Source organism: Massilia sp. CMS3.1, assembly GCF_051262535.1.
Lineage (GTDB): Bacteria > Pseudomonadota > Gammaproteobacteria > Burkholderiales > Burkholderiaceae_D > Telluria.
Genome location: NZ_JBIMES010000009.1, coordinates 170,191 through 227,685, shown reverse-complemented (window position 1 = coordinate 227,685; position 57,495 = coordinate 170,191). Strand labels below are relative to the sequence as shown.

The following is a 57,495-nucleotide window of genomic DNA, read 5'->3' as shown; positions in this document are numbered from 1 at the left end:
GAACTCAAGATGCCCTACATTGTCGGCTACCTCCCTGCTCGGAATATCGGCAGTGCCGTGAAGGAGAAAATGGTCGGGCTGTTACGGCAGAACGACATCGAATTTTTGATGCCATATGTGCCGACGGCCGATACGGATGCGCTGTCGGCGAAGGTTTCTTCGCTCCGCAAGCAGACATACTTGAAGATGCCGCCGGGCTCAAAGCATCCCCAGTTGGCAATCAAGACAATGTCCAGTTACCTGCGCGATCCAGCCGTCAAGGCATGGGTTCTCGAAGCCGCAAAAGGAGTTTGCGAAGGATGCGATAGACCGGCTCCCTTTATCGGCAACGACGGCTTGCCATATTTGGAAGTGCACCACGTGATGCCTCTCGCGAGCCACGGTTCCGATACCCCGACAAATGCGGTGGCCTTATGCCCGAATTGCCACCGTCGCTGCCATTACTCGAATGACAGCGACGAATTCAAACTTCGGTTGTACGAAAAAATTGAGCGACTGCGGCTCGAAGTTCCCGAGCCCATCGATGCCGGGACCTATGAATCGATCGATGCGAATCTAACCTAGCCGCTAGTGCGAAACTCAGCGCGTCACAACATCCTTGCGCGCCAGGCCATCGAACGACCGAACCGGCTGCCCCCTACCGCGCACCCCCACCAGCCCCCCCAGCGGCGCTTCCACCCAGCCGAAGAACGCCGCACCCGCTGTCAGGCTGGCGGCCCACGCAAGCACAGTCCCAATCAGCTGCCACTCCGCCTGCGCCGGCACAAACCGCGTGAATGCCGCATTCACCACCAGGCACGCGGGAAAGTGCACCAAAAACACCGAATACGAAATCTTCCCCAGCCAGTTCACCACCGACCATCCAGCGCCTGACCGAACGCGCACGCGCCCCACCAGCATCAGCACGCACGCCACACTGACCGCCACCGCAATCCGGCTCCTGAAATCGAGCGTCAATGCCGCCAACGCCGGCACCGCCATCATCAAGAACAGCAGCACCACCGCCCGCGGCCGACGCGCCGAATCACCCGCCCACCATGCCAGCATGCCCAGCCCGTAGCTGCCGAAGAAATACGGCGCCCACACATCCCATTCCGCGTCGCGGTTGAAGTAGAACAGAGACGAGACAAGAGCAACCATCACCACAACTGGTGCACGCCAGGGCCGATCATCCCCATCGGACAAACGCCTGCACAGCCACAGAAGCAGCACAGAACCCGCATACAGTTGAAAATCGATGGCCACATACCAGGCGCCGGCCGACAGGGATTCGTAACCGAGGACGCTGTGCAGCAGCAGCACATGCGCGGCCAGCTGGGACACGCTCGGTGCACCCGAAATCGAGTCGTGCGTCATCCACATCGACGCAATGGCAGAGGCACCGGCCGCAAGCAGGGTCGCCACCACAAAGGGCGGCGCCAGCTTGGCATAGCGCCGCCATATGGTACCGAGCGGATTGCTCAGCCTCGCAACGCCATCCGGCGCCAGAGATTTGGCGGCAAGGAAGCCGCCGATAACGAGGAAGATTTGCACGGCGATGCGCGCGTCACCCGCAAGCCAGTCGAACAGCTCGGGCATCAGGGGCCGGGCGTGGTCCGCCATCGGCCCATACAAGGCGAGGTGATGCAGCACGATCAGCTGCGCGGCACCCGCTTTCAACAGATTGATAAGACCGAATTGTGTTGCCTGCGCCCCGGCGACTGCGGGCAGTGCGTGCTTCCCTGCTTCCATCGACATCCCATATCGACAACAACATTGCTTCCGACCCTACCGAAGCAATCATTGCTGTGGATATTGCCGACCGGGCGCCATCATAGCCGAGCTTGCCGAACTGACACCATCCCTTACACAGTTTGAAACATGTGCATGCCCTGCGCGCGCCAAGGCCCGATGGGGATGAAAACGCGGCGTGGAAAAGCGGAAATCTGCACATCTTTACCTATGGTAACCTGCGTGTCCGACGCCTTTCCCGTTGCCAATGAAATTCGAAACCAAGATCAAGGTCGCCGCTGGTGCGATCATTCTCGTCATGTCGACCGTCGCAGCGCTGCCGATGATCGTCAACCGACAGGTGACGACGGTGATGTCGGAATTGCGCAGCGCCTCAAATGTCGAGCGCCTGCAATTGACGCTGCTCGACATGCTGCTCAATGCGGAGACCGCGCAGCGCGGGTTTGTCGTGACCGGGGACGAGCGTTTCCTCGATCCCTATCACTCGGCCGCGAACGGCATCCCGACGACCCAGGAAGCGCTGCGCCGCGAGATCGCCAGTCCCGAGGAAGCCGCGCGTGCCGCTGCCATCGGGCGCGCCAGCACCGTCAAAATGCAGACCGTGGCGCGTACCATCGAACTGCGCCGCACGCAGGGCATGGCGCAGGCGGCAAGCTTCATGGCGGCCGGCGCCGGCAAGCTGCAGATGGATCAGTTGCGCGAGCTGATCGGCAAGGAGCTCGCCATCTATGCGCAGCGCCGCAACGACCTCGGCGCCCAGCTGCTGGCCACCTCGAACTCGGCGGCCACGGTCAGCCTGGTGGCGACGCTGACGAATATCCTGTTCCTCGGCGGTATGCTGATCGCCGCCATGCGCGTGCTGCGCCAGCGCGACGCGGCCGAGCACAAGGCGAAGGAAGCCGCCGTCCAGACCCAGCTGACGAACGAACGCATCTCGCTGCAGAACGATTTACTGTTCCGTAGCGCCGAGCTGATGCACTCGCTGGAGCTGGCGGAGTCGAGCGACGAATCGGCCGGCGTGATCGCCAGCTACCTGCCGCGCCTGCTGCCGAACCTGGCGGGCAGCCTTTACCTGTACAACAATTCGCGCGACATTCTCGAGCGAAAAGCGGGCTGGGGCAGCGTCGAGGGCGAGCCGGACATCATCGAGGCGCTCGACTGCTGGGCGCTGCGGCGCGGCAGTCCGCATGCGTTTGCCGGCGGCGATGGCGGCCTGGCCTGCCGCCACGTGCAGAACCCCGACATGGACCGCCTGTGCCTGCCGCTGGTAACGCAGGGCGACGTGATCGGCTGCCTGACCGTCACCGGCACCGGCCTGGTGCACGGTGCCGAGGACCAGCGCGCCTGGATCGCGCAGCTTGCGGAACAGCTCGGGCTGGCGCTGAGCAATGTGAGACTACGTGTCTCGCTTCGCCAGCAGTCGATCGTCGATCCGCTGACCCAGCTGTATAACCGGCGCTACCTGGACGAGGTGCTCAAGCGCGAGCTGGCGCGTTCGAGCCGGAAAGGCGCGCCCCTTTGCGTGCTGGTGCTCGACCTCGACCACTTCAAGCGCATCAACGACAGCTTCGGCCACGAGGCGGGCGACGCCATCCTGCGCAAGGTGGCGCTCACGCTGCGCGAAAACATCCGCTCCTGCGACGTGGCCTGCCGCATGGGTGGCGAAGAGATGGTGGTGCTGCTGCCCGAATGCGGCATCGACAACGCCATCAAGCGCGCCGATGTGCTGCGCCAGGCGATTGCCGGCGGCGACGTGCTGCACCAGGGCCAGCGAATCGGCGCGACCGCGTCGATCGGCGTTGCCTCGTATCCGGAACACGGCACCAGCATGCAGGCGCTGCTGCACGCGGCCGACCTGGCGCTGTACGAGGCCAAGCACAGCGGGCGCAACTGTGTGCGGGTGGCCACATCCGATCCGCTCGCCCTGCCCTTGGCGAATGCGAACGAGGATGCGGGCGGTATCTGAACTGCGCGGCCGTCGTTTTACAGAACGAACCGGTCCAGCCCCACGATCGCCGTAACCGCCAGCGACGCCACCAGATAGCACAAGGCGTGGTCTTTCCAGGTCAGCCCGAGGCGTTTGGCGCCTTCCATCGCGAGGAAGATCAGACCTGCCGCCACCAGCACCGGCAAGGTCCACTTGCCCAGGCCAAGATATATGCTCAGGCGCGCCTCGTCGTTCGGATGCATCACGCTGACCAGGCCCGCGACCAGGCGCATGAAGGCTGCCGCGTACAGGAAGGCGAATGCCTTGAGCGATGCGCCGCGCCTGACGATGACCCAGGCAATGATCGCCTGCACGATCGTCACCAGCGGCCCCGCCCCGTCGGCGAGCGCCCGTTGCCAGGGCTCGGTGGGCGACAGATAAGTGACAGCGTTTAATCCGAAACGCATCTCCATGCCGAGGGCGGCGCCCATCAGCCAATGGCCGGATTCGTGCAGCAGGTTGGTAATGAGGAAAGCGAGAACGAGCCAGAGGTAGAACGGGGCATTGAGTTTCATTGGGCGGCAAGTGGGGACAGCGGTTCAGGAAAGCTGCGTTTGCGGTGCCGGGCCAATGTACTGTAATTTTGGAAAGTTTTCTAGCTCGCAATTTGCAACGGCCGATCCATCCAAGATCTCCGGAATGGCGACCAGCTTCCTGCGGCAACGGCCGCTCTCATTCCCGTGCTTGACTCGGCACAAGGAGCAAAATCCTTCGAACACGACAATCGCTTCTGGCCGCCGCGTGGCGTCCTGAAGTGCCACGCGGACTGACAGTTTTTAAACGACCTGACGCGGAGTGACGATGGCGATTGACGCATACCTGCAACTGGACGGGATCGAGGGTGAATCCCAGGACGACGGACACAACCTCGCAGCGCCACCGCATCGACAGGCGGCGGCCATACCGCAGAACGCGCCGAATTCGACGACATCCTGCTCTCCAAGATGACCGATCTGTCCACGCCACTGCCGCTGCAGCACTGCGCAATGGGCAAGACCATCCCGAAGGCGAAGTTCGAATTCATGCGGGCAGACGGGGACGGCAAGCCCATCTCGTGATCCAGCCCCATCCCGGGAGCAAATCCGGTCATATTGCCGCATTCGACGGAACACAATTGATCTCTGACTTCACCCAGCGTGACTTCTGGTCCGGCCCGCAATATCGAAAGCACAAGCCAAGCCATGCATTCTATCGACCTTAGCCGATTTCTTGCCGCCGCTGTCCTCGCTGTTACCTGTTACAGCGCGCTTGCAGCACCTCCATCACCCCGGATCTTGAGTGAGCCCGTGCTGGGTTTGCGTTACGAAGCCGCTCATGTCAAGTTCGATCCTCTACCAATCCAGGCAAGCGCGAACTGCGAAAATTTGGCTGATAACGAAAATCGGCAAAGTGTTGGTTTATCTACGGGCAGGCTCAGGATTCGACGGGCAGAACTTACTATGCCAGCGGCGGTTACGATATCTCCAAAAATCTGCCAGGCAAACCACAATTTACAACCGGTGACGCTGGCCTGGTGCGTCACACATTCGATGCCAGATTATTCGATGATGAAATAACGGAGCATATCCTCAAGCTACTGGCAGCCGATTATGCAAAAAGGCTCGTAAAAGCTTTCGGCGGTGCTGACAAACTCAGAACAGAGCTCAGGAAACAGCACATCGACAAAGATGCACTCCCACCTGAGTTGCTGGAAGCGTTAAAACCTTACTTCAGCAAGTAATCTCCGGTGCGCTCCTTCGCGGAGCGCACTGTCTCACATCCGATCCAGCAACTGCAACGACGCCCGATCGCTCATCACCAACACCAGTTTCAATCTCGCCCGCGTCATCCCGACAAACAGTTTGCGCAGCACCGTTTCCGTCATCTCCTCGAAATCGATCTCCGTAAAAATCAGCGCCGGCGCCGACTGACCTTTAAAACGGTAGACCGATTCCGCCAGCAGCCCGCCATCGCGAAACACGGGATTGCCGAACAAATCGTAGTCGCCCGTGAACGACTTCAACGTGTGCGCGTCGCTCAGCTTGTCTAGATTGAGGATGGCCGATCGTTCACGTCCACGGAACGAGCACAGGGCAATGTCAGTGCGCCCAAAGCCGGCGGCCAGACACGAGGTCACCGCGCGCCGGGTCTGCGCCAGCATGGCATCAAGATCGCCATCCGGATAAGTCAGCTCCTCGATGTCGCCGCCTTTGAACGGGCTGCCCGCTTCCACCGGGTCGCGCGCGGCGCCGATCGATTTCAACATCTGCACGATCTGGCGCGGGCTGCGGTAGTTGGTGTCGGAATGCAGCTTGACCCAGCCGGGCAAGGTGACCATCTGGCGGCCATATAAATTCTGGTCGGGGTCTTCCAGCCAGATCGCGCGCCCGTTCGGCTTGACCATGCCGAGCACGATGTCGCGCCAGGCAGTGGAAAAATCCTGGCCTTCGTCGACGATCAGCACGTCGTACTGCCAGGTCTCGGGTAAGTCGACTTCGGCCAGCGCGGTTTCGATCTCGTTCCAGACCTCGGGCGAGGAATAATCCGGGGTCACGTCCTGCGCGCGCATGTAGGCGTCGCACAGCATGTGGAAGGTCGAGACGCGCCCGCCCGGCGGCACCAGTTGCTCGATGTGGTCGGCCAGCGGCCGGTTGAAGCACACGTAGAGCGGGCGCAGCCCGGCGTCGATCGCGGCCGTGTATTCGGCCAGCGCCAATTGCGTCTTGCCGCTGCCGGCGGTGCCGACCACGCGCAGGCGAAACGGCGCAAACTCGAGCCGGCGCGCCCAGGTGGCGAGCCCCCCGGACAGGCGCGTCACCATCTTGGTGGCAGAACCGATCATCGAACTCGGGTCGGGCCGCAGGCTGAGGGTGTCGCCGAGAAAACGCGTGACCTTGTCGAAGTCGTCGGTTTTATCGGTGATCGGCAGCGCTTCACGGATGATTTTGCCGAGCCGCCCCTTGTTGGTGGCGTCGATGATGTGGCTCGGGTCGATCCCGGCCAGGTGCGGGTCGCGCACCGTGTAGTCGGGGCAGTACAGCAGGTAGTCGATCGACAGCTCGCCGTTGTAGCGTCTCGTCAGCCCCTCGATCGTGTGCAGGATGTGGGCGCGGATCTTGCGCGGCTTGCCCTGGAAGTTCTTCAGCAGGCCGTCCTGCGTTTCGTTGAGAAAGCCCGCGACCTGCTCGATCAGCAGCATGCGCCCGTTCGGCGCGACGACGATGAAATCGACGTCGCCGTAGACTGAATAGCCATTCTCGACATTGGTCCAGTGGACGCCGTGATAGATGCTGTAGGGCGCATCAAGCAGCCTCTGGTCGAGCAGGGACAGCGTTTCGATCTCGCGGACGGCAGTTCCGGTGACGGACATCTCGCGCCAGCCGGCAGGATGGATCTGGGCCATGGGTCGGGGCTTCGCTAGATAGTAAGGTAACAAGATTGTAAGGCCGTTCCTCCCAAGTAAACACACTATTGAATGCCGGGCCGCGCGAGAACGACATACAAGGTTTCGTCCACATCGATCTTTTTTGTACTATCATAAGTTACATGAGACGCGATTCCCGACTTTCCTCGATCCTGCACCTGCTGCTGCACATGGCCCACAGCGAGCGCCCCCTTACCTCGGAGGAACTGGCCGGCTTCCTGCAGACGAATGCCGTGCTGGTGCGGCGCACGCTGGCCGGCCTGCGCGAACGCGGCTATGTCGGCTCGGGCAAGGGCCATGGCGGCGGCTGGACCATCACGGCCGATCTGCACCAGGTGTCGCTGCGCGACATCTACGAGGCGGTCGGCTCGCCCACCGTCTTCGCCATGGGCAACCGGGTCGACCATCCGACCTGCCTGGTCGAGAAAGTCGTGAACCAGTCGCTGGCCAGCGCCTTCGACGAAGCCGAAGCGCTGCTGGTCGCGCGCCTGGGCGACGTCTCGCTGTTTGCACTATCCGAACGCTTCAATGCGCACTATGTGGAACATGCGCAGCACCTGGGAGAACACCATGCACACCGCCTTGACCCCGATGTTTGACGCCATCGTCATCGGCGGCAGCTATGCCGGCTTGTCCGCCGCCACCCAGCTGGCGCGTGCGCGGCGCCGGGTGCTGGTGATCGATGCCGGCCAGCGCCGCAACCGCTTCGCGCAGCACTCGCACGGCTTCCTGACCCAGGACGGCACGGACGCATCCGTCATTGCCGCCACCGGCCGCGCGCAATTGCTGCAGTATCCGAACGTGACCTGGGCCGAGGGAAGCGCTGCCGGCGCGGTGGCGCAGGACGAGGGCTTTGCGGTGACGCTCGCCGATGGCGCAATCTTCAAGGGCCACAGGCTGGTGCTGGCCACCGGCGTGACCGACGAATTGCCGCCGCTCGAAGGTCTGGCCGAGCGCTGGGGCCGCAGCGTCTTTCACTGCCCCTACTGCCATGGCTACGAGCTCGATGCGGGCCAGATCGGCGTGCTGGCCGTCGGCCCGCTGTCGATGCACCACGCCCTGATGCTGCCCGACTGGGGCACGGTGACCTTCTTCCTGAACGCTGCCTTTGCGCCGGACGCCGAGCAACTGGCGGCCTTGGCCGCGCGCCGGGTCACGCTCGAGCGCGTCGCTGTGGCGCGCATCGAGGGCGAGGCCGACGTCGTGCTGTTGGACGGACGCGTGCTGCCGATGGCGGGCCTGTTCGTGGCGAGCACGATGCATGCGGCCAGCCCGATCGCCGGCCAGCTCGGCTGCGCGGTCGACGATGGGCCAATGGGTGCGTACGTGCGCACCGATGCGATGAAGGCGAGCAGCGTGCCCGGCGTGTTCTGTTGCGGCGACATGGCGCGCCCCGCCGGGAATGTCGTTTTTGCGGTGGCCGATGGCGCGATGGCGGGGGTGGCGGCGCACCGCTCATTGATCGAGGCACTGCAGCAGGCTGCGTGACATCGAAAGGCAGGTCGTGCGCCGCTCCCTGCGCTAGAATCGGGCTCTTCGATACTGATGGCGCACACACGATGAAGTCCCAGCAAGCAGGCTTGAGTTTCGACGGGCTGAAGCACGTCCTGTCGGATGCAGTACGTGGCGCCTCCTACGACGTCATCCTGCAAAGCCTGCTCGACGAGGCGCGCCGCCTGATCAATGAGGCAAGCTGGGCCTCCGTCTACCTGATGGACGCGCCGGCACGCTGCCTGCGCCTGGCGGCTGCGAGCGGGATACCGGCAGCGCTGACGGAGGCGCTGGTGCAGCTGCCGGTTTGCCCGGCAGGGCCCCCGTGCGGACGCGCCGCCCATACGGGCCGGATCGTCATCGTCGAGGACCTGCGCGACGAACCGCTGATGGCTCCCTATCTTGCCGTGGCCGAGGCCCATGGCATCCGCTCGTGCTGGTCGTTCCCCCTGCATTCGCCGGGCGGCAGGGTGCTGGGTACGCTCGCATTCTTCCATGCGACCCAGCGCGCACCAACGGCCGACCTGGGCGGCGCGATCGCCTATTTTACGGACCTGCTGGCCCTGCTCACCGAGCGCCACCTGCGCGAACAGGAAAACCAGGGGCGCCACGATGCCGCCGCGCGCGAACTGGCTTCCATGGCCGACGAATCCGAACGCCAGCGCCGCCTGTACGAGACGGTGCTGTCGAATACGCCGGACCTGGTCTACGTGTTCGACCTCGAGCACCGTTTTACGTATGCGAACGCGGTGCTGTTGCAAATGTGGGGCAAGACGCTCGAGGAAGCGGTCGGCAAGACCTGCTGGGAACTGGGTTACGAGCCCTGGCACGCGGCCATGCACGACCGCGAGATCCAGGAGGTCAAGGCGACCAAGGCGCCGATCCGCGGCGAAGTGCCTTTCAATGGCACCTTCGGGCGGCGCGTCTACGACTACATTTTCGTGCCGATCCTCGGACCCGACGGCGAGGTCGAGGCCATTGCCGGCACCACGCGCGACATCACCGAGCGCCAGCGCTTCGAAGAAGAGCTCAAGGGCAGCGAGCTGCGTTTTCGCACGATCACGAATGCAATGCCGCAGATGGTGTGGACGGCGCTAGCCGACGGTACGATCGATTATCACAACGCGCAGTTTTATGAGTTTGTCGGCCGCGCGGCCGGGACCGCCGAAGGGAGCACCTGGGCCGAAGACATGCTGCATCCGGACGACCAGCAGCGCGGCCGCGAACGCTGGACGCACAGTGTCGCCAGCGGCGAGCCCTACGAAATGACCTACCGCCTGCGCCACCACAGCGGCGAGTACCGCTGGATCTTGGCGCGCGGGCTGGCGCTGCGTAGCGACGGTGGAGACATCGTCAAGTGGCTCGGCACCGATACCGACATCCACGAAGCGAAACTGAACGAGGAAGCGCTGCAGGAGGCAAACCACCGCAAGGACGAGTTCCTGGCGATGCTGGCGCACGAGCTGCGCAACCCGTTGGCGCCGATCAGCGCGGCGGCCCAGGTACTGCGCCTGGCGCCGAACAACCCCGACAAGGTGCGCCAGTACAGCGAGGTGATCTCGCGCCAGGTCAGCCACATGACGACGCTGGTGAACGATTTACTGGACGTCTCGCGCGTCACGCGCGGCATGGTGCAACTGGAAAAAGCGCCGGTGGACCTGAAACTGGTTGTCACCAGCGCGGCCGAACAGGTGCACCCGCTGGTCGAAACCGGCCGCCACACGCTGGCACTGCAGCTCGGCTCGGCCCCGGCCGGCGTGCTGGGCGACCGCGCGCGCCTGATCCAGGTCACCGCGAATTTGCTGGCGAACGCCGCCAAGTACACGCCGCCCGGCGGCCAGATCACGCTGGCACTCGAGGTCAGGGAGGGCATGGTGCGCATCGCCGTCACCGACAACGGCAACGGCATCGAGGCGGCGCTGCTGCCGCATGTGTTCGACCTGTTCGTGCAGGGCCAGCGCACGCCGGACCGGGCCCAGGGCGGCCTCGGCCTGGGCCTGGCGCTCGTAAAAAACATCGTGCAGATGCATGGCGGCTCGGTCGCCGCGCACAGCGCCGGGCCAGGCACGGGCAGCACGTTTACAGTGGAACTGCCGGCCGCCACCCAGCTGCCGCGCCCCGCCGCGCCTGCGCCGGCATTCGTCGCATCCAGGCGCACCCTGCGCATCATGCTGGTCGACGATAACGTCGATGCCGCCGCCACCCTGTCGGCCCTGCTCAACGCGGCCGGCCACCTTGTGCAGACCATCAACGATCCGCGCGAAGTGCTCGCAGCGGCGCTGGCGTCTGTGCCGGACGTGTTCATCCTCGACATCGGCATGCCGCAGATCGACGGCCACGAACTGGCGCGCCAGTTGCACGCACAGCCGACCCTCAGCGGTGCCGTGTATTTCGCGCTCACCGGCTACGGCCAGTCGAGCGACCGCGAATCGTCGCGCCAGGCCGGCTTCGACCGCCATTTCGTCAAGCCGGTCGAGGCGGCGCGCCTGCTCGCGGCACTCGAGATGCAGACCAGCGTGGCCTGAACTGCCGGGTTGGCATTGATGCTAGACTGCTGGCGCCGGGGTGTTCACCCTACGCCGGCGCCAGCCAACGCAGCAGCACTGCCGGAGTTATTCGTTCCCGATGCGCGATTCAAGCCTGTTCAGTAACCTGACCGCCAGTTCGGTCGTCACCGCCACCTGCGTCCTGGGCCTGCTGTACTTCGGCCGCGACGTGCTGGAACCGCTGGCGCTGGCGACGATATTGAGTCTCGTGCTGGCCCCCCTGATCCGCTCCCTGCGCCGCATCGGCCTGCCGCGCCTGCCGGCCACATTGATCTCGGTGCTGCTGGCCGGTACCTGCGTGGTCGGCGTCGGCACCATCCTCGCTTTTCAGTTGGTCGCCGTGACGCGCGACCTGCCGGAATACCGCGCCGCGATCCGCTCGAAGATCGAGCGCGTGCGCGAAATCACCGAGCGCCCGTTCGCGCGCCTGGAAGCCGAACTGAGTGCGGTGGCGCCCCAGTCTCCGCTGCCGCCGCCGCCGCCCGTCACCGTGCGCCGCGGCACGCTCACCACCGGCGCCAATCAACCGTTGCCGGTCGAGATCCGCGCGCCGCGCGCGACCACCCGCGACACCCTGTCGCGCCTGTTCGCACTGGCCTGGGGGCCGATCGGCGAAACAGGCCTGGTGCTGGTGCTCCTGATCTTCATCCTGCTGGAGCACGAATCCCTGCGCGACCGCGTGATCCGCCTGGCCGGGCAGGCCGAGATCAGCCGCACGGTGCGCGCCCTGTCGGATGCGACGCGCGGCGTGTCGCGCTTCTTCCTGACGCAGTTCGCCGTGAATCTCACCTTCGGGACAATGGTCGGCGTGCTGTTGTGGGCCTTCGGGGTGCCGCATGCGGCGCTGTGGGGCGCGCTCTCCGGCCTGCTGCGCTTCGTGCCCTACCTCGGCATCCTGGTGGCTGGCGTCCTGATTGCCTTCTTCGTTGCCGCCATCGATCCGGGCTGGACACTGGCGCTGTCCTGCCTGGCGCTGTTCGTGGCGCTCGAGCTGGTCGTGGCGCATGTGGTCGAACCGAAGGTGTATGGCCACAGCTCGGGCCTGTCGCCGCTGGCGGTGATCGTCTCTGCCCTGTTCTGGGGCGCGATGTGGGGCCCGGTCGGGCTGCTGCTGTCGACGCCCTTGACGCTCTGCCTGGTGGTGGCCGGGCGCCACGTGCGCGCACTCGAACCGGTGACGATCCTGCTGGGCGACGTGCCGAACGTGAACGTGGCCCAGCGTTTTTATCAGCGCGTGCTCGCAGGTGAGACACACAGTATCATTTCCGATGCGCGCGCCTATCTCGAGCGCCACAGCTTCGCGCGCTATTGCGACCAGATCCTGCTGCCGGGGATCTCGATGGCGGCCGCCGAGCAGCGCACCGGCCAGTTGGAGACCACGCAAGTGGCCCACATCCGCACCACGATCGCCGATGTTGCCGCGACGCTGACGCCGGTGTCGAACGCGCCAAGGAGCGAGCGACGCCGTAAAGGCCGCGTCTCGCTGCTCGACGCGAATGTCGGCGCCCACCTGCGCAAGATGCGCGAAGCGCGCCTCGGCCGCTGGCAGGGCTCGCTCGACGTGCCCTCCCACTCCATCGTGCTGTGCGCGGGCCTGGGCACCGAGCGCGACGACCTGCTGACCGAATTGCTGGTGCGCTCCCTGCGCGAACTCGACATCGACGCGCGCAGCATGGTGATCGGCGCCGACCAGGACAATCCGGGCCCGGACAAGGCCGACCTGATCTCGACCGTGTTCCTGATCTATCCGGTCGAGTCCACGCTCGATCAGTGGCAGCGTGTCGCCGACGAGCTGCGCGCGGGGCTGCCGAATGCGCTCCTGGTGACGATCCGCCTGCCCTTCGGCGAAACGGCGGCCGACCAGGCGATCGTGCAGGAGCATGTCGACATGGTGCTGCGCTCGTTCGAGGAAAGCCTGGCCTTCGTCGTACCGGAGCGCGTCAAGCAGGCGTGATGTGTATCATCGGGAGCATGAGCTACCGACTCGCTATCTTCGACTTCGACGGCACGCTGGCCGATTCGCTGCCGTTCCTGCTCAGCGTCTTCAACCGCATCGCCGACGAGCACGGCTTTCGCCGCATCGACCCGGCGCAGGTGGACAGCCTGCGCCACTACGGCACGCGCGACATGATGCGCCACGTCGGCATGCCGGCCTGGAAGCTGCCGCTGGCCGCCGCCAGTTTCAAAACCCTGATGCGCGAAAACGCCGGCAGGGTAGCCCTGTTTCCCGAGATTGACGCCGTCCTGCGCGAACTGGCGCGCGGCGACATCACGCTGACCATCGTCTCCTCGAACGCCGAAGACAATGTGCGCCAGGTGCTGGGGCCGGAACTGGCTGCCCTGATCAGCCAGTACGAATGCGGCATGTCGATCTTCGGCAAAACCGCGCGCATCCGCAAGGTGTTAAAGCGCGCCTCCGTGGCGCCGTCCTCGGCCCTGTACATCGGCGACCAGGCGACGGATGCCGATGCGGCGCGCCGTGCCGGCGTCGCCTTCGCCGCCGTGCACTGGGGCTATGCGCCGATCGAGGCCTTGCGCAAGGTCGATCCCGAACACGAATTCGACTTGCCGGCGTCATTGGCGGCGATCTCGACGCTGCAAGCGAAACGGGCTGCGCAGCAGTAGGGTGGTCGGCTCCACCCTGGCATGCGAACATCCGCTGCGCTGGCGCCGCCCACGCGCTCACAGTTGCACATCAAGAAAGCCGCGTTCTATACTGGCCCCGGCGCGCCAACTGTCGCGCCGCCACCTGGAACCCATGCATGCGCCCACCTCATTTGCTCCCTGCCCTGCTCGCTCCCCTGCTGCTTGCCGGCTGCGTCGACAGCTCGGCCACGTATTACATCGACGGCAACCAGCACGCGCTGAGCGTGCGCGCGACGCAGGAATATTTCTGGAGTAAGGAGATCACGCTCGCCATGCTCGCCTCGCGCATGCCGGATTGCCAGCGCCGCATTCCGCTGGCCGAGCTGCCGCTGGCAGACGTGGAAGTCGAATTGTTTGCATCGGGCGAGAACATCTACACGCTGCGTGCCGGTGAACTGGCCTGGCGCGTGGAGCTTGATGGCTGCAGCGAGATGGAAGCGCCGGAACAGGTGACCGGCCGGCCGCTCGGCCTGTTCCACCTCGACGAGGACAAGAAAATGATCTTCGAGAATGCCGAGCCCGAAACCGCGCCGAAGTGACAGGCGCTTAGGCCGCAGCCAGCCGCGCGCGATCGGCGCGGCCAATACCAGGCGCACGCAGCCGCCCACATCTTGTTAAAAATCAACCCGCCTCATTGCCGAGACTGAACTGTTTGCTGAAACGTCGCACAAACGCGTCAGCGCCGCCCGAGCAAGCGGCGGCGCGGCAGGCGAACCCCTTGGTTATCGCGGCCTTACTAAACGATGCAGCTGCGCCAGTTCGACATCCCGGTTCAGCTTGTCGAGTGTCTGCTCGAGCAGCGTGCGTTCGGCATCGCGCAGCATGGTCCACTGGGTAAAGTATTCGTGCACGGTGCGCCAGGGCGGAAAGTCGCGCGGCAGGCTGCGCCAGGCAGTCCCCGTGTGCAGGAAATACAGCACCGCGCAGTACACGTCGTAGAGATCGTGCTTGCGCGGACGCGTCTTGCGCCGTGCCGCCTCGAGCATGTCACGCACGAGCTCGAATTGCTCGCGCCCAATATCGCTGGGGAATTCGGGCCTGGCCATGTCGTTCTCCCCAAATTAGCTTTGAGGGGAAGTTCCGGAACAGGTTCCCGTGGGCGCCGCGGCCCGTCGATTAATCCCGGGCGAGCGCTAAAAATTCAGTGCGCAACGCCAGGTTCGGCTGTAATTCACCGAGCATGCAGGACGTGATCGTCTCCTCGCCCTGGGTACGGATGCCGCGGCTTTCCATGCACATGTGGCGGCATTTCACCACCACGCCGACGGCCTTCGGTTCCAGCACTTCCATCAACGCATTGGCGATTTGCATCGTCATGCGTTCCTGCACTTGCAGGCGCTTGGAGAAGATGTCGACCAGGCGGGTCAGCTTCGACAGGCCGACGATCTTGCCGTTCGGCAAATACCCGATGGTGGCCTTGCCGAAGAACGGCGCCATGTGGTGCTCGCAATGGCTGTAGACCGGGATGCCGCGCACCACGATCAGCTCGTTGTATTGCTCGGCGCCGTCCTCGAAGGCCTTCAGTACGGAGACCGGATCCTGGCCGTAGCCCGAGGTCCAGTGTTTCCAGGCCTTCGTTACGCGCGCCGGCGTTTCGTGCAGGCCCGGACGGTCCGGATCTTCACCGAGGCTGGACAGCAGACGGCGCCAGTCGTTTTCGGTGAATGCTTCTTTGTGAGACATGGGCTTACCCTCAAAATACGATTGCCGCAAGTATATAGAAAATGGGCGAAGGTGACCGGGAGCTGCCCCTTTCTTGAGCAAACCAGACTCTTCTGTTGTAGCGATGGGCTAGCGTGAATCCGTTCACACCCCTGATGGAGGCGGCCTATGTTCGGAAGCTCGGTACTGGAACTGGCAATCGGTTTGGCGTTTTGTTACGGCACGGTCGCGTTGATCGTGGCCACCGTACAGGAAGCGCTGGCGGCGGCATTTCGCCTGCGTGCCAACACCCTGCTGGCGGGCATCAAAAGCATGCTCAACGATCCGCGTTTCACCGCGCTGGCGCAAATGGTCTACGCGCATCCGCTGGTCAACCCGCACAGCGACGGACGCGTCGCCGACGAGCGCAGCATGGCGGCCCGGCCATCCTACATCGAACCGGTTTACTTCGCGATCGCGCTGATCGACAGCATCGGGCACGTGCCGGGCAATTTTGCGCGGCTGGGCGCCGATATCGATGCGGTGGCCGACCCGCAGGTGCGGCGCGCCTTGCAGGGCCTGTATGCGCGCGCCGGCGGCGACCTTGAGCGCTTCCAGCACCTGATCGCCGGCTGGTTCGACAATGCGATGCAGCGCCTGTCGGGCAACTATAAACGGCGCCAGCTCCTGATCTCGTTCCTGATTTCGCTGCTGCTGGCGATCTTGTTCAACATCGACAGCATCGCCCTGTTCCGCACCCTGTGGCAGCAGCCGCAGCTGGCGGCCCACATCGGCGCCGCACCGCTTGCGCTCGATGCGCAAACGTTGCGCCAGCTGTGGGCGCTGCCGATCGGCTGGCAGAGTTTTCCGCCGGTACTCGACACTGCCTTCGCCCTGCAGGCGGCCGGCTGGATCGTAACGGCGTCCACTACGCTGTTCGGCGCGCCGTTCTGGTTCGACCTGCTGCAGCGCGCGGTGCAGTTGCGCAGCACCGGGACGCGTCCGGACGACGGCGCCCACCTGCAGGTAGCGACAGCGAGCGCCGCGCCGGCGCTGCCGATGACTAATCAGACCTAGCGGTGTGGAGGCCGGTGCGCGTCGACCAGTACACTTGAGACAGAGATGTGCGGCACGCGCTCCGGCCATTCGTCGTTCGGACCGAACCAGCGCGCTTCCGCAATTTCCGTCGGGTCGACGCGGATCTCGCCACCGGCGTAATCGGCCGTAAAGGCGATCATCAGCGAGTGCGGGAAGGGCCAGGACTGGCTCGCGAAATACTGCAAGTTCGTTACCTGCAGCCCCACCTCCTCGAACACCTCGCGGTGCACCGCTTCCTCGATCGATTCTCCCGCTTCCAGAAAGCCGGCCAGCGGCGTAAACCGTTTGCTTGGCGAGGCGACGTGCATCGCCATCAGGAAGGCATCGCCCTTGCGGATCAAGACCATCATCGCCGGCGAAATGCGCGGGTACGCCAGGTGTCCGCAGTGACTGCATTTGAAACTGCGCTCATGCGCCACGCGCGCCATCGGATGGCCGCAGGCGCCGCAGAAACGGTGCGTGCGCGCCCATTCCGCGATCTGCGCCGCGCGCCCTGCCAGGCCCAGCATCGATTCGTCGAGCTCGAAGAGCAGCGAACGCAGGCCGCGCCATGCATACCCCTCCGGTAGCTCCTCGCTCTCGACCCAGCCCGCCTGGCAATAGCGTTCGCCCAGCAGCCCGACCGGCTGGACATTCGCCGGGTCGAGCTTGAACCCGGCCAGCGTGGCGGCATCCGGCAATGCAAGGTCGTGTTCGCGCAGCAGCAGGCGCCCACCGTGGAAGAGAAAGCTGAGCGGGTCGGCGTGGTGTTGCGGTGCCATCAGCGGCGTGAAGGTCGAAGGCGTTTTCAGCATCATGGGTCGCGGTGAAAGTGGGTGGCCCATCATACCCCGACCGGCGCCCGCCGCACTGTTGACCTTGCCACATTCCCTGAGACCGCAATTGTGCGCCGAGGTTTCCTGATTCTCCAGCGCTCCAGACCTGCGTCAGCCGCATTCAGCCTGCCGAACTAACGGCAGCTCATCCTGCTCAAAGATGGACAACGCATTGCGCCAGCACAGGAGAAGACGATGGACCAGGGACTCGTCATGTCCGGCATTGACTGCATCCAGGTCCTGCAGCGGGAGCCGGCATGATCCGCGCCTATCCCGGCCGCGCCAGCGTGCTGCCCGGCGAACGCCTGGTGCTGCATGTCGCCACCAGCAGCCGCCGTTTTCGCGTGCATTTCTATCGCTGGCACGATGGCTTCGAAGCCATGCACAGCTCGTCCTGGCAAGCCGGGGAACGGGCCCGCGAGCGTGGCGCCGGCGACGACTGGGACTGGCCCGCCTACGAATTCCCGGTGCCCGCGCACTGGCGCTCCGCCGTCTACATCGCCCATTTCGAAGAGGCCGAAGGCAAGCTGCCGCTGTCGCTCGCGCTCGGTTCGGCGGCCGCCCTGTTCGTGGTGCGCGGCGCCCGCCATGGCGGCATGCTGTACAAACTGCCGCTGGCTACCTGGCACGCCTACAACCTCAGTGGCGGCTGCTGCTACGACTGCGATCCGCCGGCGTCAAGCGAGCCGCCAGGCGCACGTGTCTCGCTGGCGCGGCCCGGCGGCGGTATCGGCGGCCCGACCTGGGGCGCGCCCGACCACTACGACGCCGCCTCCAGACGCCAGAGCTTTGCGCATTGGGATGCGCGCTTCATCCGCTGGCTGGCGCGCCAGGGCTACATCCCGGAATTCTGCACCGACCTCGACCTCGACGCCGATCCGCAACTGGCGCTGCGCTACCGGCTGCTGGTTGCAAGCGGGCACGACGCATACTGGACCGAAACGGCGCGCGGCGCGGTCGAGGATTTTATCGCTGCGGGCGGGAATGCCGCCTGGTTCGCCGCCAGGTTGTGCTGGTGGCGCGTGCACCTGGTCGAGGGCCGCTTTTTCGTGTGCCACCAGGGCGGAGCGCGCGGCGCCTTCGACCAGTGGTGGCCCGCCGGCGGCGCCGGGCGCCCTGAAGACCACCTGGCCGGCGCCAGCCACCGCCATGGCGGTGCATGGTGGGATGGCGCGCGCCAGACGGGCGGCTTCATCGTCCAGCGGCCGGACCACTGGGTGTTCGCAGGGACCGGCTTGCGGCGCGGTGACGCCTTCGGCGCCGATACCTGGCCGCCGCTGGCCGGTTGCGCATGCGATGGCGCGCCGCTCGACACCTTCGAGCGCGCCAGCGGCAAGGCGACCTTGTCCGTGTGGGCCGACGAGGGCGGCACGCCCGCTGGCTACCAGTTGCTGGCCGCCTGCCCGCTCGACAGTCGCTGGCAGGCCCTGCCGCCGCGCGAACACCACGCGGCCGGCGAAGGCGTGCACGCGGCGACGCTCGGCCTGTTCGAACGCGGCGGTACCGTGTTCTCGGCCGGCACCACCGACTGGGCGCAGGTGCTGGCCGACGGGCGCGACCGCCAGGTAGAACGCATCACCCGCAACGTCCTCGACCGCCTGCTGCTCTACTGACGCGCGTGTGGCCATGGCAGAGCGCTTCCCAGCCCAATCTTCGACCTCATCCAATGGAGGAAACCGTGTCCCGGCGTCCGCTCCTGCATCGACTCGAGATCACATCCGTCGCCGTCTTTCGCGCGCTGTACCTGGGCGACATGCTGTGCGCCGTGCCGGCCTTGCGGGCGCTGCGTGCCTCGCTGCCGAAAGCCCGGATCACGCTTGTCGGCCTGCCCTGGGCGCGCCAGTTCGCGCGCCGTTTTCACCGCTACATCGACGACTTCGTGCCCTTTCCCGGCCATCCGCTGCTGCCCGAACAGGAGGTGCGCCACGCGGAACTGACGCCCTTCTACGCCGGCATGTGCGAGCGCCGCTTCACGCTGGCGCTGCAATTGCACGGCAATGGCACCCCCGCCAATGACATCGTGACCGGCTTCGGCGCGCGGGCAATGGCCGGTTACGCCATGGGCGACACGGTGGCGACCGAGCACACGGTCCTGTTTCCGTATCCGTCAGTCGGGGCCGAATCGGACCGCCTGCTGGGCCTGGTCGAGCGCCTCGGCGCCAGCGCGGCCGGCGACTATCTCGAATTCCCGGTGGCGCCGGAAGACCGGCAAGAGCTCGAGGCCAGCGGTATTGCCGACGGCCTCGTCCCGGGCAATTACATCTGCATCCATCCCGGCGCGCGCAAGCGCGACAAATGCTGGCCGCCGCGGCGCTTCGCCGAAGTGGCCGACCGCCTGGCTGCCGAATTCGGCGTCGGCGTCGTGCTGACCGGGTCGGCCGACGAGGCGGAGCTGATCAGCGAAACCGCAAGCCACATGCAGGCACGCGCGATCAACGCCGCCGCCTTGAACTCGATCGGGGCCATGGCGGCACTCATGAAAAATGCGCGCCTGCTGGTCTGCAACGACACCGGCGTGTCGCATATCGCCGCCGGCTTGCGCCTGAAAAGCGTGGTCATCTTCAGCAAGGCCGACATCGCGCGCTGGGCGCCGCTCGACCGCGACAAGCACCGCTGCATCTGGGACCCCGATGCACAGCGCTCGGCAGCCGTGCTCCAGCATGCACGCGTGCTGCTGGCCGGTACCGACCCGCACCGGCAACGCAGGGCGGGATTGTGGCCGTATTTTTAGCAGCTGCGCAGCGCGGCACGGGGGCCCACAAACACATGTGGCAAGCGGGCGACAGCTTGAGATTTCCATGCAATTCGGGAGTACACTTTTATGCATAGCGCAAAACAAACAGCAGTCCCCCTCCCCCACCTGGTTACACCCACATCATGCGCAGCTACGACACCCCGAGCACGCTCCATCCGCGTCCGCAGATGGAGCGCCAGCAGTGGGCCAGCCTCGACGGCTGGTGGGAGTTCGCCTTCGACGACGCCAATGCCGGCTTGTCCGCGCACTGGTTCGACGGGCGCGAACTGCCCCAGCGGATCCTGGTCCCTTTCCCCTACCAATCCGCGACCTCCGGCATCGGCAGTCGCGAGATCCACGAAGTCATGTGGTACAGCCGCAGTATCGAGGTCCCTGAAGGCTGGGACAGCGGCGCTTTGCTGCTGCATTTCGGCGCCGTCGATTACCGCGCCGACGTCTGGGTCAACGGCCGCGTGGCGGGCCGCAACCGTGGCGGCCACGTGCCCTTCTCGTTCGACGTCGCGCCCTACCTGAAGGCCGGCACCAACCGCATCACCGTGCGCGTCGAGGACCGCCAGGACCCCTATCAACCGCGCGGCAAGCAATCCTCGTCCGGCACGCCGGTGCGCATCTACTATTACTGCACCAGCGGGATCTGGCAGAACGTCTGGCTCGAACCCGTGCCGGCGCTGCGCATCGACTACCTGCGCATGACCGAATCGCGTCCCGACGGCACGCTGGCCATCAACGTGCACCTGCACGGTCCCTCGAGCGACTGGGAGGCCGAACTCGACGTACTGGACGGGTTCGACTCGGAGCAGATCTGCGCAAGGGCGCGCACGTCCAGCCGCAGCGCCTGTCTCGAACTGCGGGCGCAGATTCCCGATCCGCGCCCCTGGTCCCCGAACGACCCGCACCTGTACCGATTGCGGGTGCGCCTGCTGCACCACGGCCAGTTGGTCGACAGCGTCGAGTCGTACACCGGCCTGCGCTCGATCGAGCTCAAGGATGGCTGGTTCCACCTGAACGGCGAGCGCATTTTCCTGCTGATGGCGCTCGACCAGGGCTACTGGCCCGACACGCTGCTGGCCGCGCCGAACGACGAGGCGCTGCGCGAAGACGTCGCCTGGGCCAAGCGTTTCGGCTTCAACGGGGTGCGCAAGCACCAGAAAATCGAGCACGAACGCTGGCTGTACTGGTGCGACCGGCTCGGCCTGATGGTGTGGGAAGAGATGCCGAATGCGCGCTCGTGGTCCGAGGAGTCCGAAGAGCGGCTCGAGATCGAGTGGCTGCGCGCGGTGATGCGCGACGCGAACCACCCGGCGATCGTGGCCTGGGTACCGGTGGTGGAAAGCTTCGGTTTTCCGGAGCTCGTGCGCCATCCGCACCAGCACGATTTTCTCGAGCGGATGGTGGCGCGCACGCGCCAGGTCGATGCGACGCGGCCCGTCATCGACAACGACGGTTGGCAGCACACCGACGTCACCGATGTCTGCACCATCCACGATTATTCGCACCCGGTCGAGGCGCTGCTGGAACGCTATGCCAGCACGCGCCTGTCCGGCCTTCCGCCGGATACCGGCTGGCACAAGGGCAAGGCCGTGTTCCTGCAGGGGGCGCAATACCGCGGCCAGCCGATCGTGTTCTCCGAAGTCGGCGGCTACCTGCTGGCGCCGGAACAGGCCGAACGCCGGCGCGACCGCCTGTACGACCACTACGGCAACGTGCGCAACGAAGACGAACTGGCGCAGCGCTACTGCACGCTGATGGAAGGTCTGGCCTCGCTGCCCTTCCTCGCCGGACTGTGCTACACCCAGCTGACCGATGTCGAGCACGAGCAGAACGGCTTACTCACCGCCGAGCGCGTGCCGCGCATGCCGCCGGAACAGGTCGCCGCCCTGCACCGCCGGCTCTGGCCGAACGCGTAACGACACTGCGCGCCATCAGCCGTGTTTGTCAACTCGGCTGATGGCGCGACGCTCCCCACCTGCGCTGAACAATTTCGTCAATTCGCTTCTCAAAAGATTGCAGATCGTCCAGAATAGGCTGCTAATCTCAATAATGGAGCGTATGGACAAGATCTCGTCGCTGGTCGGCCGTTACTCGTTTCGTGCCCGGGTATTTTTCAACGGGGTCTTTTGCGATTCGAACGCCTTTGCCGAGGACAAGTCGGCCGGGCAGTTGCACCTGGTGCGTAGCGGCCCGGTGGTGTTCCGCCACGAAGGCGCCCCGGCGCTGCGGGTGAACCAGCCGGCGATGGTGTTTTATCCGCGCGGCACGGCCCACGTACTGGAAATTCCGGAACGCGCCGGCGCCAGCCTGCTGTGCGCCCACATCAGCTTCGAAGACGGCGGCGCCAATCCGCTGGCACGCGCCCTGCCCGAATGCCTGTACCTGCCGCTGGCCGGCCTGCCCGCGCTTGGGCACACGCTGGAGTTGCTGTTCTCGGAAGCGGCCGTCCAGTCCCAGGGGCGCGACGTCATCCTCGACCGCCTGTGCGATGTCCTGATGATCCAGGTCCTGCGCCACGAATTCGAAACGGGAACCCTGTCGATTGGTTTACTGGCCGGCCTGGCCGACCGCCAGCTGGCGCCGGCGTTGGGCGCGATCCACGCGCGTCCGCACGAACCCTGGCAGCTCGAATCGCTGGCGCGCGAAGCGTGCATGTCGCGTGCGCGGTTTACGGAGCATTTCAGGAACGTGGTCGGCATGCCGCCGGGGGAATACCTGACGCGCTGGCGCATCGGGATCGCGCAGGATTTATTGAGGAAGGGGATGCCGGTGAAAGTGGTCAGCAGCCAGGCCGGCTACACCAGTGCGCCCGCATTCACGCGGGCGTTCACGGCGATGGTCGGGGCGTCGCCACGGCAGTGGCTGAAGGACGTTGTGTTGGCCGCGTGACCTTAGTGGGGCTGTTGCCTGTGCCCCGCAGCAGCGCCACATCCATCCGAAAAGCTTACTTGAGCAAGCCCGTACGGCGGGCAACGAAGGCAATCACCAGCGACAGGCCGCCGACATAGCCGATGGCCATCTGCATGCCGACCTGGTGCGCAATGGCGCCGATAACGGGTGGGCCCATCAGGGTGCCGCTATACGCCATGCTGGCGACACCGGCCACGGCCACCGGGCCCTGGGCGAGCGAGAACCGAGCTGCGCGACGAGGAGACCGGGGCGGGGACAGCGGTAACAGTGGTGTGCATTATTTCTGAATTAACTGGATTGAACCCTGCGCTTGGGCGTGCTGTCCGAGAGGCTCCACTCTTCGGCACAGCGGTGGTTCGGTGGCGTCTCGTTAACAGAGGTATATGGTCTGTTTTCGCTATTGCATGGAGTCAATTGCGCCACCTCACCATGCTGAGCGTCTGCCCACGGTAGCGTTAAAGCTTCCAATAGGAAACTTTTTAGGAGACCGCGATGCCCCGTGCGTATTGGCCCCTACTGCTTGCGAGCCTGCTGGGTGTCGGCGCCCAGGCGGCGCCTTACCCGAATGTCTACGGCGCACCGCCGGAAGTGCTGCGCAGTACCGACTGGTATCGCCAATGCATGCGCGTGAAGAACGACAAACCGGCGCGCCCGCCAGTCGATGCCGTGCCTGGCGGGCGCTGCGACGCCTCCGCCCTGTACTACGACACCCTGAACTTGGTGGAGGCGAGCAAGGCCGACTGGCAGCGCGTGCATGCCTGTGCGGCGCGCACGCATGCGCATGGGGTCCTGATGATGATGTATGCGAATGGCGCCGGGATGACGCCGCAGTTCGACCTGGCGTTGAAACACGCCTGCAGCATCCAGAGTCCGGTGGGCGAGATGAAAAGCCGGGTCCAGCACCTGCGCCGGCGCGCCAGCGGCGACGACCGCGCACCGATCGATGTCTGCGACGATGCCGCCGCCGACATGCGCGGCCGCTGCGCCGCGGTGCGCGAGCGCCAGCGCGACCAGTCTCGTGGTGCCCAGCTCGCCGCCCTGACGCGCGGCTGGAATGCGAAAGAACAGCTCGGCCTGGAGATGGCGAGCAAGGCAGTCCATTATTTTGCCCAGCACCGGGTCGACTACGAAACCGATGCCGGCAGCGCTGCGACCCGTGCGCTGCAGCTCGACGTCCAGGCGTTCGAGCTCGACCAGTTCGCGGCCGATGTGCTCGATGCTGAAGCCGGCAAGGTGCCGCGCTTCTCGGAAGCCGAGTTCGATAGCCTGGAACAGAAAATGAATGCGACCTATCGCCAGTTCATGTTGAACCGTCCGGCGAGTACCTCTTACCTCGGCACGATCCGCAAGACCGGTGTCGAGAAAGCCCAGCGCGCCTGGCTGGCCTACCGCGATGCGATGGAACTGTACGGGTCGATCCGCCATCCGCAGGTGCCCGGTTCCGGCTGGCGCGCCCAGCTCACCGCGCGCCGTTTGAAACAGTTGACCGAACTCGACAACGCCGCGGCTGGGCGCTGATTCAACAGGGACAGCACTTTCGCCGGCACCTCATCGGTGCCGAGCATCGCTCTCCATCCCCAGCAGGAACACGGCGCCGCCTTCCAGGCCGGTGGCCGTTTCCAGCATCCTCGCGCGGCGCGCGGTAGGATAGCCATTTCCGCGACCCTGAGGAGTAACCCATGAGCACGCTGTTCGATATCCCGCTGCACCGCCTCGAAGGCCAGGACGCCACGCTCGGCGACTACCGTGGCAAAGTCATGCTGATCGTCAACGTTGCATCGCAATGCGGCCTGACGCCGCAATACGCCGGCCTGGAAAAACTGTTCGAGCACTACGAAGAACGCGGCCTCGTGGTGCTGGGCTTTCCGTGCAACGATTTCGGCGCCCAGGAACCGGGGGACGAGGCGGAAATCGCCGATTTTTGCCAGCGCAATTACGGCGTGCGCTTCCCGATGTTCGGCAAGGTGGAAGTGAACCGCGCAGCGCGCCACCCTCTGTACAGCGAACTCATCAACGCTCAGCCGCAGGCACGCCAGGCCGCCGGCAGCACCTTCGGCGACAAGCTGGCCCAGCACGGGCTGAGCCCGAAGAATCCAAGCGACGTGATGTGGAATTTCGAAAAATTCCTGGTCGGGCGCGACGGTGCCGTGGTCGCCCGCTTCGCACCGGACGTGAAACCGGACGATCCGGCGCTGGTGGCGGCGATCGAGGCGGCGCTGGGCTGAGCGGAGCGCGTGTTGCCGTCATTGCTACAAAACCGGTAAATTAGACCGGGTTTGAGTCCTGAACCGGCGGAGGCGCGCGTGAAGCACAGCATCAATGCGGCAGAGTACCGCGACCTGCGCGCCAGGAAGATCGATGCCGGCGCCACCGCGGGCGGCGTGTATGCGATTGTCGAAGAAGAAACGGCGGCCAGTCCGGCGCCGGGGAAGCATTCAGGGATTTTTACCGCGTTGTCGAGGTCTCACCCCTACCCAACCAAAGGAGAACGATCATGGCCTATGTCGATGGTTTTGTTGTTCCGGTTCATAAAGACAAGCTCGATGCCTATCTGGCGATGTCCAGGACGTGTGGCGCTATCTGGCGCGATCTCGGCGCGCTGGAATTTCGCGAATGCATTGCCGACGACGTCAAGCCAGGTAAAGTCACCTCGTTTCCCCAAAGCGTAAACCTGGAGGATGGCGAAGTGGTGGCGTTTTCGTGGATCGTTTATGAGTCGCGCGCCAAGCGCGATGCAATCAACGAGCAAGTCATGAAGGATCCGCGCATGCTTGAATTCATGAAGCCGGAGAACATGCCCTTCGATGGCAAGCGCATGATCTACGGCGGGTTCGAGATGAGGGTGGACGTGTAGGGCGACGCGTCAGCCAGCCTCAATCGCTATCGGAGGCGCACAAATACAAATGGCCTGCAATTGCAGGCCATTTCGATCGGATGAGCTGCGGCCCGATCAGAACGGGATGTCGTCATCCATGTCCGAGAAGTTCGGCGCCGGACGCTGCGGCTGCGGACGCGCTGCCGGGGCCGCCGGCGCCTGGCGTGGGGCCGGGCGCTGCTGCTGCTGTTGTGGCTCGTAGCCGCCGCCGTCGTCCATGCCCATGCCGCCGCTGTCGCCGCCCATGCCCGCACGGCCACCCAGCATCTGCATGTTTTCAGCGATGACGTCGGTCGCGTAGCGCTCGATGCCGTCCTTGTCCGTGTACTTGCGGGTCTGCAGGCGCCCTTCGACATAGACCGACGAGCCCTTCTTCAAATACTGGCCGACGATCTCGGCCAGGCGGCCGAAGAAGGAAATGCGGTGCCATTCGGTCAGCTCTTTCTGCTCGCCGGTATTCTTGTCTTTCGACTTGTACGAGGTGGCGACCGCGATGTTCGCGATGGCGTCGCCGCTCGGCATGTAGCGGATTTCCGGGTCGCGGCCGAGGTTGCCGACGATGATGACCTTGTTAACTGATGCCATGGTGTGACTCCTTCAGGATAATGTGCGAGCGTCTAACAAAACCCCCGTGGCAGCGTTGCATCGTCTCGCCGTACTCGCGTACTGTCTTCGACGATGCGCCTTGCCCTGAAGGTTTTTTAGACGCTCGAGCCCTGGCTCTGCACAAGACTGAACGCCAGGGAACTGTGTACTGCAACGCGATATTATGGGGCCGAAGTGGCGCCATTAAAAGGACATTTTGTTGGGGTGAGTCAGCGCCCAAGGCGGCGCAAAAACGGCGAATCGTTGTCGTCATACCCCGCCTGCCCCGCCGCCAAATTTATTTTTGGATTCTGAACGGTTTGACATTGAAGCCTGAGCCAAACGGCTCACATACGACAAAACTGATATTGTCGACTTCAATTCGCTTGCCGAACCGCATATCAATCTGGCATCGCTGGTACACCAGAGTACTGGATGAATGTACAGCCGCAAGTAAAACGCGTTAAACTAGCAGATTCCCCTCGATTGGCCCGCTCACCGCGAGAGACTCGTGCGCGGCCCGCATAAAATTATTGAAAGCCTGCCAAAATTCAATGGAAGAAATTCGTATTCGCGGCGCCCGCACGCATAATCTCAAGAACATCAATCTCAACCTGCCGCGCAACAAGCTGATCGTCATCACCGGCCTGTCGGGCTCGGGCAAATCCTCGCTCGCCTTCGACACCCTGTATGCCGAAGGTCAGCGCCGCTATGTCGAATCGCTGTCGGCCTACGCGCGCCAGTTCCTGCAGTTGATGGAAAAGCCGGACGTCGACCTGATCGAAGGCCTGTCGCCGGCAATTTCCATTGAGCAGAAAGCGACCTCGCACAACCCGCGCTCGACCGTCGGCACCGTCACCGAAATCCACGACTACCTGCGCCTGCTGTATGCGCGCGTCGGTACCCCGTATTGCCCGCAGCACCCGCACGAGCCGCTCGCGGCGCAAACCGTGTCGCAGATGGTCGATACCGTGCTGGCCATGCCGGAAGGTACGAAGCTGATGATTCTGGCGCCGGTCGTGGCCGGCCGCAAGGGCGAGCACGGCGACCTGTTCGCGGGCATGCAGGCACAGGGCTTTGTGCGTTTCCGCATCCAGAGCGGCGTCAATCCAGCGAAAATCTACGAGATCGACGAACTGCCGAAACTCAAGAAAACGGAAAAGCACTCGATCGACGTCGTCATCGACCGCATCAAGGTCAATCCGGAGATCAAGCAACGTGTGGCCGAGAGTTTCGAAACCGCCCTGCGCCTGGCCGATGGCCGCGCCGTGGCCTTCGAAATGGACACCGAGCAGGCCACCGTGTTCTCGAACAAGTTCGCCTGTAATGTCTGCGGCTATTCGCTGCAGGAACTCGAGCCGCGCCTGTTCTCGTTCAACAACCCGATGGGCGCCTGCTCGGAGTGCGACGGCCTTGGTCACATCGAGTTTTTTGACCCGAAGCGCATTGTCGCCTTCCCGAACCTGTCGCTCGCTTCCGGTGCCGTCAAAGGCTGGGATCGTCGCAACCAGTTTTATTTCCAGATGCTGTCGAACCTGGCGGCCCATTACGAATTCGACCTGGATAAACCGTTCGAACAATTGCCGAAACCTGCGCAGGACGCCGTCCTGTTCGGCTCAGGTAAATCCTCGATCCCGTTCACCTATGTGAACGAGCGCGGCCGTACGGTGATTCGCGAGCACACCTTCGAGGGTGTGGTGAACAACCTGCAGCGGCGCTACCGCGAGAGCGATTCGATGGCGGTCAAGGAAGAGCTGTCCAAATTCATCAACGAAAAGAAGTGCCCTTCGTGCGACGGCGCGCGCCTGCGTACCGAAGCGCGCTTCGTCAAAATCGGCCACGGCGCCCAGCAGCGCGCCATTTACGAAGTGTCCGATAAGCCCTTGCGCGAGACGCTGGAATTCTTCGAGACCCTGGTCCTGACCGGCGCCAAGAAAGAGATTGCCGAGCGCGTGATCAAGGAAATCATCGCGCGTTTGAAGTTCCTGAACAATGTCGGCCTCGATTACCTGTCGCTCGACCGCAGCGCCGATACCCTGTCGGGCGGCGAAGCGCAGCGGATTCGCCTGGCCTCGCAAATCGGTTCCGGCCTGACGGGCGTGATGTACGTGCTCGACGAGCCATCGATCGGCTTGCACCAGCGCGACAACGACCGCCTGATCGGCACGCTGAAACACCTGCGCGACATCGGCAACAGCGTGCTCGTGGTCGAGCACGACGAGGATGCGATCCGTACCGCCGACTACATCGTCGACATGGGTCCGGGTGCGGGCGTACACGGCGGCCAGATCATCGCCGAAGGCACGCTCGAGCAGATCATGGCGAACGAGCACTCGATCACGGCCCAGTACCTCGATGGCCGGCGCAAGATCGTGGTGCCGAAGAAGCGCACGCAAGCCAATCCCGAGCGCCAGCTGGTCATCACGAACGCCACCGGCAACAATTTAAGAGGCGAGACGCTGCACCTGCCGGTCGGCCTGATGACCTGCATTACCGGTGTCTCGGGTTCCGGTAAATCGACGCTGATCAACGACACGCTGTACCCGGCGCTGTCGCGCCACCTGTACGGCTCGCAGACGGAACCGGCGCCGCACGACGCGATTTTTGGATTGGAGCACTTCGACAAGGTGATCTCGGTCGACCAGGCGCCGATCGGCCGCACCCCGCGATCGAACCCGGCGACGTATACCGGCCTGTTCACCCCGATCCGCGACCTGTTCGCGACCGTGCCGACGGCCAAGGAACGCGGCTACTCGGCGGGGCGCTTCTCGTTCAACGTCAAGGGCGGCCGCTGCGAAGCCTGCCAGGGCGATGGCGTGATCAAGGTCGAGATGCACTTCCTGCCGGACGTGTACGTGCCGTGCGACGTCTGCCACGGCAAACGCTACAACCGCGAGACGCTGGAAGTGCACTACAAGGGCAAGAGCATCACCGAAGTGCTGGAACTGACGGTCGAAGACGCGCACACCTTCTTCAAGCCGGTGCCGGTGATCGCACGCAAACTCCAGACCTTACTTGACGTCGGCCTCGGCTACATCAAGCTGGGCCAGAGTGCGACGACCCTGTCCGGCGGCGAGGCGCAACGTGTCAAACTGTCGCTGGAACTGTCGAAGCGCGATACCGGTCGCACCCTGTACATCCTGGACGAGCCGACCACCGGCCTGCACTTTGCCGACATTGACCTGCTGCTCAAAGTCATCCACCGCCTGCGCGACCAGGGCAATACGCTGGCGATCATCGAGCACAACCTCGACGTCATCAAGACCGCGGACTGGATCGTCGACCTCGGTCCCGAGGGTGGCGCCGGCGGCGGCAAGATTGTCGCCACCGGTTCGCCGGAAGACGTCGCCGAGAATCCGGACAGCGTGACGGGCAAGTATCTGAAGCCGCTGCTGGTGCAGTAAGCGTTTCGTTCAAGCTGAAGAAGGCAGAGCCGCGGCTCTGCCTTTTTGCGTTACAGGGTCGGCCGTAGCGACTGCAGCGCCGCACGCATGAACCCAAGCATGCGTTCGTCCACCATGCCCGGCTGTTTCAGTTCCGGCTCGTTATCCAACGCCTGGCGGATCTTGTGCTGAGTCGCCGGGCAGCTGTCCGCGCAGGCGCACCAGGCGATTGCGCAAGGCATCGGCCTACTCCATCTGCTGCGTCAGCATGGCGATCTGGCGCTCGACGAGATTTGCCAGCGGCAGGCCCGGTCCGCTGAGATAAGTCCCGATCTCGGCCAGCGCCATGCCGAACCTGCGCAGCGCGAGGATGCGGTGCAGCCGGGCGATGTCAGCTTCGTTATAGAGCCGGTAGCCGGCGTCGGAACGCGCCGAAGGAGACAGGAGCCCAATGCTGTCGTCATGGTGCAGCGTGCGCACGGTCAAGCCGGTGCGTTTTGCCAGTTCGCCGATTTTCAACAGCATCGTGTCCTCTCTTCTTCATGCGTGCACCCATGCTGGTGCCTGACGCTGCGTGAGGGTCAAGCATTCATGTAAAGCGGTTAATATTAATACTTCACGGAAATCACAGCGGATCAAAGCATGCGATTACTCATCATGGGCAACTCGGGTTCCGGCAAATCGCACCGCGCGCGCGCGCTCGCCGCGCAACATGGGCTGGTGCACCTTGACCTGGATACGATCGTGTGGGAACCGGGCCGGATCGCCGTGCCGCGCGCTATTGCGGCGGTGCGCGCCGACCTGCTCGCCTTCGTGACGGGGCACGGGACCTGGGTGGTGGAAGGCTGCTACGGCGACCTGGTGGAAGCAGCGCTCCCCTGGAGTTCGGCGCTGGTGTTCATGAATCCGGGACGCGCGGTGTGCCTGGAAAACAATCGCCGGCGTCCGTGGGAACCGCACAAGTATGCGTCGATGGACGCGCAACAGAGCAAGTTGAACTTTTTGCTGGAATGGGTGAGCGGGTATTACGAGCGCGATGATGCGATGTCGTATGCATGCCACCGGCGTGTGTTTGATGGGTTCAGCGGAAACAAGACCGAAGTCACGACGCTGGCATAGCGTCGAATCGTGGGACCGCAGAAACGGTTTGCATAAAAAAAGGGCAGCGCCACGCGGCACTGCCCTTTTACTACGCGCGGCCACGTCAAGTGGGCCGCCCTCCTCAGAAACGCGAATTAGCCCAGCTGCTGTTCCAGCTTGGCTTTCGTTGCCACCAGCTCTTGCGGCAGGTGGTGCGCCAGCTTGTCGAACAGCTCGGTGTGCAATTTCAGCTCTTCACGCCAGGCGTCCTTGTCGATCGAGGTGATCTGCTTGAACTGCGCTTCGGTGAACTCGATGCCTTCCCAGTTCAGGTCGCCGTAGTTCGGCGAGCTGCCGAACAGGTGCGGGGTGCCGGCATCGGCCTTGCCCGCGGCGCGCTCGAGGATCCATTTCAGCACGCGCATGTTGTCGCCGTAGCCCGGCCACACGAAGTTGCCCGACTCGTCGGTACGGAACCAGTTGACGCAGAAGATCTTCGGCAATGCGGCCGAATTCTTCCCTTCAACTTTTTTACCGAGATCGAGCCAGTGCTGGAAGTAGTCGCTCATGTTGTAGCCGATGAACGGCAGCATCGCGAACGGATCGCGGCGCACGACGCCCATCTGGCCGCCGGCGGCGGCGGTCGTTTCCGAACCCATGGTCGCAGCCATGTACACGCCTTCGACCCAGTTATTGGCTTCGGTGACGAGTGGCACGGTGGTCGAGCGGCGGCCGCCGAAAATGAAGGCCGAGATCGGCACGCCGGCCGGATCGTCCCAGGCCGGGTCGATCACCGGGTTCTGGGTCGCGGCGACGGTGAAGCGCGCGTTCGGGTGCGCGGCCTTGGTGCCCGATGCCGGGGTCCAGTCCTTGCCTTGCCAGTCGATCAGGTGGCCAGGGGCTTGTTTCGTCATGCCTTCCCACCAGACATCGCCATCGTCGGTCAGCGCGACGTTGGTGAAGATGACGTTCTCGCGCAGCGAGGACATGCAGTTCGAGTTGGTCTTGTCGTTGGTGCCCGGCGCGACGCCGAAGTAACCCGCTTCCGGATTGATCGCGTACAGCTGGCCGTCAAGACCCGGCTTGATCCAGGCGATGTCGTCGCCGATCGTCGTGACTTTCCAGCCGTTGAACGAATTCGGCGGGATCAGCATGGCGAAGTTGGTCTTGCCGCAGGCCGAAGGGAAAGCGGCCGCGACGTATTTCTTGTCGCCTTCAGGGGATTCCACGCCGAGGATCAGCATGTGTTCTGCCAGCCAGCCGGTGCCGCCCTGTTGGGCTTCCTGGTAGCCCATGTTCGAGGCGATGCGCAGTGCAAAGCACTTTTTACCGAGCAGCGCGTTGCCGCCGTAGCCGGAGCCGAAGGACCAGATCTCGCGGGTTTCCGGATAATGGACAATGTATTTGGTGGTGTTGCACGGCCAGGCCACGTCTTGCTGGCCGGCGGCCAGCGGCATGCCGACGCTGTGCACGCACGGCACGTACTCGCCATCGGTGCCGAGCACGTCGTACACGGCCTTGCCCATACGCGTCATGATGCGCATGTTGACGGCGACATACGGCGAATCGGACAGTTCGACGCCGATGTGGGCAATCGGCGAACCCAGCGGGCCCATCGAGAACGGCACCACGTACATCGTGCGCCCCAGCATGCAGCCTTCGAACAGGCCGCTCAGGGTGGTGCGCATTTCAGCCGGGTCGGTCCAGTTATTCGTCGGGCCGGCCTGCTCTTTTGTGCTCGAGCAGATATAGGTGCGGTCTTCGACGCGCGCCACGTCCGACGGGTCGGACTGGGCCAGGTAGGAATTCGGGCGCAGTGCAGGATTCAGGCGCTTCATCGTGCCGGCTTCGACCATCTGTGCGCACAGGCGGTCGTACTCTTCTTCGGAGCCGTCGCACCAGTAGATGGCGTCGGGCTTCGTCAGGGCGGCAATGTCCGCTACCCAATTGATGAGCTTCTGGTGCTTGATGTGGGCTGGAACGTTCAGGGCGGCGACGCCGCTCATCACGGGCTGGTTCATGGTACCTCCAACAATTAAGAATTCTGCGCGGGTCCCGGCACGGCAGGATCGTCGTAGGTGCATGGGACCATGCGATGAAGTCCCTGGCTCCGATGGAGCGGCGGTACGGCGGTCGTGTCGACGGCCTCGTCGGCGAGGCGATGGAACAGATGAAGCCAGGGCTGATATACACTTCGGTGCTGTCAAACCCTTAATAAGCGGCCGATTGTACACCCCTCGATCTGCGATTCAAGCCCTTCGAATCGAAAAATGTAGGAAAAATAGTCGACTATTGTAGTAGGCTACTTCAATTCGCCGGGAACGCGTTATTCCTTTACGCGCTCATCAATAACTTCGCTCAACTCCGATGAAAATTGCCATTCTCGACGACTACCAGAACGCTGTGCCAGCGCTCGACTGTTACAAAATATTGGACGCTCACGAGGTCAAAGTGTTCAACAATTCTGCGCGCGGCCTTGGCCAGCTGGCAATCCGGCTGGCGCCCTATGAGGCGCTGGTCCTGATTCGCGAGCGGACGAGCCTGCCTGCCGCCCTGCTCAACAAGCTACCGAATTTGAAACTGATCTCGCAAACCGGCAAGGTCAGCGGGCACATCGACGTCGCCGCCGCCACTGCCCGTGGTATCGCGATTGCCGAGGGCACCGGCTCGCCGGTGGCGCCGGCCGAATTGACCTGGGCGCTGATCATGGCGGCCAGCCGCAAGATCGTGCCGTATGCGAACAATTTGAAGGACGGCGTCTGGCAAAGCGCGTCGGTGAATCCCCAGCTCAATGGACTGGGCCGGGTGCTGCGCGGACGCACGCTGGCGATCTGGGGCTACGGCAAGATCGGCAAGCTGCTGGCCGGCTACGGCCAGGCGTTCGGGATGCGCGTGCTGGTCTGGGGCAGCCAGGCGAGCCGGCAAGCGGCGCTGACGGATGGCTTGCATGCGGCCGCGTCGCGCGAGGCCTTCTTTGCCGAGGCGGACGTATTGAGCCTGCATCTGCGCCTGGCGGATGTGACACGCGGGATCGTCACTGGCGCCGACCTGGCGCGCATGAAGCCGGATGCTTTATTTGTGAACACGAGCCGCGCGGAACTGGTGGCAGAAGGCGCTTTGGTGACGGCGCTGCAGGCCGGACGGCCGGGAATGGCAGCGCTTGATGTGTTCACCGAGGAACCGCTGGCGCCGGATGCACCTCTGCTGCGGATGCCGACGGTGCTGGCGACGCCGCACCTGGGGTATGTCGAGCGGGAGAGTTATGAGGTGTACTTCAAGGCGGCGTTCGAGAACATCGCGCATTTTGTGGCGGGCACACCGACAAACATCCTCAACCCCGAGGCCCTGAATCGGGCCTAAGTGAGGTCAACGCAACTCCGGCTCGCCCGTCACATTGATCTTGCGCGCCGGCATCACGTACGACTTCGTCCACAACCCCGCCCAGCCCGGCGGCCAGCCGATCTCCGGCCCGGCATACGCCGGCAAGCCGGCGCGCACCGCCACCACCGGCACCGGCGGAGCCTCGACCAGGCCACCGCCGGCGGGGCGCTCGATGTTCAGGCTGTACATGTAGCCTGGCAGCAGCGCGTCGCAGGTGTCGGCGAACCAGGCCGTGTGGTCCTCGTCGCGGCCCAGCGCCTGGGCCAGGCCGTGCGGATCGAACTTCGCCAACGCGTGGATCAATTCTTCGGTGCTGGCACCGGGCGTATCGCCCCAGCCCATTACCGGATTGTTGTTGTACTCGGCGCCCGATCCATACCAGCCTTCGCGCCAGGAGCGCTGCATCCAGTTGCGCTGTCCCGTAAACAAATGCCAGCGCCAGTGCAGGCCGGAAGGCTTTGGCCAGGAGTACAGATACAGCTTCTGGTAGCCGGCCTGGTGCAGTGCGCGCACGACAGCCATCAGGCGCGCATGCGGCATGCGGTCGGGCGGCGCGCGCCGAAAGAGAATGGGTTCGCCATCGGCGTGCTGGACTTCGTCGCTCGACAGGTTCAGGTCGAGCGTGCGTGCTTCATTGCCGAAGCGCGCGGAAATCCAGCCCGTCAGCAGGTTGACGTGGGTGATCACGCCATACCCGCGATGGCGATGGAAAATAACGGTTCCTGGAGCAACGGTTTTCATGGAATTCGATGGGGCTTGCCCGAAAAAAGGATCAGTCTACTCATCCGATCCGGTCGATTCTAGCGCAGTCACATATGGATACACACCGGTTTAACGCTATGATGACCCACCTTTTTTTACTGCGTTTATAAACCGATATGACTTTGCGACTCATCGCCACCGGCGGCACCTTCGACAAACATTACGATGAACTGACCGGTGTGCTCGGCTTTTCCGAAAGCCATTTGCCAGCCGTCGTCGCGCGCGCGCGCCTGACGCTCCCCGTCGCGCTGCAAGTGTTGCCGCTGGTCGATTCGCTCGACATGGGGGATGCCGATCGCCAGCGCGTATTGGAAGCCTGCCAGGGCGCAACGGAGAAGGCAATTGTCATCGTCCACGGCACCGATACCATGCCGCAGACGGCCGCCGTGCTCGGCGCCGCAAACCTCGGCAAGACGATTGTCCTGACCGGCGCCATGATCCCGTACGAGATCGCCAATTCCGACGCCCTGTTCAACCTCGGTTTCGCCTGCGGTGTGGCGCAAACACTGGCGCCCGGCGTTTACGTGGGCATGAACGGGCAAGTGTTCGCTTGGGACAATGTGACCAAGAATCGCGCCGCCGGCGTCTTCCAGCCGCTGTAACAACACACCATTCCGGGGGCATCAGCACGCTCCCTTTTGGTGTAAGTTTTCAACCTGCCGCTTGAAAGCAAAACGGACCCATGCGGGTCCGTTTTGACGTTGATACAACACGGCGTTACGAACGCCAAAGGCTAGTTACGCTTTGGCTTCGCCACCCAGCGCGTCCACCACATCGGCCAGCATCTTCGCCAGCTCACCGGTCATCAGCATGATGTCGTTATCAAAACGCTCGTCGTCGCTGTTGGTGACGGCTTCGCCTTCCTTGATGACGTCGAGCGGCTTGACGCCCTTGATCGCCAGCGATTCGGTCAACACGAACGACACGCGGCTGTTCCAGGTCATCGCCAGGCGCGTGCACTGCTTGCCGGCGGCGATATGGCGGCGGATGTCGTCCGGATCGAGCGAGTGTTTTACGTAACGCACGGCGGCGCGGCTTTCGCCGGTGGCGCGCAATTCGGTATCCTGGTCGATCGTGAAGTTGTACGGTGCTTCATCGGCCTCCAGCCAGCCGGTCATCACGGCCACTGGCGAGCGCTGCACGCGAAGCGACTCGAGCGGCATGCGGTCCACGCCTTTCAATAGCAGCTTCACCACCTCATCGGCTTTCGCCGGGCTGGCGGCATCGACAACCAGCCAGCCGTTGACCGGGTCGATCCAGGTCCAGGTATTGCTGCGGATCGTGAATGCGCGCGGCAGCAGTTCCTCGGCCACGCGTTCCTTCAATTCTTTCATCGCCTTTTTACCTGGCGGGAAACCTTGCTGCTCTTCCATGTCGGCAGCCTTGGCCTTGGCGACCTGGTTGATCACTGAGCTCGGCAGCAGCTTCTTTTCGGTGCCCAGCATCATCAGCATCTGCTTGTTGACGACGTGGACCAGACCGCCATTCGGACGCGGCGAATCCCAGCCTTGACGCAGCAATTCATTGCTGTTTGCCGGCGTAAACGCCTGGGGCGCAAGCGCCGCTTCCATTTGTTCAGGCGTGAACGCCCACGGTGCGGGCAGGCGGTAAATCTGAAGATTCTTGAACCACATAGTTGCTTTCTGTTGTCTCAGTATTTCAGGGGAACGACATTTTACACGCTGCTGTGCAGCTATTTTCGGCTGGCAACAACAACGTTTCAATGTGTTGCGTGTTCGTCAAACAGGCTTAGTTGCTCGACATGTTCGGTGTCGCCCAGGCGCACGCCGACGCCCAGCAGGCGCACCGGGCGGCTGGCGCGCAGCCAGCCGGTTTCCATGAGCCGGGCAAAGGTCGGCAGGTGCGGTGCATAGGCGACGCACTCGACGGTGGTTTGCTGGAAGTCCGAAAATTTAATTTTAATGAACAGCTTGTTAATGAATTTTTCGGCGCCGGCGCGTTTGATTCGGCCCAGCAGGTGTTCATATAAATCGGGCAGCAGCGCCAGGCAGGCCGGCAGGTCCGGCACGTCCACCGTATAGGTTTCCTCGGTGCTGACCGACTTGCGTTCGCGCTCAGGACTGACCTCGCGGTTGTCGATGCCGCGGCATAAATCGTGCAGGCGCGCACCGAAACTGCCGAAGTGGTGCTGCAACTCCTGCATCGTCCAGCCACGTAAATCCGCGCAGGTCTGCGCGCCCAGCTTATTTAACTTGGCCGCCGTTACCTTGCCGACGCCGTGCAGCTTTTTCACCGGCAGCGCCGACACGAAGGCATCCACCTCTTCCGGCCGCACGAGGAACAATCCATCCGGCTTGTTCCAGTCGCTGGCGATTTTCGCCACGAATTTGTTTGGCGCCACGCCGGCCGAGGCCGTGATGCCGACGGTCTCGAAGATGCGGCGCCGGATTTCCTGTGCAATCAAGGTCGCGCTGCCCTTGCAGTGAGGCGAATTGGAGACGTCGAGATAGGCTTCGTCGAGCGAGAGCGGCTCGACCAGGTCCGTGTAGTCGGCATAGATCTCCATGATCTGGGTTGATGCGATGCGGTATTTCTCCATCGCCGGCGGAATGACCAGCAGCTCCGGACACAGCTTCATCGCTTGCGCGGTGGCCATCGCCGAATGGATGCCGAAGACGCGCGCCTCGTAGTTGCAGGTCGCCACCACGCCGCGCTGGTCGGGACGCCCGCCCACGGCGAGCGGACGCCCGCGCAGCGACGGATCGTCGCGCATCTCGACCGACGCGTAGAAGCAGTCGCAATCACAATGGATGATTTTACGTGCGGGGGCGTTCACTCTGGCGGCGGCCGGGGCCGACTACTGTAATTTCGTACAGTATCTCGTCAATTGGGGTTTGGTGCAAGGGCCGCGGGTTCGCAGGGGTGGCAATAAAAAAAGACGCGCGGCAAGCCGCGCGTCCGATCTCACTCACACTACAAGAACTAAATTACCAGGTCATTTTCAGCGTGTACTTGCCGTTGGTCGAACCGGTGCCGCCGCCGTAGTACTTCACGCGCACATAACGTGCCGCGGTCGCGGTGGTCGTATTCGCCACCGAAGCGGTGTCGGCCGCGCCGGCACCGTTCTCGCTCAGGGCCAGCTGCGTGCCTGCACTGTTGTAGATATACACGTCGTAGTCGGAGGTCGACAGACCCGGGGTCATCGTTGCCGACAGCGTCTTACCGGCTGGAAGTTGAACCACGAAGTAGTCGTTGTCGGTCGAGGCGCTCATGGTGCCGTTGACGGTGGTGCCGGTGGTGCTGATGGCGTTCGCGGTCGAGATCGAGTTGTTCGACTCGGTTTCCGAGATCGTCGGGCCGACCGGGGTGCCCGTGGTCGCCGACGCTGCGGCAGCTGCCGCGTCGACGATACCGGTGCCGCACTGCGAGCAGGTCGCCGGGAAAGCGCGTGCCGTGCTTTTCAGTTTCGACTCGATCTCGTCCGGGGTCAGCGCGCCGTTACGGGCCAGCATCAGTGCAGCCACGCCGGCGACGTGCGGGGTCGCCATCGAGGTGCCCTGGTAACCGGCGTAGTTGTCGGCGCCCGGCGCAGCAGTGCCGGCGTTGAGCGTCGACAGGATGTAGCCGTTGGCGTCGCCGCCAGGTGCTGCGACGTCGACCACGGTGCCGTAGTTCGAGTACGGCGCACGGCCGCCATTGCGGTTGGTGGCTGCCACGGTCACGACACCGGCGCAGTTGGCCGGGTTCGAGTTGCTGGCATTCATGTTCTCGTTACCGGCTGCGACGATGACGACCGTGCCGCGCGAACGGGCGCTGTTGATCGCGTTCTGGGTGGTGGTGCCGCAGGCGCCGCCGCCGCCGAGCGACATGTTGATGACCTTGGCCGGGTTGGCGTTCGCCGGCACGCCGGTGACAGCGCCGCCCGACGACCAGATGATCGCATCGGCGATGTCCGAGGTGTAGCCGCCGCACTTGCCGAGCACACGCACCGGCACGACCCTGGCGTTGTAGGCAACGCCGGCCACGCCCAGGCTGTTGTTGGTCTTGGCGGCGATGGTGCCGGCCACGTGGGTACCGTGCCAGCTCGAGCCTGAAGACGGTTCGCCGGCGGCGCACTCGTTGGCAGCGGTCCAGTCGCCCGGATCGGAGGCGTCGGCATCGCGGCCGCCGCCGTCATTGGCGATGGCGGTGTCGGAAATGAAGTCATAGCCGCCGACATACTGGCCGGAGAGGTCGGCGTGTGGACGGATACCGGTGTCGATCACGGCGACCTTGACGCCGGTACCGGTGGAAAGATCCCAGGCTGCCGGCAGGCGCAGGCCGCCGGTCGTTTCCGTGTAGTGCCACTGCTGGGCGTACATCGGATCGTTGGCCGTGGCCATCTTGCGCATGATACGGTCGGGCTCGGCGTATTCGATCGAGGTGTCGCGTGCCATCATTTCCTTCGCCAGCGCATCGGCATCTTTCACCGACACCCTGCGGTCGATCTTGAACACATGCGCGCCGGTGCCGGTGGTGCGCAGTGCCTGCAGGCGCAGGCCCAGCTGCTGACCGGCGCGGTCGGCGATGGCCTGGCGCGCGGAAGTCATCGCGGTGGCGACCCGGGCCTGGGCAGCGCCGACGTTGGCGTCCTTGTATTTAACGATCAGGCGGTCGGTCTCGACGATGTATTGCTTGGTGCCTGCGACCTGGAAGTCAGGGACGGTGCCGGCGGCGGAAGCCGAGGCGAGCGAACCGGTGACGATGGAGACTGCTACAGCGACTTTCAACAAATTCGGGTAAATCGAATGCGTCGACTTCATGTTGAGCCCTTCGTGTGTAGTTTTCCGTCAAGGCAATATGCCCTGGTTTATGGTCTTCGGTAGATCCGAAGTGCCCTCGACAGGCGGCCCAGAAAATGTACGCCTGAGTAATCATGCATGGCGGGAATTTCTAAACGAGTGAGGCTATTTAGCAACGTTTTGCACTGAAGATTTAACAAAAACATTTATTATTTGCAATATATGTATGGACACCAAATAATATATGCCCTATTTTCCTTATCATCGTCACAACAACCGTTACTTTGGGTATAGAGCAGGCGATCCATTCTTGAATGGAGCATGAAAAAGGCCGCGCTGAACGCGGCCCTGTATTTTTTTACCACTCGTTTTGAAATCAGTTTGTGCTTTGTCAGCATCCTGTAATTAATGGTTACCCTTGACTCCCAGGTCGGACAATCACCTGCGATCTGCCAGCCGCCGTCAGGGCATGATCAGCAGCGCGCGGAAATCGTTGACGTTGGTGCGCGTCGGTCCGGTGACGACCAGGTCGCCGAGCGCGGAAAACAGGCTGTAGCCGTCGTTATTGCCCAGCATGGCGCGGGCGTCGAGCCCGGCGGCTGCTGCCCGCGCCAGCGTGTCGGGGGCGAGGGAGGCGCCGGCATTGTCCTCGGTGCCGTCGATGCCGTCGGTATCGGCGGCAAGCGCGTGCACCCCGGGCAATCCATCCAGGCCAAGGGCCAGCGCCAGCAGGAATTCGGCATTGCGACCTCCTCTGCCCTTGCCGCGCACCGTCACCCCGGTTTCGCCGCCCGAGAGAATCACGCAGGGCGCGGCGCAAGGCTGGCCGTACTGGCGCACCTGGCGCGCGATGGCCGCGTGCACGGCGGCGACGTCGCGCGCTTCTCCCTCGATGCTGTTCGACAGGATCAAGGGCGTGATGCCGGTGTTACGCGCGGCGTTTGCCGCAGCCTCGAGCGCGGTTTGGGCGGTGGCGATCACGATCGTTTCATTGCGCGCCAGGCGTGGATCGTCGGGCCTGGGCGCGGCGCGCGCAGGATCGAGCAGCACGGCGCGCACCGCGCTGGAGATCGGAATGGCGTAGCGCTCGAGGATCGCCAGCGCATCGCGCGCCGTGCTGCCGTCAGGCACGGTCGGCCCGGAAGCGACGACACCCGGGTCGTCCCCCGGCACGTCCGACACGACCAGGGTCACCACGCGCGCCGGATAACAGGCCAGCGCCAGCCTCCCTCCCTTGATGCTCGAGAGGTGGCGTCGCACGCGGTTCATTTCTCCAATCGGCGCGCCGCTGCGCAGCAAGGCACGGTTGATCGCGCGTTTTTCTTCCAGCGTGATGCCGGGCGCCGGCAGGGACAGCAGGGCCGAGCCGCCGCCGGACATCAGGCACAGGACGAGGTCGTCTTCGGTGAGACCGTTCACGAGCGCCAGCATGCGTTCGGCCGCCTCCACACCGGCCGCATCGGGCACCGGATGGCCGGCCTCGACGACCTCGATGTGTTGCGTTGGCGCGCCATGCGCATAGCGCGTCACGACCAGCCCGGACAGTTCACCTCCCCAATGCCGCTCGACACCCTCGGCCATGCGCGCCGCCGCTTTACCGGCGCCGATCACGACCGTACGTCCGCGCGGCGCGGCCGGCAGATGGTGTGCGATCAGCGTCCCGGCATCGACGGCGTCCAGCGCGGATTCGAACAGGTGCAGCAGGAACTGGCGTGGATCGGCGGCGTTCATCAGGGCTCCTCGAGGATGGAATGCTGTTGATAGTGACACAAAAACACCTTCTGGCCGGGGCTGGCCTCGACACCGTTTACACATTTTCAGAAAAACTCTTGCACATTCGCGAAGCCATACGCTATGATTCGGGCCTCTTCAGACGCAGTGACAAACGTCAGACGAACAGAATACGGTGAGCCGGGCGCTTAGCTCAGTTGGTAGAGCGGATCCCTTACAAGGATTAGGTCGGGAGTTCGAGCCTCTCAGCGCCCACCAGATTCAGTTCGAAATGAAGAACCGATCAGTAAAAATGGAGCGGTAGTTCAGTTGGTTAGAATACCGGCCTGTCACGCCGGGGGTCGCGGGTTCGAGTCCCGTCCGCTCCGCCAGCATCAAAGAAAAAGGGTCCGACTTGTCGGGCCCTTTTTCTTTTTCGTTTTCATTCTCATTCCCTTTTGCTCCGCTACCTCGGCCACGCGCCGTGCTCAGCAAGGCATCCAAAAAGCGCGTAAGCTCGCAGACCGCTCATCCGCTTTATACCTTCATGTCACGCGGACGTTAGCGACCTAACAGTCAGCCGTTCCACCCCATGCTATAGGTGAGCTATCGCAGCACGATCGATGCCCTGCCGGCATCCGCAACCTGGAATTTTGCCTCATGCAGCAACACCCTGATACCGCGCCCGTGATCGACACCAACGCCCTGGGCCTGCAATTGTTCGAAAGCAGCCCGGACTGCGTCAAATTGCTCAGCAACGAAGGCAAGGTGCTGGCGATGAACAAGAACGGCATGTGTGCCCTGGAAATCGACGACTTCCGTCCTTTTTCCGGTGCGGCGTGGCGAACATTCTGGCCGCAGGAAAGCCAGGACAAGATCGACGCCGCGATCGCGCTGGCCCGCGCCGGCGGCACCGGGCAAGTCAAGGCGTTCTGCCCGACGGCCAAGGGTTCGCCGCGCTGGTGGGAAGTGGTGGTGACCGCGGTGCAGGGGGACGATGGCCGCCTCCAGAACATGCTGGCGGTGTCGCGCGACGTGACCGCGGCCCATGAGGCCGATGTCCAGCGCGAACGCCTGCTCAAGGAAGTCCAGGCCGCCAACGCACGCATGAGCGACGTCTTCCACAAGGCGCCGGCCTTCATGTGCGTACTGACCAGTCCTGACCACGTCTTCGAGCTGGTCAACGAGCGCTACCTGCAGCTGGTCGGCAACCGCGACCTGATCGGCCAGCCGATACGCCAGGCGCTGCCGGAAGTCGACGGCCAGGGTTTCTTCGAACTGTTGGACGCGGTCTACCAGACCGGGGAACAGTTCATCGGTACCGACATGCCGGCCATGCTGCAGCGCCATGCCGGCGCAGCATTGGAACAGCGTTTCGTCGACCTGGTCTTCACGGCCCTGCGCGATGCAGACGGCGAGATCACGGGCGTGCTGGTGCACGGTGTCGACCAGACCGAGCGCAAGCTGAGCGAAAACCGGCTGTACGAAAGCCGCGAACGCTTCGCCAAGATTGTCGGCCAGGCCGCGACCGGCGTGGTCGAGATGGATCCGCAGGGCCGCATCACCCTCGTGAACCAGAAGTATTGCGACATGGTCGGTTACACCGAATCCGAACTGATCGGCATGAGCGTGACCCAGTTAACGGCGCCGGCTTCGCGCGAGGAGAGCCTGACGGCGCTCGCCGGCCTGACGGCGGGCGGCCCCGGCTTTGTTATCGACAAGCATTACCTGCGCAAGGATGGATCCCTGATACCGGCCACCAGCAGCGTCAACGCGCTGCGCGGCCCTGCGGGCGAGTACCAGGGCATGGTGGCGATCGTGCTCGACACGACCGAGAGCCGCCGCGCGGCAGAGAAATTGCGCGTCAGTGAAGAACGTTATCGCACCCTGTTCGAATCGATGGACCAGGGCTTCTCGGTCATCGAGATGATCTTCGATGAAACGGGTGCCCCCGCCGACTACCGCTTTCTCGAAATGAATGCCACGTTCGCGCGCCATAGCGGCCTCGTCGACGCCGTCGGCAAGACGGCGCGCGAACTGGTGCCGGACCTCGACCGGTTCTGGTTCGATACCTATGGCAAGGTTGCGCTGACCGGCGAAGCGGTGCGCTTCGAAAACGAAGTAGCCGCGATGGGCCGCTGGTTCGACGTCTACGCCACCCGCATGGGCGGTATCGACAGCCGCAAGGTGGCGCTGCTGTTTGCCGATATCACGGCGCGCCGGCGCTCCGAAGAGAAGCTGCGCCAGCTGGCGGCCGACCTGTCGGACGCCGACCGCCGCAAAACCGAGTTCCTGGCCACGCTCGCGCACGAACTGCGCAATCCGCTGGCGCCGATCCGCAGCGGCCTGGGCGTCATGCGCCTGGCTGGCGACAACGCCGCCGCCGTGCGCAAGGTGCGCGAGATGATGGAGCGGCAAGTGGGCCACATGGTCCACCTGATCGACGACCTGCTCGATATCGCCCGCATCAGCGGCGGCAAGCTCGAACTCAAGCGCGAACGGGTCGACCTGAAGCGCGTGCTCGCGAGTGCCGTCGAAACCAGCGCGCCCTTGATCGACGCGGCGCGCCACCAGTTGAAGGTCACGCTGCCCGATGCGGCCCTGCTGGTGGACGCCGACGTCACCCGCATCGCCCAGGTCGTGGCGAACCTGCTGAACAATGCTGCCAAATACACCCCGGCCGGCGGACGCATCGCGCTGTCGGCGCGCGAGGACGCGGGCATGGCGGTGATCACGGTGTCGGACACGGGCGTCGGCATCCCGGCCGATTCCCTGAAAAGCGTGTTCGACATGTTCAAGCAGGTCGAGCGCCATATGGAGCGCGCCCAGGGAGGCCTCGGCATCGGGCTGTCGCTGGTGCGGCGCCTGGTCGAGATGCATGGCGGCTGCGTGAGCGCGGCGAGTGCCGGCGCGGGCCAGGGCAGCAGCTTCGAGGTGCGGCTGCCGCTGGCCAGCGGCGACATGGCCGAGGCGCCGCGCGGGCGCGATGGGCACGCGGGAGCGTCAGGCACCGTGCAGGCAATCCGCATCCTGGTGGTGGACGACAACGTCGATGCGGCGCTGACCCTGTCGATGATCCTCGAGGCCGGCGGGCACCTGACCCGCGTGGCCCACGACGGCATTGCCGCCCTGGCTGCGGCCCGGGAATTTCTACCGCAACTTGCCTTCCTCGATATCGGCATGCCCGGCCTGAACGGCTATGAAACCGCCAGCGCCATGCGCCGCACGCCGGGGCTGGAAGACATTACGCTGGTTGCCCTGACCGGATGGGGTACCGAAAGCGACCGCCTGCGCTCGAGCGATGCCGGCTTCGATCACCATCTCACCAAACCGGCCCAGCTGAGCGCGGTCCAGGATTTATTGACCAGCCTGGCGCACGCGGGAAGCTAGTCGGCCGCACGCGTTTGAGGATGTGGTCAGGCGCGTCTAAGCTTGACGACGCTTGAGAACGCCTACTTCCACCCGATTACGCCCGTTGCGCTTGGCTTCATACAGGGCGTGATCGGCGCGCGCGAGCGCTGTCGGCAAGTCTTCGTCCGGATCGATCACGACCACGCCGATACTGACCGTCATCGTGTAATGGTTGCCACAGGTGAGCAGCCGGATGTCGACCACGGCCTGGCGCAGGCGTTCGGCCGTGTGCAGCGCGCCGTCGAGGCTGGTGCCCGGCAGCGCCAGCGCGAATTCCTCACCGCCGAGCCTGCCCAGGATATCGTGCTCGCGCAGGGAATCGTTACAGGTCGTCGAAAACTTGATCAAGGCCTCGTCGCCGGTGGCGTGGCCGAAACGATCGTTGAGTTGCTTGAAATGGTCGATGTCGAGCATCAGGAGCGTCATCGGCTGCTGCAGGCGCAAGGACAACAGGCGCGCCGCGTCGGCGCGTGCGAAGAAGGCGCGCCGGTTCAACAGACTCGTCAAATCGTCGGTCGTGGCCAGGCGTTCCATGCGCGCATCGTCGCGCTGCTTGCTCATCAGGATGAAACCGAAGCCGTTTACGATCAACAACAAATAACCCGCGACATAGGCCATCGATTGGATCCCCCCGGTGGCGGGTTCGCCGAAAATCATGAGGATGGCCCATACGGCCAGGGTAGCCCCGCAGCCCATGTCGTTGGCCCCGATCAGACGCTGCAGGGTGGTGGCGCCGGGCAGGCGCGGATGCATCAGGATGGCGCCGGTCGTAAACGAACCGAGGCCCATCGCCAGCGACACATACACGATCAGCTGCGGATACGGCAAGCCGCTCAGGAATGCCGCGCAGGCAAGCAGCAAGCTGAGCGCCGCCGTCGGCACCAGATAGCGCCGCAATTGCGGATAGCCGAAAAAGATGGCATACGCGGCCGCCTCGAGCGTCAGGCCGGCAATCCAGCCCGCCGATTCCAGAATGGCAAGCAGGGGCATGCTTGACTCCGGGCGCACCCAGGCCAGCAGCTGAGCCGCACCAAAGGCCATGCGCGCCCACATCCACATCGGCAAACCGGGGGTGGCGCTGGCACCGCGCACGTAGGCCACCATCAGCAGGGCAAACGCAATGTTGCCGATGCCGACTGCCAGCATATAAATAGGGTGATCGATCACTGCGTGTTCCTTGTGGGGCTGCGGCCGCGGAGAGTACGCAGGCTTTTATTCAATCGCATCGGCGCTTGAAGTCTTATTCAGCAGCTAACATGTGTTTCCCAAAGGAATTATTTTACATGGTTTCGTCAAATAGGTTCGCATACTCCCTTCGTTTAGTGTGTGCCCTCGGTAATTCATACAACACTACGGTGTAAGCCCGACAATGTTACGTCGTCAATACGCAACAAGACTCCCCATGAAACAAAAAGCCGGCCCCTGCGGCGATGCAGGGGCCGGCTTTTTGCCGGACTTGACGAAAGGGCGCGCTTACTTCTTCGCGCCCTTCGGCTTGGCCTTGATGGTCGACAGGATCGACGGCCGCGCCCGTTCGGCTGCGGCCACCGGGGCACGACCGCCAGCGGCCGGCACACGTTGTTGCTCCGGCTTGCGTTTGGCTGCGGCGATCTGGTGCGGCAGGGGCGCCGGCATGCCGCCCTGGCGCTTGCGGTCGCCGACTTGCGGCGCACCACTGTCTTCGGACGGATGCCAGGCCGGCACCAGGTGGCGTTCGCCATTGCCGATCAGGTCGCCACGGCCCATTTTGACCAGGGTCTCGCGCAGGATCGGCCAGTTCTCCGGATGGTGGTAGCGCAAGAAGGCTTTATGGGCCTTGCGCATCTTGCCGCTGCGCGCCGTCTCCACCACTTCGGAATCCGCTGTGACTTTCTTCAGCGGATTCTTGCGCGTGTGGTACATGGTGGTGGCCATCGCCATCGGCGTCGGCGTGAAGGTCTGGACCTGGTCCAACTTAAAATTGTTTTTCTTCAGCCAGAGCGCCAGGTTCAGCATGTCCTCGTCGGTCGAGCCCGGGTGGGCGGCGATGAAATACGGGATCAGGTACTGCTTCTTGCCGGCCTCCAATGAATACTTGTCGAACAGGCGCTTGAACTCGTCATACGCGCCGATGCCCGGTTTCATCATTTTCGACAGCGTGCCCGCCTCGGTGTGTTCCGGTGCAATTTTCAGCAAACCACCGACGTGGTGCGTCACCAGTTCCTTCACGTACTCGGGCGAGCGCACGGCCAGGTCGTAGCGCAGCCCGGAACCGATCAGGATCTTTTTAACACCAGGAATCGCACGCGCCTTGCGGTACAGCTGGATCAGCTTGCTGTGGTCGGTACCGAGGTTGCTGCAAATCGTCGGGTACACGCAGGACAGGCGGCGGCACGATTCCTCGATCGTTTTTTCTTTGCAGGCCAGGCGGTACATGTTCGCGGTCGGGCCGCCGAGGTCGGTAATCGTCCCCGAAAAATTCTTGGTCGTGTCGCGGATCAGCTCGATCTCGCGCAGGATCGACGGCTCCGAGCGGCTCTGGATGATGCGCCCTTCGTGCTCGGTGATCGAGCAGAAGGTGCAGCCGCCGAAGCAGCCGCGCATGATGTTGACCGAATAACGGATCATTTCCCAGGCCGGGATGTGTGCTTTACCGTAACTCGGGTGCGGATTGCGTGCGTACGGCAGGTCATACACGTTGTCCATCTCGTCCATGGCGAGCGGCAGCGGCGGCGCGTTCAGCCAGACATCGCGGTCGCCGTGCGATTGCACCAGCGCACGCGCATTGCCCGGGTTCGATTCGAGGTGGAACACGCGCGAGGCGTGCGCATACATCACCGGGTCTGCGCTGACGGTCTCGAAACTCGGCAAACGGACGACCGTTTTCATCGCTTTTTCACGCGCGGCGGCTTGCCGCTCTTCGCGGCTCATGATGAAGACGGGTTTCAGTACCGGTTCCGGCGCGGCGTTGTCCAGCGCGCAGGCGGTCGGGTCTTCCAGCGCCATCGCGTACGGATTCGGCTGCCTGTCGATACGGCCCGGCACGTCCACGCGCGTGGAATTGTGTTCCGACCATTCGGCGTCCGGTAGCCAGCCCGGCTGCACCAGGAAGGCAGTGCCGCGAATATCGCGGATTTCCTTGATCGACTCGCCAGCGGCAATGCGGCGCGTGACGTCGACCAGCGCGCGTTCGGCGTTACCGAAGATCAGCAAGTCCGCTTTCGATTCGAACAGCACCGAGCGCCGCACTTTATCCGACCAGTAATCGAAGTGGGCGATGCGACGCAACGAGGCCTCGATCGAGCCGATCACGACCGGCACGCCCGGATAGGCTTCGCGCACGCGCTGGGCGTAGACGGTCACCGCGCGGTCCGGGCGTTTATTCGGCTCGGCATTGGGGGTGTAGGCGTCGTCGGAACGGATTTTACGATCGGCCGTATACCGGTTCACCATCGAATCCATGTTGCCGGCGGTGATGCCCCAGTACAGGTTCGGCTTGCCCAGCGCGCGAAACGGCTCGGCCGAATGCCAGTCCGGCTGGCTGATGATGCCGACCCGGTAGCCCTGCGCTTCGAGCAAACGGCCGACCAGCGCCATGCCGAAGCTCGGATGGTCGATGTAGGCGTCACCGGTGACGAGGATCACGTCGCACGAATCCCAGCCCAGCGCATCCATTTCGGCGCGGGTCATCGGGAGAAAGGGCGCGGCGGCTGCGCGGCTGGAGCGTTTCGGGACGCTCGCGAAGAGATTGGCTGGGGTCATTGGCCGATATTCTACCGGAAATCGGTGTTGGCCGCTGCTCCCCGCCTGAAAAATTGCTTACGTTTCAATGACTTGTGGTTGAGCAGCTACTTCAAATACCCATGCTCGACAGCATGTTACCCAGCTCCCGCAAAGCCGAGGCGACGTTCGGGTGGCGCGCCGTAAAACGGGCGCTCAGCTCCTGGGTGCGCGAGCCGAGGCCGTAGGTGTTGGCGTCGAGGTCCTGGTCGGCACGACGCTCGAGCACCCCCTTGATGTCGCCATCGAGCTGGCGCAGCAGCATCTGCAGCTCTTCATCGACTTCTTCGGTTTCGGACAGGCTGCGGTGCAGCGTTTTCAGGTGCGCCTTCAGGTTCGAATCGTTCTCGTTCAGCATGTCGTTTCTCACTGGTTGGTGAAGCGGGTCTCGAGGAATAAGGCCTCGACCTGCTCGCGCGCCCACGGCGTGCGGCGCAAAAACTTCAGGCTCGACTTGATGCTCGGATCTTTCTGAAAACAATTAATGTCGATCCGGCGGCCGAGTCCCTCCCAGCCATAGTGCTCGACGAGGCGGGTTAACAGGGATTCTAAAGTAATACCGTCAAGGGATTGAACACTCATCGCTTTGCTTTGTTTCAGGAATGGGAATAGCTGCAGTTTATACACCGGATCGGGGGAAATGGTGGGGTGTGCGTGGGCACGAGTGCCCACGCGGTACCAGACTGCGAATGATCCGCGATGGCGCCGCACACCCCCACCATCGCCAAACAAATTACTGCCCCGTCAACCCACGCTTCTCGAGCAAGGGCTGCACCTGCGCATCACGCCCGCTGAAATTGCGGTACATCTGCATCGCGTCGAGCGTACCGCCGCGCGAGAGCAGCGTCTTGCGGAAGTGGTCGCCATTCTTGCGGGTCAGCCCACCATTCTCCTTGAACCAGTTGACGGTATCGGCATCGAGCTTCTCGGCCCACAGGTAGCCGTAGTAGCCCGACGAATAGCCGCCCGAGAACACGTGGGAGAAGTAGGTCGTGCGGTAGCGCGGCGGCACCGGAGCGAAATCGACGCCGGCCTTTTTCAATGCAGCTGCCTCGAACGCGAGCACGTCGGTCGGGATTTGCGACGCTCTCAGCTGGTGCCAGCTCTGGTCCAGCAGCGAGGCGGCCAGGTACTCGGTGGTGCGGAAGCCTTCGTTGAACTGCTGCGAAGCCTGCACCTTGTCGAGCAGCTCTTTCGGCATCGGCGCGCCGGTCTGGTAGTGCTTCGCATAATTGGCCAGCACTTCCGGCCAGGCCATCCACATCTCGTTCACCTGGGATGGGAACTCGACGTAATCGCGCGGCACGCGCGAGCCCGAGAAGCGCGGGTATGTCACGTTCGAGAACATGCCGTGCAGCGCGTGGCCGAATTCGTGGAAGGTGGTGCGCACTTCGTCGTAGGTGAGCAGGGTCGGTTCGCCCGCGGCAGGCTTGGGCACGTTCAGGTTGTTCGCGATCACCGGCTTGGTAGCGAGCAGCGTGCTTTGTCCGACCAGGGCATTCGCCCAGGCGCCGCCGCGCTTGTTCGAGCGTGCGTACGGGTCGAAGGTAAAAATCGCCAGCTGCGAGCCGTCGGCGTCGAACACGTCGAAGGTGCGCACGTCTTCGTTATAAGTCGGCAGGTCCTTGCGTTCCTTGAAGGTGATGCCGAATTCCTTGGTCGCCGCAAAAAACACGCCGTCGACCAGCACGCGGTTCAGTTCAAAGTAGGGACGCAGCTGCGCAGCGTCGAAGGCATAGCGCTGGGCGCGCACCTTGTCGCTGTAGAAGGCCCAGTCGTGGGCGGCGAGCTGGAAGCCTCCCTTCTCGGCGTCGATCACCTTCTGGATCTCGGCTGCTTCCTTCTTTGCGTTGTTCACGGCCGGCTTGGCGAATTCGGCCAGCAGGCTGTTGACGGCTTTCGTGTTCTTTGCGGTCTGGTCTTCCAGCATGTAGGCGGCGTGGCTCGGGTAGCCCAAGAGCGCTGCGCGTTCGGCGCGCAGCTTGGCGATCTGCAGCACTTCGTCCTTGTTGTCGAACTCGCCGCCGCGCGAGCCGCGTCCCATCGAGGCCGCCAGCAGCTTTTCGCGGGTCGCGCGATTGGTCAGTACCGACAAGCCGGCCTGGCCGGTGGTATTCACCACGGGAATCGCGAACTTGCCGTCCTGGCCGCGCTTTTTGGCCTCCGCCGCGGCGGCGTCGATCTGCTTGTCCGACATGCCGGCGAGTTCCGCGCGGGTGTCCACGATCAGGGCCGACGAATTCGATTCGTTCAGCACGTTCTGGGCGAACTGGGTCTGCAAGCTGGCCAGCTGGCTGTTGTAGGCCTTCAGCTTTTCCTTGTCCGCAGCGGACAACTTGGCGCCGGCGCGCACGAAGTCGGTGTGGTAGCGCTCGAGCAGGTAGACCGACTCGGCGTCCAGGTTCAGCTTGCTGCGCTTGTCGTACAGCGCCTTGATGCGCGCGTACAGTCTCGGGTTCAGGCGGATCGCATCGCTGTGCGCGGACAGCTTCGGCGCCATTTCCTTGTCCAGGGCCTTCAACGTGTCGTTGGTGTACGAACCGGAGAGCGTACCGAAGACGACGCCGACGCGGTTAAGCAGCTGGCCCGAACGCTCCATCGCGACGATGGTGTTCTCGAAGGTCGGCGCCGCCTTGTTGTTGGCGATCGCCTCGATCTCGGCGGCCTGCTGGCGCATGCCCTCGGCGTAGGCCGGGGCGAAGTGTTCGTTTTTCACCTTGTCGAAGGCCGGGTACTGGAACGGCAAGATGCTCGGCGCGGCGAACGGGTTCGATGCTTCAAGCAGCGAGGCTGGCTGGGCATAGGCCAGGTTGGCCACGGCGACGCTGGCGGCAACGAGCAGGGTGTGGGAGCGGTTCATGGAGTCTCTTTATGATGTGGTGCAAATAAAAAAAGCGCGGGCATTACCTGCCCGCGCTCTAAAAACGTCAATCAGTTGGCGGTCAGGCCACGGCGTTCCAGCAGCGGGCCGATTTCCGGATCGCGGCCGCGGAAGGCACGGTACATCTCGGTCGCGTCCATGGTGCCGCCTTTCGACAGCACCAGCTTGCGGAAGCGATCGCCGTTCTTGCGCTGCAAGCCGCCGTTTTCCTTGAACCACTCGCCGGCATCGGCGTCGAGCCGCTCGGCCCACAGGTAGCTGTAATAGCCGGCCGAGTAGCCGCCCGAGAACGCATGCGAGAAGTAGGTCGAGCTGTAGCGCGGCGGGACCGGACCGACATCGAGGCCGGCTTCTTTCAAGGCCTGCGCCTCAAACGTTTTCACGTCCGATGGAATCGCTTTCGGGCCGATCTGATGCCATTTCTGGTCGAGGACCGCGGCGGCCAGGTACTCGGTGGTGCGATAACCTTCATTGAAACGCTGCGACGCGCGCAGTTTGTCCAGCAGCGCCGATGGCATCGGCGCGCCGGTCTGGTAGTGCTTCGCGTAGTTGGCCAGCACTTCCGGCCAGGCCATCCACATCTCGTAGACCTGCGACGGCAGTTCCACGTAATCGCGCGGCACGCTGGTGCCCGAGAAGCGCGGGTACTTCACGTTCGAGAACCAGCCGTGGGTGCCGTGGCCGAATTCATGGAAGGTGGTGCGTACTTCGTCCCAGGTGAGCAGGGTCGGTTCGCCCGCGGCCGGTTTCGTCAGGTTCAGGTTGTTGGTGATGACGGGCTTCTGGCCCAGCAGCGTGCTCTGGCTGACCAGGGCGCCCATCCAGGCGCCGCCGCGCTTGTTCGGGCGCGCATACGGGTCGAAGGTGAAGATGGCGAGATGCTTGCCGTCTTCCTCGAACACGTCATACACGCGCACGTCCGGATCGTAGACCGGCAAGTCCTTGCGTTCCTTGAAGGTGATGCCCCACAGCTGGTTGGCTGCGAAGAAGGCGCCGTTCAGGACGTTGTTCAGTTCAAAGTATGGTTTGAGCTGGTTCGCGTCGAACGAATACCTGGCTGCGCGCACCTTGTCGCTGTAGTAGTTCCAGTCATACGCCGCAACGTTGAAACCGCCCTTCTCGGCGTCGATCAGGGCCTGGATCTCGGCCGCTTCCTTGTTCACGTTGCGCACGGCCGGCACGGTGAGATCGGCCAGCAGCTTGTTGACGGCGCCCGTGTTCTTGGCGGTCTGGTCTTCCAGCGAGTAGGCCGCGTGGCTTTCGTAGCCGAGCAGTTCGGCGCGTTCGGCGCGCAATTTCGCCAGCGTCAGGACGGCCTGGCGGTTGTCGAATTCGCCGCCGCGCGAGCCGCGCACCGTGGACACGTTCAGCAGCTTTTCGCGGGTGGCGCGGTTGGTCAGCACGGACAGTGGCGCCTGCTGGGTGGTGTTTACGACCGGGATCACGAACTTGCCTTCCAGGCCGCGCTTTTTCGCTTCGACAGCGGCCGCTTCGATCGCTTTTTCCGGCAGGCCGGCCAGTTCGGCACGGGTGTCGACCACGAAGGCCGAGGCGTTCACTTCCTTCAATACGTTCTGGCTGAACGCGGTCTGCAAGGCGGCCAGCTGGCCGTTGTAGGAGCGCAGTTTCTGTTTGTCGGCTTCCGACAATTTGGCGCCGGCGCGCACGAAGTCCTTGTTGTAGCGCTCGATCAGGAATGCCGATTCGGCGTCCAGGTTCAGTTTGGTGCGCTTGTCGTGCAGCGCCTTGATGCGCGCGTACAGTGTCGGGTTCAGGCGGATGGCGTCGCTATGCGCGGCCAGCTTCGGCGCCAGTTCCTTGTCGAGAAGCTGCAGGGTGTCGTTGGTGTAGGAACCGATCAGGGTGCCGAACACGGCCTGCACGCGGTCCAGGAGCTGGCCCGAGCGCTCCATCGCGACGATGGTGTTTTCAAAAGTAGGCGCGGCCTTGTTGTTGGCGATCTTCTCGATCTCGGCGGCCTGCTGGCGCATGCCTTCGGCGAATGCCGGCGCAAAGTGCTCGTTCTTGATCTTGTCGAAGGCCGGGTAGCCGTATTGCAGGGTGCTTGGCTTGGCGAACGGGTTCGATGCGGCCAAGAGCGACGCCGGTGCGGCACAGGCCAGATTCGCGACGGCGACGCCGGCTGCGGCGACGAGCAGGATGTGGGGACGGTTCATGTTGTCTCTATTGTTGCTGTTGAAGTAAAAACGATGCGGCACCGCGAACGCGGTGCCGCATCTTCGTGCAGTAAATGCTGAAGGCCGATCAGTTACCTGTCAGGCCGCGCCGCTCGAGCAGCGGCGCGATCACCGGATCACGCCCGCGGAAATCCTTGAACAGGTTCATCGCCTCGGTGGTGCCGCCGCGCGAGAGCAGGGTCTTGCGGAAGTGGTCGCCGTTCTTGCGCGACAATCCTCCGTTTTCCTTGAACCACTCGACCGTATCGGCGTCGAGCTTTTCGCTCCACAGGTAGGCGTAGTAGCCGGCCGAATAGCCGCCATTCATCGAGTGCGAAAAATAGGTGGTGCGGTAGCGCGGCGGCACCGGGGCGAAGTCGACGCCGGCATCTTTCAAGGCGGCTGCCTCGAACGCGAGGACATCCAGCGGGATCTGCGCCGGGGTCAGCTGGTGCCAGCGCTGGTCGATCAGGGACGCGGCCAGGTATTCGCTGGTCATGAAGCCCTGGTTGAATTTTTTGGAGGCGACGACTTTATCGAGCAATTCCTTCGGCATCGGCGCGCCGGTCTTGTGGTGCTTCGCGTAGTTCGACAGCACCTCCGGCCAGATCGCCCACATTTCGTTGACCTGCGACGGATACTCGACGAAGTCGCGCGGCACGCTGGTGCCCGAGAAGTGCGGGTATTTCACGTTCGAGAACATGCCATGCAGCGCGTGGCCGAACTCGTGGAACATGGTGCGCACTTCGTCGTAGGTGAGCAGGGTCGGTTCCCCGGCGGGCGGCTTCGGAATGTTCTGGTGGTTGCCCACGACCGGATGCTTGCCGAGCAAATGCGACTGCGATACGTATTCGTTCATCCAGGCGCCGCCCTGCTTGTTGCCGCGGGCGTAGGGGTCGAACAGGAAGATCGCCAGCTGCTTGCCGTCGTTATCCATCACGTCGAAGGTGCGCACGTCCGGGTCGTAGACCGGCAAATCCTTGCGTTCTTTAAAAGTGATGCCGAACTCCTTGGTCGCGGCAAAGAACACGCCGTCCACCAGCACGCGGTTCAATTCAAAATACGGACGCAGCTGGTTTTCGTCGAAGTTGTACTGGGCCGCGCGCACCTTGTCGCTGTAGAAGGCCCAATCATGGGCGGCGACCTTGAAACCACCCTTCTCGGCGTCGATGATCTTCTGCATCTCGCCCGCTTCCTTGCGCGCGTTGCCGATCGCCGGCTTGGCCAGTTCGGCCAGCAGTTTATTCACGGCGGCCGGGTTCTTTGCCGTTTCCAGTTCCTGCGAATAGGCCGCGTAGTTCGGGTAGCCGAGCAGGATGGCGCGTTCGGCGCGCAACTTCACCAGTTTCAGCACCAGTTCGCGCGTGTCGAATTCGCCGCCGCGGCTACCTCTCGTCATCGATGCGGTCTGCAGGCGTTCGCGCACAGAACGGTTCGTCAAGCTCGCGAGCGGCGCCTGGATGGTCGTATTCGCGATGCCGATGACGTACTTGCCATCCAGGCCGCGCTTCTTGGCTTCAAGCGCGGCGGCGGTGATGTCGGACTCCGACATCCCGGCCAGTTCGGCGCGGTTATTGACCACCAGGGCCGACGCGTTCGCTTCCTTCAGCACGCGCTGCGAGAAGTCCGACTGCAGGGACGCGATCTGGCCGTTATAGCGCTTCAGCTTTTCCTTGTCGGCGTTTGACAACTTGGCGCCGGCGCGCACGAATTCCTTGTAGTAGCGTTCGAGCAGGAAGGTCGCTTCGGCGTCCAGCCCCAGCTTGTCGCGCTTGGCGTGCAGGGTTTCGACGCGCTTGAACAGCTTCAGGTTCAGGTAAATCGCATCGTTGTGGGCGGCCAGTTTCGGCGACATTTCGCGGTCGACGGCGTCCAGGCGGTCGTTCGTGTTGGCGGTCTGCAGGTTCGAGAACACGGCACTGACACGCGAGAGCATCTGGCCGGAGCGCTCCATCGCCACGATCGTGTTCTCGAAGGTGGCCGCTTTCGGGTTGTTGGCGATCCCTGCCACTTCGCGCAATTGCTCGCGCATGCCCGCCGCGTAGGCCGGCAGGAAGTGGTCATCCTTGATCTTGTCGAAGGCCGGGTAATTGAACGGCAGCGCGCTCGGCTTGGCAAACGGGTTCGATGCGTCGAGCACCATGGCGGAGCCGGCAGGTGCTGCAAGGGGAGCTGAAAGCGCGGTTCCGGGGAAGGCCAGGCTGGCTGCGATGATGAGCATTTGTGGGCGGTTCATGGTCTCTCTCACGGACTCGAAAAAGGCTGCCCGCGGGATCGCCGCCGACAGGTGCGCGCCAGATCATAGCAGGCTTTATTGCCGTGTCGTGAGGTCGAAACAATCTGCATACAAAACTGTTTGGACAGGCATTTTGGCGGGAGATGTTGAACGCTCGACCTGCAACACCCTGGCGAAATTGCTCATGAGCCAACTCTGCGGCTAAGATGGCCTTTCCTGCGGAGAGACGGCAGCCGCGCACAACCGGAGTCAGCATTGAAGAATATTTGCCTTGGATGTGCCCTGCTCGCCGCAGCAGGCAGCGCGTCGGCGCAGCTACCCGCGCCCTACCTACTCGACAACACCGAAGTGCGCGAGGTGCGCGCTCCCGGCTTGACGCGCGACTACCAGGTCTTCGTCGCCCTGCCCGACTCCTACCGCGACACGGGCCGACGCTATCCGGTGGTGTTCGTCACGGATGCGAACTACGCCTTCCCGATCGTGCGCAACATCTCGCAGCGCCTCACCAAACACGCGGGCATGGAAGAGACGATCGTGGTCGGCCTGTCGTATGCCAAGGGCGACACGGGCGTCTTCAGCCGGCGGCGCGATTACACGCCGACCGTGCCGCGCAAGCACGACTACCGCGCCGACATGAAGCGCAAGTTCTTCGTCGGCCATTCGTACGGCAGCCTGCTTGGGCTGCAAATCCTGCTCACCGAACCGCGCATGTTCGAGCATTACATCCTCGGCAGCCCGTCGCTCTGGTATGACGTCGGCGTGATGTTCGACCGCCTTGAAGCGTACGGAGAACGGCGCCGCGATTTGCCGGCCAATGTCTTCTTCGGCATCGGCAGCCTGGAGCGCCTGGCGCCGGGCAAGAAGCGCTCAAGGGCGGAACAAAATGCCGACATGGTGGCCGACCTGCGCGACGTCGACAGCGCCCTCAAGGCGCAGCGCTATCCGGGCCTGCGTACGCAAATCAAGGTGTTCGCGGACGAGGACCATGCGAGCGTGTTCCCGCTCGTGGTGACGCACGGTTGAAGGGCGGTGCTGCCGGCGAAAAAATAGGGCGTGCGCGTTCGATGTGGAGGAGCCGCTATCATGGAGCGCTATTGCCGCGCATGATGCGGCCCCTCCACACAATTGAGAGAATCGACGATGACTGTGCAAACCGAAACCGCCATCCTGGCAGGCGGATGCTTCTGGGGCATGCAGGCGCTGCTGCGCCGCCAGCCCGGCGTGCTGTCCACCCGCGTCGGCTATAGCGGCGGCGACGTGCCCAACGCGACTTACCGCAACCATGGCACGCACGCTGAAGCGCTCGAAGTCGTGTTCGATCCGGCCCGGATCAGCTTCCGTCAAATCCTGGAATTTTTCTTCCAGATTCACGACCCGAGTACACTCAACCGCCAGGGCAACGACCTCGGCGCCAGCTACCGCTCGGCCATTTTTTACCTGAATGACGCGCAAAAGCGCGTTGCCGAAGATACCGTGGCCGACGTCGACGCATCAAGCCT

The 57,495-nt window shown here is 63.6% G+C and carries 45 protein-coding genes, 2 tRNA genes and 3 pseudogenes (2 of these 50 cut by a window edge); 27 read left to right on the top strand and 23 right to left on the bottom strand.

Annotation, left to right across the window (positions count from 1 at the left end; translation table 11 throughout):
- A protein-coding gene (locus ACHAC9_RS16340) for an HNH endonuclease (RefSeq protein ID WP_435761235.1) crosses the window boundary here: on the top strand, window positions 1-564 show its 3' portion. The gene continues 222 nt to the left of window position 1, outside the view; the window shows 564 of its 786 coding nt (coding positions 223-786); its start codon lies beyond the left edge, outside the window; the stop codon is at window positions 562-564.
- Between the two features lie 15 nt (window positions 565-579).
- Here ACHAC9_RS16340 and ACHAC9_RS16335 read toward each other — a convergent pair whose 3' ends face one another.
- Window positions 580-1,737: an acyltransferase family protein gene (locus ACHAC9_RS16335; protein WP_435761233.1), complete on the bottom strand. Its 1,158-nt coding sequence runs from the start codon at window positions 1,735-1,737 to the stop codon at window positions 580-582.
- Window positions 1,738-1,978: 241 nt separating this feature from the next.
- Here ACHAC9_RS16335 and ACHAC9_RS16330 point away from each other — a divergent pair, with 241 nt between their 5' ends.
- Window positions 1,979-3,697 carry a diguanylate cyclase gene (locus ACHAC9_RS16330; protein WP_435761231.1) on the top strand — a complete coding sequence of 573 codons (1,719 nt, stop codon included), beginning with the start codon at window positions 1,979-1,981 and terminating at the stop codon, window positions 3,695-3,697.
- A gap of 17 nt (window positions 3,698-3,714) precedes the next feature.
- On the opposite strand, the gene ACHAC9_RS16325 is transcribed toward ACHAC9_RS16330, so the two are convergent.
- A complete protein-coding gene (locus ACHAC9_RS16325; RefSeq protein ID WP_435761229.1) occupies window positions 3,715-4,233 on the bottom strand; it encodes a hypothetical protein in 519 nt (172 codons plus the stop codon).
- A 286-nt stretch (window positions 4,234-4,519) separates the two neighbouring features.
- Between ACHAC9_RS16325 and ACHAC9_RS16320 the strand changes: the two are divergent.
- Together ACHAC9_RS16320 and ACHAC9_RS16315 are read left to right on the top strand one after the other, a co-directional pair.
- Window positions 4,520-4,770: pseudogene (locus tag ACHAC9_RS16320) on the top strand (Hcp family type VI secretion system effector); the annotation flags it as partial.
- Window positions 4,771-4,899: 129 nt separating this feature from the next.
- Window positions 4,900-5,274, top strand: coding sequence for a hypothetical protein (locus tag ACHAC9_RS16315; RefSeq protein WP_435761227.1), 375 nt, complete (start codon window positions 4,900-4,902; stop codon window positions 5,272-5,274).
- 197 nt (window positions 5,275-5,471) lie between these two features.
- Here the strand turns inward: ACHAC9_RS16315 and ACHAC9_RS16310 are convergent, their stop codons facing one another.
- Complete coding sequence (locus ACHAC9_RS16310; protein ID WP_435761225.1) at window positions 5,472-7,100, bottom strand: ATP-binding domain-containing protein; 1,629 nt, start codon at window positions 7,098-7,100, stop codon at window positions 5,472-5,474.
- A gap of 143 nt (window positions 7,101-7,243) precedes the next feature.
- On the opposite strand from ACHAC9_RS16310, the gene ACHAC9_RS16305 reads away from it, so the two are divergent.
- The 6 genes from ACHAC9_RS16305 to ACHAC9_RS16280 all read left to right on the top strand — a co-directional run bounded on the left by ACHAC9_RS16305 (window position 7,244) and on the right by ACHAC9_RS16280 (window position 14,343).
- Window positions 7,244-7,720 carry an Rrf2 family transcriptional regulator gene (locus tag ACHAC9_RS16305; RefSeq protein WP_435761223.1) on the top strand — a complete coding sequence of 159 codons (477 nt, stop codon included), beginning with the start codon at window positions 7,244-7,246 and terminating at the stop codon, window positions 7,718-7,720.
- Entirely contained in the window at window positions 7,692-8,609 is a 918-nt protein-coding gene (locus tag ACHAC9_RS16300; protein WP_435761221.1) for an NAD(P)/FAD-dependent oxidoreductase, read from the top strand. The genes ACHAC9_RS16305 and ACHAC9_RS16300 overlap by 29 nt, the downstream gene beginning before the upstream one ends.
- Before the next feature lie 71 nt (window positions 8,610-8,680).
- A complete protein-coding gene (locus tag ACHAC9_RS16295) occupies window positions 8,681-11,137 on the top strand; it encodes a PAS domain-containing protein (protein ID WP_435761219.1) in 2,457 nt (818 codons plus the stop codon).
- Window positions 11,138-11,237: 100 nt separating this feature from the next.
- Window positions 11,238-13,112, top strand: a complete 1,875-nt coding sequence (locus ACHAC9_RS16290) for an AI-2E family transporter (protein WP_435761217.1) — start codon at window positions 11,238-11,240, stop codon at window positions 13,110-13,112.
- Between the two features lie 17 nt (window positions 13,113-13,129).
- Window positions 13,130-13,783 carry an HAD hydrolase-like protein gene (locus tag ACHAC9_RS16285; protein WP_435761215.1) on the top strand — a complete coding sequence of 218 codons (654 nt, stop codon included), beginning with the start codon at window positions 13,130-13,132 and terminating at the stop codon, window positions 13,781-13,783.
- Window positions 13,784-13,920: 137 nt separating this feature from the next.
- On the top strand, window positions 13,921-14,343 hold the full coding sequence (locus ACHAC9_RS16280) for a hypothetical protein (protein ID WP_435761213.1): 423 nt from the start codon (window positions 13,921-13,923) through the stop codon (window positions 14,341-14,343).
- Window positions 14,344-14,580: 237 nt separating this feature from the next.
- Here the strand turns inward: ACHAC9_RS16280 and ACHAC9_RS16275 are convergent.
- Together ACHAC9_RS16275 and folE are read right to left on the bottom strand one after the other, a co-directional pair.
- A pseudogene (locus tag ACHAC9_RS16275) lies at window positions 14,581-14,850 on the bottom strand (transposase); the annotation flags it as partial.
- 70 nt (window positions 14,851-14,920) lie between these two features.
- Window positions 14,921-15,487: a GTP cyclohydrolase I FolE gene (gene folE / locus ACHAC9_RS16270; protein ID WP_435761211.1), complete on the bottom strand. Its 567-nt coding sequence runs from the start codon at window positions 15,485-15,487 to the stop codon at window positions 14,921-14,923.
- Between the two features lie 147 nt (window positions 15,488-15,634).
- Between folE and ACHAC9_RS16265 the strand changes: the two genes are divergently transcribed.
- Window positions 15,635-16,522 carry a hypothetical protein gene (locus ACHAC9_RS16265; protein ID WP_435761209.1) on the top strand — a complete coding sequence of 296 codons (888 nt, stop codon included), beginning with the start codon at window positions 15,635-15,637 and terminating at the stop codon, window positions 16,520-16,522.
- On the opposite strand, the gene nudC is transcribed toward ACHAC9_RS16265, so the two are convergent.
- Window positions 16,519-17,337, bottom strand: coding sequence for an NAD(+) diphosphatase (nudC, locus tag ACHAC9_RS16260; protein WP_435761294.1), 819 nt, complete (start codon window positions 17,335-17,337; stop codon window positions 16,519-16,521). The two genes, ACHAC9_RS16265 and nudC, sit on opposite strands and share 4 nt — an antisense overlap.
- 278 nt (window positions 17,338-17,615) lie before the next feature.
- Here nudC and ACHAC9_RS16255 point away from each other — a divergent pair, with 278 nt between their 5' ends.
- The 4 genes from ACHAC9_RS16255 to ACHAC9_RS16240 all read left to right on the top strand — a co-directional run bounded on the left by ACHAC9_RS16255 (window position 17,616) and on the right by ACHAC9_RS16240 (window position 22,993).
- Window positions 17,616-18,971 (top strand): N,N-dimethylformamidase beta subunit family domain-containing protein, encoded by a 1,356-nt coding sequence (locus ACHAC9_RS16255; protein WP_435761207.1) that lies wholly within the window; start codon window positions 17,616-17,618, stop codon window positions 18,969-18,971.
- A 65-nt stretch (window positions 18,972-19,036) separates the two neighbouring features.
- Window positions 19,037-20,089, top strand: a complete 1,053-nt coding sequence (locus ACHAC9_RS16250) for a glycosyltransferase family 9 protein (RefSeq protein WP_435761205.1) — start codon at window positions 19,037-19,039, stop codon at window positions 20,087-20,089.
- 146 nt (window positions 20,090-20,235) lie between these two features.
- Window positions 20,236-22,020 carry a glycoside hydrolase family 2 protein gene (locus ACHAC9_RS16245; protein ID WP_435761203.1) on the top strand — a complete coding sequence of 595 codons (1,785 nt, stop codon included), beginning with the start codon at window positions 20,236-20,238 and terminating at the stop codon, window positions 22,018-22,020.
- A 142-nt stretch (window positions 22,021-22,162) separates the two neighbouring features.
- A complete protein-coding gene (locus ACHAC9_RS16240) occupies window positions 22,163-22,993 on the top strand; it encodes a cupin domain-containing protein (protein ID WP_435761201.1) in 831 nt (276 codons plus the stop codon).
- Window positions 22,994-23,048: 55 nt separating this feature from the next.
- On the opposite strand, the gene ACHAC9_RS16235 is transcribed toward ACHAC9_RS16240, so the two are convergent.
- A complete protein-coding gene (locus ACHAC9_RS16235; RefSeq protein ID WP_435761199.1) occupies window positions 23,049-23,210 on the bottom strand; it encodes a hypothetical protein in 162 nt (53 codons plus the stop codon).
- Between the two features lie 296 nt (window positions 23,211-23,506).
- On the opposite strand from ACHAC9_RS16235, the gene ACHAC9_RS16230 reads away from it, so the two are divergent.
- From ACHAC9_RS16230 to ACHAC9_RS16220, 3 genes are all read left to right on the top strand, one after another.
- On the top strand, window positions 23,507-24,532 hold the full coding sequence (locus ACHAC9_RS16230) for a lysozyme inhibitor LprI family protein (protein WP_435761197.1): 1,026 nt from the start codon (window positions 23,507-23,509) through the stop codon (window positions 24,530-24,532).
- Between the two features lie 161 nt (window positions 24,533-24,693).
- Window positions 24,694-25,239: a glutathione peroxidase gene (locus ACHAC9_RS16225; protein ID WP_435761195.1), complete on the top strand. Its 546-nt coding sequence runs from the start codon at window positions 24,694-24,696 to the stop codon at window positions 25,237-25,239.
- Window positions 25,240-25,508: 269 nt separating this feature from the next.
- On the top strand, window positions 25,509-25,868 hold the full coding sequence (locus ACHAC9_RS16220; protein ID WP_435761193.1) for a DUF1428 domain-containing protein: 360 nt from the start codon (window positions 25,509-25,511) through the stop codon (window positions 25,866-25,868).
- Window positions 25,869-25,964: 96 nt separating this feature from the next.
- Here the strand turns inward: ACHAC9_RS16220 and ssb are convergent, their stop codons facing one another.
- Entirely contained in the window at window positions 25,965-26,474 is a 510-nt protein-coding gene (gene ssb / locus ACHAC9_RS16215; protein ID WP_435761191.1) for a single-stranded DNA-binding protein, read from the bottom strand.
- A gap of 554 nt (window positions 26,475-27,028) precedes the next feature.
- Here ssb and uvrA point away from each other — a divergent pair.
- Window positions 27,029-29,878, top strand: a complete 2,850-nt coding sequence (gene uvrA, locus ACHAC9_RS16210) for an excinuclease ABC subunit UvrA (protein WP_435761189.1) — start codon at window positions 27,029-27,031, stop codon at window positions 29,876-29,878.
- A gap of 50 nt (window positions 29,879-29,928) precedes the next feature.
- On the opposite strand, the gene ACHAC9_RS16205 is transcribed toward uvrA, so the two are convergent.
- Together ACHAC9_RS16205 and ACHAC9_RS16200 are read right to left on the bottom strand one after the other, a co-directional pair.
- Window positions 29,929-30,099 (bottom strand): hypothetical protein, encoded by a 171-nt coding sequence (locus ACHAC9_RS16205; RefSeq protein WP_435761187.1) that lies wholly within the window; start codon window positions 30,097-30,099, stop codon window positions 29,929-29,931.
- Between the two features lie 7 nt (window positions 30,100-30,106).
- Window positions 30,107-30,382 (bottom strand): annotated as a pseudogene (locus tag ACHAC9_RS16200) (MerR family transcriptional regulator); the annotation flags it as partial.
- A 117-nt stretch (window positions 30,383-30,499) separates the two neighbouring features.
- Between ACHAC9_RS16200 and ACHAC9_RS16195 the strand changes: the two are divergent.
- Window positions 30,500-30,976 carry a hypothetical protein gene (locus ACHAC9_RS16195; protein ID WP_435761185.1) on the top strand — a complete coding sequence of 159 codons (477 nt, stop codon included), beginning with the start codon at window positions 30,500-30,502 and terminating at the stop codon, window positions 30,974-30,976.
- Between the two features lie 116 nt (window positions 30,977-31,092).
- Here ACHAC9_RS16195 and ACHAC9_RS16190 read toward each other — a convergent pair whose 3' ends face one another.
- Window positions 31,093-32,958, bottom strand: coding sequence for a phosphoenolpyruvate carboxykinase (GTP) (locus tag ACHAC9_RS16190; protein ID WP_435761183.1), 1,866 nt, complete (start codon window positions 32,956-32,958; stop codon window positions 31,093-31,095).
- A 346-nt stretch (window positions 32,959-33,304) separates the two neighbouring features.
- Here ACHAC9_RS16190 and ACHAC9_RS16185 point away from each other — a divergent pair, with 346 nt between their 5' ends.
- Window positions 33,305-34,297, top strand: coding sequence for a D-2-hydroxyacid dehydrogenase family protein (locus ACHAC9_RS16185; protein WP_435761181.1), 993 nt, complete (start codon window positions 33,305-33,307; stop codon window positions 34,295-34,297).
- A 6-nt stretch (window positions 34,298-34,303) separates the two neighbouring features.
- Here the strand turns inward: ACHAC9_RS16185 and ACHAC9_RS16180 are convergent, their stop codons facing one another.
- Window positions 34,304-35,059: an L-asparaginase gene (locus tag ACHAC9_RS16180; protein ID WP_435761179.1), complete on the bottom strand. Its 756-nt coding sequence runs from the start codon at window positions 35,057-35,059 to the stop codon at window positions 34,304-34,306.
- Between the two features lie 137 nt (window positions 35,060-35,196).
- On the opposite strand from ACHAC9_RS16180, the gene ACHAC9_RS16175 reads away from it, so the two are divergent.
- A complete protein-coding gene (locus tag ACHAC9_RS16175) occupies window positions 35,197-35,682 on the top strand; it encodes an asparaginase domain-containing protein (RefSeq protein ID WP_435761177.1) in 486 nt (161 codons plus the stop codon).
- Window positions 35,683-35,817: 135 nt separating this feature from the next.
- On the opposite strand, the gene ACHAC9_RS16170 is transcribed toward ACHAC9_RS16175, so the two are convergent.
- The 4 genes from ACHAC9_RS16170 to ACHAC9_RS16155 form a co-directional block, all read right to left on the bottom strand.
- Window positions 35,818-36,714: a recombination-associated protein RdgC gene (locus ACHAC9_RS16170; RefSeq protein ID WP_435761175.1), complete on the bottom strand. Its 897-nt coding sequence runs from the start codon at window positions 36,712-36,714 to the stop codon at window positions 35,818-35,820.
- A gap of 86 nt (window positions 36,715-36,800) precedes the next feature.
- Window positions 36,801-37,877 (bottom strand): DNA polymerase IV, encoded by a 1,077-nt coding sequence (gene dinB / locus ACHAC9_RS16165; RefSeq protein ID WP_435761173.1) that lies wholly within the window; start codon window positions 37,875-37,877, stop codon window positions 36,801-36,803.
- Between the two features lie 151 nt (window positions 37,878-38,028).
- Window positions 38,029-39,843: a S8 family serine peptidase gene (locus ACHAC9_RS16160; protein WP_435761171.1), complete on the bottom strand. Its 1,815-nt coding sequence runs from the start codon at window positions 39,841-39,843 to the stop codon at window positions 38,029-38,031.
- Window positions 39,844-40,284: 441 nt separating this feature from the next.
- Entirely contained in the window at window positions 40,285-41,553 is a 1,269-nt protein-coding gene (locus tag ACHAC9_RS16155) for a glycerate kinase type-2 family protein (RefSeq protein ID WP_435761169.1), read from the bottom strand.
- 182 nt (window positions 41,554-41,735) lie between these two features.
- Between ACHAC9_RS16155 and ACHAC9_RS16150 the strand changes: the two genes are divergently transcribed.
- The 3 genes from ACHAC9_RS16150 (at window position 41,736) to ACHAC9_RS16140 (ending at window position 44,922) form a co-directional block, all read left to right on the top strand.
- Window positions 41,736-41,811, top strand: a tRNA-Val gene (locus ACHAC9_RS16150).
- 36 nt (window positions 41,812-41,847) lie between these two features.
- Window positions 41,848-41,924 (top strand) — tRNA-Asp (locus ACHAC9_RS16145).
- Between the two features lie 268 nt (window positions 41,925-42,192).
- The gene (locus ACHAC9_RS16140; RefSeq protein WP_435761167.1) at window positions 42,193-44,922 is read left to right on the top strand and encodes a hybrid sensor histidine kinase/response regulator; all 2,730 of its coding nucleotides are present in this window, start codon (window positions 42,193-42,195) and stop codon (window positions 44,920-44,922) included.
- A 36-nt stretch (window positions 44,923-44,958) separates the two neighbouring features.
- Here the strand turns inward: ACHAC9_RS16140 and ACHAC9_RS16135 are convergent, their stop codons facing one another.
- The 7 genes from ACHAC9_RS16135 to ACHAC9_RS16105 form a co-directional block, all read right to left on the bottom strand.
- The gene (locus ACHAC9_RS16135) at window positions 44,959-46,110 is read right to left on the bottom strand and encodes a GGDEF domain-containing protein (protein WP_435761165.1); all 1,152 of its coding nucleotides are present in this window, start codon (window positions 46,108-46,110) and stop codon (window positions 44,959-44,961) included.
- A gap of 306 nt (window positions 46,111-46,416) precedes the next feature.
- Window positions 46,417-48,612: a YgiQ family radical SAM protein gene (locus ACHAC9_RS16130; protein ID WP_435761292.1), complete on the bottom strand. Its 2,196-nt coding sequence runs from the start codon at window positions 48,610-48,612 to the stop codon at window positions 46,417-46,419.
- Window positions 48,613-48,775: 163 nt separating this feature from the next.
- Window positions 48,776-49,060 (bottom strand): DUF4404 family protein, encoded by a 285-nt coding sequence (locus ACHAC9_RS16125; protein ID WP_435761163.1) that lies wholly within the window; start codon window positions 49,058-49,060, stop codon window positions 48,776-48,778.
- 8 nt (window positions 49,061-49,068) lie between these two features.
- A complete protein-coding gene (locus tag ACHAC9_RS16120; protein WP_435761161.1) occupies window positions 49,069-49,284 on the bottom strand; it encodes a VF530 family DNA-binding protein in 216 nt (71 codons plus the stop codon).
- Window positions 49,285-49,435: 151 nt separating this feature from the next.
- Entirely contained in the window at window positions 49,436-51,562 is a 2,127-nt protein-coding gene (locus ACHAC9_RS16115) for a M3 family metallopeptidase (protein WP_435761159.1), read from the bottom strand.
- A 71-nt stretch (window positions 51,563-51,633) separates the two neighbouring features.
- Window positions 51,634-53,760 (bottom strand): M3 family metallopeptidase, encoded by a 2,127-nt coding sequence (locus ACHAC9_RS16110; RefSeq protein ID WP_435761157.1) that lies wholly within the window; start codon window positions 53,758-53,760, stop codon window positions 51,634-51,636.
- An 88-nt stretch (window positions 53,761-53,848) separates the two neighbouring features.
- Window positions 53,849-55,996, bottom strand: coding sequence for a M3 family metallopeptidase (locus tag ACHAC9_RS16105; protein WP_435761155.1), 2,148 nt, complete (start codon window positions 55,994-55,996; stop codon window positions 53,849-53,851).
- Between the two features lie 255 nt (window positions 55,997-56,251).
- Between ACHAC9_RS16105 and ACHAC9_RS16100 the strand changes: the two genes are divergently transcribed.
- Both ACHAC9_RS16100 and msrA read left to right on the top strand, forming a co-directional pair.
- Window positions 56,252-57,019 (top strand): alpha/beta hydrolase, encoded by a 768-nt coding sequence (locus ACHAC9_RS16100; RefSeq protein ID WP_435761153.1) that lies wholly within the window; start codon window positions 56,252-56,254, stop codon window positions 57,017-57,019.
- Window positions 57,020-57,136: 117 nt separating this feature from the next.
- Window positions 57,137-57,495 carry the 5' portion of a peptide-methionine (S)-S-oxide reductase MsrA gene (msrA, locus tag ACHAC9_RS16095; RefSeq protein ID WP_435761151.1) on the top strand. The gene runs 148 nt beyond the window's last position, so the window shows 359 of its 507 coding nt (coding positions 1-359); the start codon lies at window positions 57,137-57,139; the stop codon falls past the right edge of the window.

Bases quoted from the DNA above. Each gene is read 5' to 3' on its own strand.
- ACHAC9_RS16335 (WP_435761233.1), bottom strand. From the start codon at position 1,737: ATGTCGATGGAAGCAGGGAAGCACGCACTGCCCGCAGTCGCCGGGGCG.
- ACHAC9_RS16330 (WP_435761231.1), top strand. From the start codon at position 1,979: ATGAAATTCGAAACCAAGATCAAGGTCGCCGCTGGTGCGATCATTCTC.
- ACHAC9_RS16325 (WP_435761229.1), bottom strand. From the start codon at position 4,233: ATGAAACTCAATGCCCCGTTCTACCTCTGGCTCGTTCTCGCTTTCCTC.
- ACHAC9_RS16315 (WP_435761227.1), top strand. From the start codon at position 4,900: ATGCATTCTATCGACCTTAGCCGATTTCTTGCCGCCGCTGTCCTCGCT.
- ACHAC9_RS16310 (WP_435761225.1), bottom strand. From the start codon at position 7,100: ATGGCCCAGATCCATCCTGCCGGCTGGCGCGAGATGTCCGTCACCGGA.
- ACHAC9_RS16305 (WP_435761223.1), top strand. From the start codon at position 7,244: ATGAGACGCGATTCCCGACTTTCCTCGATCCTGCACCTGCTGCTGCAC.
- ACHAC9_RS16300 (WP_435761221.1), top strand. From the start codon at position 7,692: ATGCACACCGCCTTGACCCCGATGTTTGACGCCATCGTCATCGGCGGC.
- ACHAC9_RS16295 (WP_435761219.1), top strand. From the start codon at position 8,681: ATGAAGTCCCAGCAAGCAGGCTTGAGTTTCGACGGGCTGAAGCACGTC.
- ACHAC9_RS16290 (WP_435761217.1), top strand. From the start codon at position 11,238: ATGCGCGATTCAAGCCTGTTCAGTAACCTGACCGCCAGTTCGGTCGTC.
- ACHAC9_RS16285 (WP_435761215.1), top strand. From the start codon at position 13,130: ATGAGCTACCGACTCGCTATCTTCGACTTCGACGGCACGCTGGCCGAT.
- ACHAC9_RS16280 (WP_435761213.1), top strand. From the start codon at position 13,921: ATGCGCCCACCTCATTTGCTCCCTGCCCTGCTCGCTCCCCTGCTGCTT.
- folE (WP_435761211.1), bottom strand. From the start codon at position 15,487: ATGTCTCACAAAGAAGCATTCACCGAAAACGACTGGCGCCGTCTGCTG.
- ACHAC9_RS16265 (WP_435761209.1), top strand. From the start codon at position 15,635: ATGTTCGGAAGCTCGGTACTGGAACTGGCAATCGGTTTGGCGTTTTGT.
- nudC (WP_435761294.1), bottom strand. From the start codon at position 17,337: ATGCTGAAAACGCCTTCGACCTTCACGCCGCTGATGGCACCGCAACAC.
- ACHAC9_RS16255 (WP_435761207.1), top strand. From the start codon at position 17,616: ATGATCCGCGCCTATCCCGGCCGCGCCAGCGTGCTGCCCGGCGAACGC.
- ACHAC9_RS16245 (WP_435761203.1), top strand. From the start codon at position 20,236: ATGCGCAGCTACGACACCCCGAGCACGCTCCATCCGCGTCCGCAGATG.
- ACHAC9_RS16240 (WP_435761201.1), top strand. From the start codon at position 22,163: ATGGACAAGATCTCGTCGCTGGTCGGCCGTTACTCGTTTCGTGCCCGG.
- ACHAC9_RS16230 (WP_435761197.1), top strand. From the start codon at position 23,507: ATGCCCCGTGCGTATTGGCCCCTACTGCTTGCGAGCCTGCTGGGTGTC.
- ACHAC9_RS16225 (WP_435761195.1), top strand. From the start codon at position 24,694: ATGAGCACGCTGTTCGATATCCCGCTGCACCGCCTCGAAGGCCAGGAC.
- ACHAC9_RS16220 (WP_435761193.1), top strand. From the start codon at position 25,509: ATGGCCTATGTCGATGGTTTTGTTGTTCCGGTTCATAAAGACAAGCTC.
- ssb (WP_435761191.1), bottom strand. From the start codon at position 26,474: ATGGCATCAGTTAACAAGGTCATCATCGTCGGCAACCTCGGCCGCGAC.
- uvrA (WP_435761189.1), top strand. From the start codon at position 27,029: ATGGAAGAAATTCGTATTCGCGGCGCCCGCACGCATAATCTCAAGAAC.
- ACHAC9_RS16205 (WP_435761187.1), bottom strand. From the start codon at position 30,099: ATGCCTTGCGCAATCGCCTGGTGCGCCTGCGCGGACAGCTGCCCGGCG.
- ACHAC9_RS16195 (WP_435761185.1), top strand. From the start codon at position 30,500: ATGCGATTACTCATCATGGGCAACTCGGGTTCCGGCAAATCGCACCGC.
- ACHAC9_RS16190 (WP_435761183.1), bottom strand. From the start codon at position 32,958: ATGAACCAGCCCGTGATGAGCGGCGTCGCCGCCCTGAACGTTCCAGCC.
- ACHAC9_RS16185 (WP_435761181.1), top strand. From the start codon at position 33,305: ATGAAAATTGCCATTCTCGACGACTACCAGAACGCTGTGCCAGCGCTC.
- ACHAC9_RS16180 (WP_435761179.1), bottom strand. From the start codon at position 35,059: ATGAAAACCGTTGCTCCAGGAACCGTTATTTTCCATCGCCATCGCGGG.
- ACHAC9_RS16175 (WP_435761177.1), top strand. From the start codon at position 35,197: ATGACTTTGCGACTCATCGCCACCGGCGGCACCTTCGACAAACATTAC.
- ACHAC9_RS16170 (WP_435761175.1), bottom strand. From the start codon at position 36,714: ATGTGGTTCAAGAATCTTCAGATTTACCGCCTGCCCGCACCGTGGGCG.
- ACHAC9_RS16160 (WP_435761171.1), bottom strand. From the start codon at position 39,843: ATGAAGTCGACGCATTCGATTTACCCGAATTTGTTGAAAGTCGCTGTA.
- ACHAC9_RS16155 (WP_435761169.1), bottom strand. From the start codon at position 41,553: ATGAACGCCGCCGATCCACGCCAGTTCCTGCTGCACCTGTTCGAATCC.
- ACHAC9_RS16140 (WP_435761167.1), top strand. From the start codon at position 42,193: ATGCAGCAACACCCTGATACCGCGCCCGTGATCGACACCAACGCCCTG.
- ACHAC9_RS16130 (WP_435761292.1), bottom strand. From the start codon at position 48,612: ATGACCCGCGCCGAAATGGATGCGCTGGGCTGGGATTCGTGCGACGTG.
- ACHAC9_RS16125 (WP_435761163.1), bottom strand. From the start codon at position 49,060: ATGCTGAACGAGAACGATTCGAACCTGAAGGCGCACCTGAAAACGCTG.
- ACHAC9_RS16120 (WP_435761161.1), bottom strand. From the start codon at position 49,284: ATGAGTGTTCAATCCCTTGACGGTATTACTTTAGAATCCCTGTTAACC.
- ACHAC9_RS16115 (WP_435761159.1), bottom strand. From the start codon at position 51,562: ATGAACCGCTCCCACACCCTGCTCGTTGCCGCCAGCGTCGCCGTGGCC.
- ACHAC9_RS16110 (WP_435761157.1), bottom strand. From the start codon at position 53,760: ATGAACCGTCCCCACATCCTGCTCGTCGCCGCAGCCGGCGTCGCCGTC.
- ACHAC9_RS16105 (WP_435761155.1), bottom strand. From the start codon at position 55,996: ATGAACCGCCCACAAATGCTCATCATCGCAGCCAGCCTGGCCTTCCCC.